This window comes from Pseudomonas sp. AC229, assembly GCF_979254655.1.
On sequence record NZ_CEEDHK010000002.1, the window covers coordinates 57,672 to 115,342 of the forward strand.

At 61.0% G+C, this 57,671-nt stretch carries 48 protein-coding genes (2 of these 48 cut by a window edge); 26 read left to right on the top strand and 22 right to left on the bottom strand.

What is annotated here, in order from left to right:
* The 3 genes from AC0IW7_RS02925 to leuA all read left to right on the top strand — a co-directional run.
* Positions 1–673, top strand: partial view of a peptidoglycan DD-metalloendopeptidase family protein gene (locus tag AC0IW7_RS02925; RefSeq protein ID WP_471815644.1) — the 3' portion only. Its footprint begins 158 nt before the window's first position; only the last 673 of its 831 coding nucleotides appear in the window; its start codon lies off the left edge, out of view; its stop codon occupies positions 671–673.
* Between the two features lie 32 nt (positions 674–705).
* On the top strand, positions 706–1,965 hold the full coding sequence (locus tag AC0IW7_RS02930) for a mechanosensitive ion channel family protein (protein ID WP_471815645.1): 1,260 nt from the start codon (positions 706–708) through the stop codon (positions 1,963–1,965).
* A 345-nt stretch (positions 1,966–2,310) separates the two neighbouring features.
* A complete protein-coding gene (gene leuA, locus AC0IW7_RS02935; protein ID WP_471815646.1) occupies positions 2,311–3,987 on the top strand; it encodes a 2-isopropylmalate synthase in 1,677 nt (558 codons plus the stop codon).
* A 332-nt stretch (positions 3,988–4,319) separates the two neighbouring features.
* Here leuA and AC0IW7_RS02940 read toward each other — a convergent pair whose 3' ends face one another.
* Positions 4,320–5,156 carry an ATPase gene (locus AC0IW7_RS02940; RefSeq protein ID WP_471815647.1) on the bottom strand — a complete coding sequence of 279 codons (837 nt, stop codon included), beginning with the start codon at positions 5,154–5,156 and terminating at the stop codon, positions 4,320–4,322.
* A 343-nt stretch (positions 5,157–5,499) separates the two neighbouring features.
* On the opposite strand from AC0IW7_RS02940, the gene AC0IW7_RS02945 reads away from it, so the two are divergent.
* The gene (locus AC0IW7_RS02945) at positions 5,500–5,763 is read left to right on the top strand and encodes a hypothetical protein (protein WP_122492787.1); all 264 of its coding nucleotides are present in this window, start codon (positions 5,500–5,502) and stop codon (positions 5,761–5,763) included.
* A 10-nt stretch (positions 5,764–5,773) separates the two neighbouring features.
* On the opposite strand, the gene AC0IW7_RS02950 is transcribed toward AC0IW7_RS02945, so the two are convergent.
* On the bottom strand, positions 5,774–6,772 hold the full coding sequence (locus AC0IW7_RS02950) for an NAD-dependent epimerase/dehydratase family protein (RefSeq protein WP_471815648.1): 999 nt from the start codon (positions 6,770–6,772) through the stop codon (positions 5,774–5,776).
* A gap of 291 nt (positions 6,773–7,063) precedes the next feature.
* On the opposite strand from AC0IW7_RS02950, the gene AC0IW7_RS02955 reads away from it, so the two are divergent.
* Positions 7,064–7,381, top strand: coding sequence for a hypothetical protein (locus AC0IW7_RS02955; RefSeq protein WP_471815649.1), 318 nt, complete (start codon positions 7,064–7,066; stop codon positions 7,379–7,381).
* Positions 7,382–7,470: 89 nt separating this feature from the next.
* Here AC0IW7_RS02955 and AC0IW7_RS02960 read toward each other — a convergent pair whose 3' ends face one another.
* A complete protein-coding gene (locus AC0IW7_RS02960; protein WP_471815650.1) occupies positions 7,471–8,361 on the bottom strand; it encodes a LysR family transcriptional regulator ArgP in 891 nt (296 codons plus the stop codon).
* A 97-nt stretch (positions 8,362–8,458) separates the two neighbouring features.
* On the opposite strand from AC0IW7_RS02960, the gene AC0IW7_RS02965 reads away from it, so the two are divergent.
* From AC0IW7_RS02965 to AC0IW7_RS02975, 3 genes are all read left to right on the top strand, one after another.
* Positions 8,459–9,061 carry a LysE/ArgO family amino acid transporter gene (locus AC0IW7_RS02965; protein WP_471815651.1) on the top strand — a complete coding sequence of 201 codons (603 nt, stop codon included), beginning with the start codon at positions 8,459–8,461 and terminating at the stop codon, positions 9,059–9,061.
* Positions 9,062–9,282: 221 nt separating this feature from the next.
* Positions 9,283–9,864: a Fe-Mn family superoxide dismutase gene (locus AC0IW7_RS02970; RefSeq protein WP_122492792.1), complete on the top strand. Its 582-nt coding sequence runs from the start codon at positions 9,283–9,285 to the stop codon at positions 9,862–9,864.
* Between the two features lie 335 nt (positions 9,865–10,199).
* The gene (locus AC0IW7_RS02975; RefSeq protein ID WP_122492793.1) at positions 10,200–12,257 is read left to right on the top strand and encodes a GGDEF domain-containing phosphodiesterase; all 2,058 of its coding nucleotides are present in this window, start codon (positions 10,200–10,202) and stop codon (positions 12,255–12,257) included.
* Positions 12,258–12,481: 224 nt separating this feature from the next.
* Here the strand turns inward: AC0IW7_RS02975 and AC0IW7_RS02980 are convergent, their stop codons facing one another.
* Together AC0IW7_RS02980 and AC0IW7_RS02985 are read right to left on the bottom strand one after the other, a co-directional pair.
* Positions 12,482–13,354, bottom strand: a complete 873-nt coding sequence (locus tag AC0IW7_RS02980) for a GIDE domain-containing protein (protein ID WP_471816102.1) — start codon at positions 13,352–13,354, stop codon at positions 12,482–12,484.
* A 37-nt stretch (positions 13,355–13,391) separates the two neighbouring features.
* A complete protein-coding gene (locus tag AC0IW7_RS02985; RefSeq protein ID WP_471815652.1) occupies positions 13,392–13,964 on the bottom strand; it encodes a LemA family protein in 573 nt (190 codons plus the stop codon).
* Between the two features lie 204 nt (positions 13,965–14,168).
* Here AC0IW7_RS02985 and AC0IW7_RS02990 point away from each other — a divergent pair, with 204 nt between their 5' ends.
* The 8 genes from AC0IW7_RS02990 (at position 14,169) to AC0IW7_RS03025 (ending at position 27,326) form a co-directional block, all read left to right on the top strand.
* A complete protein-coding gene (locus AC0IW7_RS02990) occupies positions 14,169–15,509 on the top strand; it encodes an imelysin family protein (protein WP_471815653.1) in 1,341 nt (446 codons plus the stop codon).
* A gap of 324 nt (positions 15,510–15,833) precedes the next feature.
* Positions 15,834–17,264 carry a di-heme oxidoreductase family protein gene (locus AC0IW7_RS02995; protein WP_471815654.1) on the top strand — a complete coding sequence of 477 codons (1,431 nt, stop codon included), beginning with the start codon at positions 15,834–15,836 and terminating at the stop codon, positions 17,262–17,264.
* A 15-nt stretch (positions 17,265–17,279) separates the two neighbouring features.
* The gene (locus tag AC0IW7_RS03000) at positions 17,280–18,359 is read left to right on the top strand and encodes an imelysin family protein (RefSeq protein ID WP_463536285.1); all 1,080 of its coding nucleotides are present in this window, start codon (positions 17,280–17,282) and stop codon (positions 18,357–18,359) included.
* Position 18,360: 1 nt separating this feature from the next.
* Positions 18,361–19,461: a DUF1513 domain-containing protein gene (locus AC0IW7_RS03005; RefSeq protein ID WP_471815655.1), complete on the top strand. Its 1,101-nt coding sequence runs from the start codon at positions 18,361–18,363 to the stop codon at positions 19,459–19,461.
* An 854-nt stretch (positions 19,462–20,315) separates the two neighbouring features.
* Positions 20,316–21,404 (top strand): methyl-accepting chemotaxis protein, encoded by a 1,089-nt coding sequence (locus tag AC0IW7_RS03010; protein ID WP_471816104.1) that lies wholly within the window; start codon positions 20,316–20,318, stop codon positions 21,402–21,404.
* Positions 21,405–21,658: 254 nt separating this feature from the next.
* Positions 21,659–22,798, top strand: coding sequence for an efflux RND transporter periplasmic adaptor subunit (locus tag AC0IW7_RS03015; protein ID WP_471815656.1), 1,140 nt, complete (start codon positions 21,659–21,661; stop codon positions 22,796–22,798).
* A gap of 27 nt (positions 22,799–22,825) precedes the next feature.
* A complete protein-coding gene (locus AC0IW7_RS03020; protein ID WP_471815657.1) occupies positions 22,826–25,897 on the top strand; it encodes a multidrug efflux RND transporter permease subunit in 3,072 nt (1,023 codons plus the stop codon).
* 601 nt (positions 25,898–26,498) lie between these two features.
* Positions 26,499–27,326: an SDR family oxidoreductase gene (locus AC0IW7_RS03025; RefSeq protein ID WP_471815658.1), complete on the top strand. Its 828-nt coding sequence runs from the start codon at positions 26,499–26,501 to the stop codon at positions 27,324–27,326.
* Between the two features lie 45 nt (positions 27,327–27,371).
* On the opposite strand, the gene AC0IW7_RS03030 is transcribed toward AC0IW7_RS03025, so the two are convergent.
* The 11 genes from AC0IW7_RS03030 to AC0IW7_RS03080 form a co-directional block, all read right to left on the bottom strand.
* Positions 27,372–28,970, bottom strand: a complete 1,599-nt coding sequence (locus AC0IW7_RS03030; protein ID WP_471815659.1) for a CHASE domain-containing protein — start codon at positions 28,968–28,970, stop codon at positions 27,372–27,374.
* Between the two features lie 2 nt (positions 28,971–28,972).
* Positions 28,973–29,761, bottom strand: coding sequence for a substrate-binding periplasmic protein (locus tag AC0IW7_RS03035; protein ID WP_471815660.1), 789 nt, complete (start codon positions 29,759–29,761; stop codon positions 28,973–28,975).
* A gap of 188 nt (positions 29,762–29,949) precedes the next feature.
* Entirely contained in the window at positions 29,950–31,683 is a 1,734-nt protein-coding gene (cptA, locus tag AC0IW7_RS03040) for a phosphoethanolamine transferase CptA (RefSeq protein ID WP_471815661.1), read from the bottom strand.
* Between the two features lie 289 nt (positions 31,684–31,972).
* Positions 31,973–34,576 carry a LuxR C-terminal-related transcriptional regulator gene (locus tag AC0IW7_RS03045; RefSeq protein WP_471815662.1) on the bottom strand — a complete coding sequence of 868 codons (2,604 nt, stop codon included), beginning with the start codon at positions 34,574–34,576 and terminating at the stop codon, positions 31,973–31,975.
* 211 nt (positions 34,577–34,787) lie between these two features.
* A complete protein-coding gene (locus AC0IW7_RS03050; RefSeq protein WP_463381858.1) occupies positions 34,788–36,155 on the bottom strand; it encodes a DUF1329 domain-containing protein in 1,368 nt (455 codons plus the stop codon).
* Positions 36,156–36,192: 37 nt separating this feature from the next.
* Positions 36,193–37,974 (bottom strand): DUF1302 domain-containing protein, encoded by a 1,782-nt coding sequence (locus AC0IW7_RS03055; protein ID WP_471815663.1) that lies wholly within the window; start codon positions 37,972–37,974, stop codon positions 36,193–36,195.
* 358 nt (positions 37,975–38,332) lie between these two features.
* Complete coding sequence (locus tag AC0IW7_RS03060; RefSeq protein ID WP_471815664.1) at positions 38,333–39,247, bottom strand: SDR family oxidoreductase; 915 nt, start codon at positions 39,245–39,247, stop codon at positions 38,333–38,335.
* Between the two features lie 127 nt (positions 39,248–39,374).
* Positions 39,375–39,929 carry a hypothetical protein gene (locus AC0IW7_RS03065; RefSeq protein ID WP_471815665.1) on the bottom strand — a complete coding sequence of 185 codons (555 nt, stop codon included), beginning with the start codon at positions 39,927–39,929 and terminating at the stop codon, positions 39,375–39,377.
* Between the two features lie 25 nt (positions 39,930–39,954).
* Complete coding sequence (locus tag AC0IW7_RS03070) at positions 39,955–40,851, bottom strand: alpha/beta fold hydrolase (protein WP_471815666.1); 897 nt, start codon at positions 40,849–40,851, stop codon at positions 39,955–39,957.
* On the bottom strand, positions 40,851–41,618 hold the full coding sequence (locus AC0IW7_RS03075) for a class II aldolase/adducin family protein (RefSeq protein ID WP_463384643.1): 768 nt from the start codon (positions 41,616–41,618) through the stop codon (positions 40,851–40,853). The genes AC0IW7_RS03070 and AC0IW7_RS03075 overlap by 1 nt, the downstream gene beginning before the upstream one ends.
* Before the next feature lie 256 nt (positions 41,619–41,874).
* A complete protein-coding gene (locus AC0IW7_RS03080) occupies positions 41,875–42,327 on the bottom strand; it encodes a flavodoxin (protein ID WP_471815667.1) in 453 nt (150 codons plus the stop codon).
* Between the two features lie 219 nt (positions 42,328–42,546).
* Between AC0IW7_RS03080 and AC0IW7_RS03085 the strand changes: the two genes are divergently transcribed.
* From AC0IW7_RS03085 to AC0IW7_RS03115, 7 genes are all read left to right on the top strand, one after another.
* Positions 42,547–43,158, top strand: coding sequence for a hypothetical protein (locus tag AC0IW7_RS03085; RefSeq protein ID WP_122492813.1), 612 nt, complete (start codon positions 42,547–42,549; stop codon positions 43,156–43,158).
* Positions 43,159–43,302: 144 nt separating this feature from the next.
* Entirely contained in the window at positions 43,303–43,878 is a 576-nt protein-coding gene (locus AC0IW7_RS03090) for an antibiotic biosynthesis monooxygenase (RefSeq protein ID WP_471815668.1), read from the top strand.
* 73 nt (positions 43,879–43,951) lie between these two features.
* A complete protein-coding gene (gene folM / locus AC0IW7_RS03095) occupies positions 43,952–44,659 on the top strand; it encodes a dihydromonapterin reductase (protein WP_471815670.1) in 708 nt (235 codons plus the stop codon).
* Positions 44,660–44,686: 27 nt separating this feature from the next.
* Entirely contained in the window at positions 44,687–45,058 is a 372-nt protein-coding gene (gene folX, locus AC0IW7_RS03100; RefSeq protein WP_122452064.1) for a dihydroneopterin triphosphate 2'-epimerase, read from the top strand.
* Between the two features lie 104 nt (positions 45,059–45,162).
* Entirely contained in the window at positions 45,163–45,453 is a 291-nt protein-coding gene (locus AC0IW7_RS03105) for a DUF1244 domain-containing protein (RefSeq protein WP_122492816.1), read from the top strand.
* Positions 45,453–45,791 (top strand): HopJ type III effector protein, encoded by a 339-nt coding sequence (locus AC0IW7_RS03110; protein ID WP_471815672.1) that lies wholly within the window; start codon positions 45,453–45,455, stop codon positions 45,789–45,791. The genes AC0IW7_RS03105 and AC0IW7_RS03110 overlap by 1 nt, the downstream gene beginning before the upstream one ends.
* A gap of 158 nt (positions 45,792–45,949) precedes the next feature.
* Entirely contained in the window at positions 45,950–46,540 is a 591-nt protein-coding gene (locus tag AC0IW7_RS03115) for a putative glycolipid-binding domain-containing protein (RefSeq protein WP_471815674.1), read from the top strand.
* Positions 46,541–46,629: 89 nt separating this feature from the next.
* On the opposite strand, the gene AC0IW7_RS03120 is transcribed toward AC0IW7_RS03115, so the two are convergent.
* Both AC0IW7_RS03120 and hemH read right to left on the bottom strand, forming a co-directional pair.
* On the bottom strand, positions 46,630–47,994 hold the full coding sequence (locus AC0IW7_RS03120; protein ID WP_471815676.1) for a spinster family MFS transporter: 1,365 nt from the start codon (positions 47,992–47,994) through the stop codon (positions 46,630–46,632).
* Between the two features lie 364 nt (positions 47,995–48,358).
* Positions 48,359–49,399, bottom strand: coding sequence for a ferrochelatase (hemH, locus tag AC0IW7_RS03125; RefSeq protein ID WP_471815677.1), 1,041 nt, complete (start codon positions 49,397–49,399; stop codon positions 48,359–48,361).
* Between the two features lie 340 nt (positions 49,400–49,739).
* Here hemH and AC0IW7_RS03130 point away from each other — a divergent pair, with 340 nt between their 5' ends.
* Positions 49,740–50,726: an NAD(P)/FAD-dependent oxidoreductase gene (locus tag AC0IW7_RS03130; RefSeq protein ID WP_471815679.1), complete on the top strand. Its 987-nt coding sequence runs from the start codon at positions 49,740–49,742 to the stop codon at positions 50,724–50,726.
* Positions 50,727–50,851: 125 nt separating this feature from the next.
* On the opposite strand, the gene AC0IW7_RS03135 is transcribed toward AC0IW7_RS03130, so the two are convergent.
* From AC0IW7_RS03135 to AC0IW7_RS03150, 4 genes are all read right to left on the bottom strand, one after another.
* On the bottom strand, positions 50,852–51,616 hold the full coding sequence (locus AC0IW7_RS03135) for an amino acid ABC transporter ATP-binding protein (protein ID WP_122452069.1): 765 nt from the start codon (positions 51,614–51,616) through the stop codon (positions 50,852–50,854).
* Between the two features lie 11 nt (positions 51,617–51,627).
* Positions 51,628–52,725, bottom strand: coding sequence for an amino acid ABC transporter permease (locus AC0IW7_RS03140; protein WP_471815681.1), 1,098 nt, complete (start codon positions 52,723–52,725; stop codon positions 51,628–51,630).
* Positions 52,726–52,735: 10 nt separating this feature from the next.
* On the bottom strand, positions 52,736–53,914 hold the full coding sequence (locus AC0IW7_RS03145; RefSeq protein ID WP_122492821.1) for an amino acid ABC transporter permease: 1,179 nt from the start codon (positions 53,912–53,914) through the stop codon (positions 52,736–52,738).
* A 107-nt stretch (positions 53,915–54,021) separates the two neighbouring features.
* Positions 54,022–55,050: an amino acid ABC transporter substrate-binding protein gene (locus tag AC0IW7_RS03150; RefSeq protein ID WP_471815683.1), complete on the bottom strand. Its 1,029-nt coding sequence runs from the start codon at positions 55,048–55,050 to the stop codon at positions 54,022–54,024.
* Between the two features lie 545 nt (positions 55,051–55,595).
* Here AC0IW7_RS03150 and AC0IW7_RS03155 point away from each other — a divergent pair.
* Positions 55,596–56,252 carry an alpha/beta hydrolase gene (locus tag AC0IW7_RS03155; RefSeq protein ID WP_471815684.1) on the top strand — a complete coding sequence of 219 codons (657 nt, stop codon included), beginning with the start codon at positions 55,596–55,598 and terminating at the stop codon, positions 56,250–56,252.
* A gap of 27 nt (positions 56,253–56,279) precedes the next feature.
* Positions 56,280–57,671 carry the 5' portion of an acyl-CoA synthetase gene (locus AC0IW7_RS03160; protein WP_471815685.1) on the top strand. 534 nt of this gene lie beyond the right edge of the window, so only the first 1,392 of its 1,926 coding nucleotides appear in the window; its start codon is at positions 56,280–56,282; its stop codon lies off the right edge, out of view.

Here is a 57,671-nt window from a genome sequence, read left to right on the forward strand (position 1 = left end):
GGTGCTGGTAATCAATGAACAAGGGCAGCGCTGGCTGGCGATTGTTGGCGTGCCGCTGACCAGCAAAGCGGGCACGCAGAATGTGCTCGCCAAAGACGCCAGCGGCAACCGCACGCTGAGCTTTACCGTCGGCGCCAAGCGTTACGCCGAGCAACGCATCACCTTGAAAAACCAGCGCCAGGTCAACCCAAACCCGGCGGACCTCAAGCGCATCGAGCGCGAACTGGCCGAGCAAACCCGCGCTTACCAAACCTTCAGCCCCGGCACGCCCAGCAACCTGCTGCTCGACAAACCGGTGAACGGCCCGCTCTCCAGCCGCTTCGGCGTGCGCCGCTTTTTCAACGGCGAAGAACGCAACCCGCACTCCGGCCTCGACTTCGCGGTAGGCGCCGGCACGCCGATCAAAACCCCGGCGGCGGGCAAGGTGATTCTGATCGGCAACTATTTCTTTAACGGCAATACGGTATTTGTCGACCACGGCCAGGGCTTTATCAGCATGTTCTGCCACCTATCGAAAATCGACGTGAAGCTCGGCCAAGTGCTCGCACGCGGCGGCGTCGTGGGCAAGGTGGGCGCCACCGGCCGGGCAACCGGGCCGCATATGCACTGGAATGTCAGCTTGAATGATGTACGTGTCGACCCCGCCATTTTCATCGGCAAGTTCGAGCCGTAAGCCCAACCCAACGCCTGCACAGGACGATGCGCATGCAACAGCACTACGAAAACGCCGTGCAGTGGCTGGAACGCTTTCCTTATCTGTACAACCTGCTGGCCCTGGTGCTGCTGCTGTTTGCCGCGTGGCTGGCGAACTGGTTGATCAAGCGCGTGCTGGTGCGCGGCTTTTATCGAATGTTGCGCGCCACCCATTTGGGGCAGGACAAAGCCCTGGCGCGCTCGCACATCATTTCCCGTCTGGCCAACGTGGTGCCGGCGCTGATTCTGGCCAGCGGCATCGAGCTGATTCCCGACCTGCCCAAAGGTGTCATCACCGTCACCCGCAACGTGTGCGGCGCGTTTATTGTGTTGACCCTGGCGCTGGCCGTGAGCGGCGCACTGACGTTAGCGAACTCGTTCTACGAGCGCCGCCCCGACGCGCATCTGCGGCCGATCAAGGGTTACTTCCAGATCGTCAAAATCGCCATCTACGTGATCGCCACGGTGCTGATGATCGCCACACTGGTCGACCGCTCGCCGCTGATTCTGCTCTCCGGCCTGGGCGCCATGGCCGCCGTGCTGATTCTGATATTCCAGGACACCCTGCTCTCGCTGGTGGCCAGCGTGCAGATTTCCTCGAACGACATCGTGCGCGTCGGCGACTGGATCGAGATGCCGCAACTGAACGCCGACGGCGACGTGATCGACATTGCCCTGCACACCATCAAGGTGCAGAACTGGGACAAAACCATCACCACCATTCCCACCAAACGCTTTATCACCGACTCGTTCAAAAACTGGCGCGGCATGCAGGAGGCCGGCGGGCGGCGGATCAAGCGCAGCCTGCACCTGGACCAGAACAGCGTGCACTTTCTTAGCCCCGAGGAAATCGAGCATCTGCGTCAGTTCAAACTGCTGGCGCCGTACCTGAAAAGCAAAGAAAGCGAGCTGATGAGCTGGAACAGTCAGCTCGAGGAACCGCTGCGCGTGGCGGTGAACACCCGGCGCGTGACCAACATTGGCACCTTTCGCGCCTACGTCGAAAATTACCTGCGCCAGCACCAAGGCATCCGCCAGGACATGACCCTGCTGGTGCGTCAGATGGCGCCACTCGCCGACGGACTGCCCCTGGAGCTGTATTGCTTCACCAACACCACCGCCTGGGTGGCGTACGAGGCGATTCAGTCAGACATCTTTGACCACATGCTGGCGATTCTTCCGGAGTTTGGCTTGCGCGTGTTCCAGCACCCGAGCGGTGCGGATATGCGCGCGTACCAGGCCGCCATTAGCGAGCGGCCGGCGTCGTTGTAGCGGCCTTGGCCCGCGACCATTAAGCCCCAGGCGAACGCGACGGTGTACGCGCGCAATATTTGCCAAACAAGGACTCGTGTCGCACAAGTTTATTTCGCCAATTGGCCCGCTGCGCTACAAATCACCAAATTTTTCGCACCAGTTGCCATATTCAACCCAAGTGAATAGGGTTAACGGCATGAAAACGCCCCATACCCTCATTCTGCTGCGCCAACACGCCTGCCTGTGCCTGGTCAGTCCGCGACTGCAAAGCTGACTGCTCACCTCGCCGCGCTACGCTGTTATAGAAATCAAATATCCCGGTCGGCCACCCTCATCTGGCCACGCTTCATAAAGGAATTCGCCATGAGCATGCTCAAAAACCCGTCGCATAAATACCGCGCCTTCACGCCGATCAACATTCCCGACCGTACCTGGCCGAGCAAAGTGATCGACAAGGCGCCGATCTGGCTGAGCACCGACCTGCGCGATGGCAACCAGTCGCTTATTGAGCCGATGGATGCCGACAAGAAAATGCGCTTCTTCAAAACCCTGCTGGCCGTGGGTTTGAAGGAGATTGAAGTGGGCTTTCCGTCCGCCTCGCAAACCGACTTCGACTTCGTGCGTGAACTGATCGAAGGCGGCCATATTCCGGACGACGTGACCATTCAGGTGCTCACCCAGGCCCGCGAAGACCTGATCGAGCGCACCTTCGAATCGCTCAAAGGCGCCAAAAAAGCCATCGTTCACTACTACAACGCCTGCGCGCCGAGCTTTCGCCGCATCGTCTTCAACCAGGACAAGAACGGCGTAAAAGAAATTGCCGTGAACGCCGGCCAGATCATCAAGCGCCTGGCCGACGCAGCGCCTGAGACCCAGTGGGGTTTTGAGTACTCGCCGGAAGTGTTCAGCTCCACTGAAATCGATTTCTCGGTTGAGGTGTGCAACGCGGTGATCGCCGTGTTCCAGCCAACCCCGGCCAAGCCGCTGATTCTTAACCTGCCGGCAACCATCGAAAACGCCACGCCAAACAACTACGCCGACCAAATCGAATGGTTCTGCCGCCACGTGGATCGCCGCGACAGCGTGTTGATCAGCCTGCACACCCACAACGACCGTGGCACCGGCGTGGCCGCCACCGAGCTGGGCTTGATGGCCGGCGCCGACCGCGTAGAAGGTTGCCTGTTCGGCAACGGCGAGCGCACCGGCAACGTCTGCCTGGTGACTGTGGCGCTGAACCTGTACACCCAGGGCATCGACCCGCAGCTGGACTTCTCCGACATCGACACCGTGCGCAAGGTGGTTGAAGACTGCAACCAACTGCCCGTGCACCCGCGTCACCCGTACGTGGGCGACCTGGTGCACACCGCGTTCTCCGGCTCGCACCAGGACGCCATTCGTAAAGGTTTCGCCCAGCAGAAAGAAGGCGGCGTGTGGGAAGTGCCGTACTTGCCAATCGACCCGGCCGACATCGGCCGCAGCTACGAGGCGGTAATTCGCGTCAACAGCCAGTCGGGCAAAGGCGGAATCACCTTCCTGCTCGAACAGGAATACGGCATCAGCTTGCCGCGCCGTATGCAGATCGAATTCAGCCAGGTTGTGCAGAAAGAAACCGACCGCCTGGGCCTGGAAATGACGGCCGAGCAGATTTACAGCCTGTTGCAGAACGAATACCTGCAAGCGGCCAGCCCGTACGCCCTGAAAAGCCATCGTTTGCAGGAAGAAAACGGCATCTGCAATGTCGATGTCGACGTCAGTGTCAGCGGTGAATTGCGCCGTAAACACGGCACCGGCAAAGGGCCGCTGGAAGCGCTGGTCGCCGCCTTGCCGCAGAACCTGGAAATCATCGACTACCACGAACACGCCATCGGTGCGGGCGCCAATGCCAAAGCGGCGGCGTATATCGAAGTGCGCCTGAACGGCGGGCGTCCGGTATTTGGGGTTGGCATTGACGAAAACATCACCACCGCCAGCTTCCGCGCCTTGTTTAGCGCGCTGAACCGGGCGTTGAAGCAGGCTGAGGAAAGCTCGCAGGCGGCGTGAGTGGGTTGCGGTAGTGGGGAAAGGGCGCCTGGTGGGCGCCCTTTTTTATGGCCTTTGGAAACTGCGGAACGAAGGACGGAGGTTGCAGCCGGGGGGTGCGTCGCTGGACTTAACGACGTCCTCGCCCCCACCACCGTCACCCTCGCGCACGCGGCGGTCCGACGATTCGGGGTCCAGTATCGTTCAGGCGAACGGTGATCGATCCGAAAACCTGGATCCCGAATCGTCGGACCGCCGCCTTCGCGAGGATGACGGTGGTTTGGGCCAGGTCTACCGCCACCCAACAAAAAGCCCCGCATTTCGCGGGGCTCGTCTAATCCAGCAAAACGCCCTTACTGCCGCGCATTCAACTGCTGCTGAAGATTCTGCACCTGCGCCTGCAGCGTGCTGATGTTGCGGGTCATCTGCGCACGGAAGGCGTCGAATTCGCTGGTGTTGGCACTCGCCGCAGCCGGGCGGTTTTCCTGTTCGCTTTTCAGCACCAGCAAATCCTGCTCAAGCCGGCCGATGGCGACATTCGGATTGCCCTGTTTTTTCAACGCGTCAATGTCAGCGCCGAGGCTTTTGAGCTGGGCGTCGATCTTGCTGGTGTCACCCTGCGCCGCTTTCAGCGCGGCCTGGTCGCTGGCCACGGTTTTCAGTTTGCTGTCGAACTGCGCGGTGGCGTCTTGCTGGGTTTTCAGGTCGGCGGCGACTTGCTCTACGCGCCTGCTCTGATCGCCCTGCTTGCTGTTCAAGGTTTGCAGTTGCTTGGTCAAGTCGGCGACTTTGCTTTCCAGCCCTTTGACCTGCAAGCGCAAGGCTTCGCTGCCGCTGGTGACGTTGGACTCCGTGGCCACCACCTTGCCGGAAATATCCTGAATACGCCCGGCGGCATCTTCGCTGATGCGGGCGAAGCTTTCTTGCGTGGCTACCAGTTGCTGGCTCATCAGCTCGATTTGCTGATGGCTCCACCAGCCCAAACCGCCAAACGCGATCATCAGGGCGGCGACCAATGTCCACAGCGGCGCCGTGCTAGGGCCTTTGGCTTTGGCGGGCGGGCTTATATAGCCACGGTCCAGCGGCGCATGGCGGGCGTGGTCGTGGTGGTCGGCGGGAAAGTCGTGGTCGCGTGCGTCAGTGGTCAGGCTGGGAACGTTGTCCAGTTCATCGAGAGCGTCGTTACGCATGGGTCAACCTTTTGGGCACGCAGTGAATAATTGGAGCGACAGGGCGCGCAGTATACCGAGCGCAGCGGTGGTGCCCAATGGGGCATAACGCACCGCCGCCGCGCATGTAAAGCGCCTGAGACACCCATCGACCGCCTGCGGGGCGCGCAGTTCCTGGTTTTGTGAACTGGTACAGCATTTGCTATGACCCTGATGCTCGCCAACGAGCGGCGGATAACCCCGCGCCAGATCGGCCCAAGCCGGCAAACGCGCGGGTTATTCAGTCCGGAAAACACTGCCCGACCAGCACACGTTTTCACACCCAGGCTCCGCTTCGGCCTTGGGTTAACGGGGGAGAAATCGAATGGAACTGACTAAATCTGTACTCGATTGCATGCAAACACTGCGGCGCCGACTGCGGCAGGAACAACAGGTGGACGTGCGCCTCAGCCAGCCCGACGCCATCATGTGCATGCTGGTGGCCTGCGCGGCGTCCGATAACGAACAAACCCGCGAAATGGGCCACACGCTCAGTGAGCTGACCGACATCCGGCTCGCCCCGCCGGCACTCAGCGAAGCCGAACTGATCGCCAAGTACACGCGCTACGCCGGCCCGCTACGAGGCTGACGGAACGCGCTTAGCGAGCGCCTTCGCCGACCACTTTCCACCAAGTGCAAAACTCATCAAGCGCGGTCCAGATCGGGGTCTGGGGCGCGTAGTCGAGTTCGCGTCGGGCGCGGCTGATGTCCAGGGAAAAGTCTTTCGACATCACCGCCACCCCCAGGCGAAACAGGTTCGGCTGCGGCCGACCGGGCAGCAGTTTGCACACGGTTTCATTCACCGTAGCGGCGGCGTAGGCCAGGCCAACGGGCACGTGTTTGGTCACGGGCGGCAGGTCGAGCTGGCGTAACACGTAATTGACCACATCCCACAGCGGCACCGGTTCGCCGTTGCTGATGTTGTAGACCTTGCCCAACGCCGGCCCGCCTGCCAGCAGGCTGCTGAACAGCGCCTCGTTGAGGTTGTGCATGCTGGTGAAGTCGACGCGATTGAGGCCATTGCCGATGATTGCCAGGCGGCCTTTGCGCTGCATTTCGATCAAGCGGGGAAAGATGCTGGTGTCGCCAGCACCAGTGACGAAGCGGGGACGCAGGGCGATCACTTCCAGGCCGAATTCCTGCGCCGCCATCACTTCCTGTTCGGCGATGAATTTGGTCTCCCCGTAATGGTCGACGAACTTCTTCGGCACCTGCTCTTCGGTCAGGCCCACATGGGATTTGCCGTCGAAGTACACCGAGGGCGACGACAGGTGCACCAGGCGCCGCACCTTCTGCCCGAGACAGGCTTCGATCACGTTCTGGGTCAGCACCACGTTGCCGTTGTAGAAGTGCTCACGCCGCCCCCAGGTGCCAACCGCGCCGGCGCAGTGCACCACCATGTCAACGTCGTGGCAGAGGCTGCGCACCAGGCTTGGGTCGCTGAGGTCGCCTTGCACAAACTCGGCGCCACGCTTGATCAGGTGTTCCACTGCTTCCGGGCGCCGGCCGTTGATTCGCACCGCCAACCCTTGCTCCAACGCAAAGCGGGCGAAGCGTCCGCCGATAAAGCCACTCGCCCCGGTCACCAGAATCTTCATTCTCCCACCGCCCTGTTTTTTCTAATGGGCGTGACTGTAGCAAGCACAGCGGACCGGCGCTGTGACCTGCAGAGCCAAGATTCTGGCTTGGCACCTGCCTGGCGCACCTGATCAACAGGGGCATCAAGCTGTGCGGCCGTTCCTGAGTTCCGCGCGCACGCCGAGGCGCTCCGAGTCCTCGGGCGGAAAGCTCAGACGCTCAAAGCCGAAGCAGGCGCTTTAGACCACAGCCTTCCTCGGCCAGTGTTTCCACTGCTTCAAAACCCCACACAATCGAGAAAGGACGTAACCATGCATCAGAAAACCACTGCATCTGACCACGACCAACCCGTGCTGACCCGGGGGCTTCTGGGAAAGCACATTTTTGGTGAGCTCCTGCAATTTATAAGCGCCCCGTCGGTGCTTACGTTCGATGGCAAACCGTACGACGACAGTCAGGCCGAGCAGGAATATATAACCATCAACATCGACGGGAAGAGCTACGGATATATGAACGAACCAGACCCGGGCTTCAACACCTCCTGGTTCAACCCTAGTGACAACCAACATGTGATGACGGACGTCGACATCGCGTACGCCAAAAAGATTGATGTAGTTAGCGGTTCCTGATCAGAACCATCGCCAAACAAGCCCGTTTTGGCGGAAATGGGCCGCGCCGCTACGTACATCCGCAATATCGCTCGTACGCACGGCGCGCCCTAAATCTGAACCAGTATCTCTGAGGTGGCGCGCTGCAAGTGGCGGGTCATCTCGCCCAGCAACTCCCCGCCATTGCGCCAGTGGTGCCAGTACAGCGGCACGTCGATCAACCGATCAGGTTGCAGCACCTGCAAGGCGCCGCGCTCCAGCAGTTCGGTCACTTGCAGTTCCGGCACCAGGCCCCAGCCCAACCCCGCTTCGGCCATGCGTATAAACCCTTCGGACGAGGGGCATAGGTGGTAAGCAAACGCGCCGTCCACGCCCTGGCTGGCGAGGTAGCGATGCTGAAGAAAATCGTCCGGGCCGAAGACAATAGCCGGCGCCTTGGCCAAGCCTGGCGCGGTAATACCGCCGCCGAAATGCCGGGCGATAAAAGCAGGGCTGGCCAAGGCGCGATAACGCATAGCCCCGAGCGCCAGGCTGCGGGCGCCCGCCACCGGCTTGTCGGTGGCGCACACGCAGGCCGCCACGTCGCCACCGCGCATGCGTTTTAGGCCAACTTCCTGATCTTCCACCACCAGTTCCAGCAACACCCGATGATCGGCGCAAAAGGCAGTCACCGCCTTCGCCCACCACGTCGCCAGGCTGTCAGCATTAAGCGCAATGCGCAGCCGTTCAGGCGCCGCGCCTTCGTCCAGCGCCGGCACCTGGCCGGACAGGTCGCGCTCGAGCAAGCGCACCTGCTGCACATGGTTGAGCAAACGGCGGCCGATGTCGGTCGGCGCTGGCGGCGTGCCGCGCACCAGCACCGGCTGCCCGACCCGCGCTTCCAGCAGTTTGATGCGCTGCGAGACCGCCGACTGCGAGAGCCCCAAGACCTGCGCGCCGCGTTCAAAGCCGGCCTGTTCAACCACGGCGGCCAAGGCGGCGAGAAGCTTGTAATCGAACATTATCGAATTTCCTAATAGGCGATCAGCAGGATTCGTTTTCCTTATACAGCCTCGCCCCGCAGACTCGCCACACGAATCAGCATCAGGACATCTCTCTATGTGGCAGAGCTATCTCAACGGCCTTCTCGTGGCCGCCGGTTTAATCGTGGCGCTAGGCGCGCAGAACGCTTTCGTTCTGGCCCAAAGCCTGCGCCGCGAACACCACTTGCCGGTCGCCGCGCTGTGCGTGTTGTGTGATGCGGTGCTGGTGGTGGCCGGCGTGTTCGGCTTGGCCACCCTGCTCGCCCAAAGCCCGGTGCTGCTGGCTGTGGCGCGCTGGGGTGGCGCGGCGTTTCTGCTGTGGTACGGCGTGAAAGCACTGCGCCGCGCCTGCCAGCCGCAAGCGTTGAATGAGGCGGCCACTGCCGGACCGCGCTCGCGCAAGGCGGTGCTGATAACGGCGTTGGCGGTGACGCTGCTCAATCCGCATGTATACCTGGACACCGTCTTGCTGATCGGCTCGCTCGGCGCCCAGCAGGCGGCGCCCGGCGCTTATGCAGCGGGCGCGGCGAGTGCATCGTTGTTGTGGTTCTTCACCTTGGCGTTGGGGGCGGCGTGGCTAGCACCGTGGTTGGCGCGGCCGACAACATGGCGGGTGCTGGATGTGTTGGTGGCGATGATGATGTTCGTCGTTGCAGGGCAACTAATAGCCGGTGCGTGAGTCCACCTACAGCGACACCCGCTTGCGCGACTGACGCAGCCGTCTGCAACACAGCTCTGGGCCGGGCTTAACCACACAGTTGCTGCGTGGTTATGCCACAGGCCCGGTGCTATGATCCGACCCCTGCGGCGCAAAGAGTACAAACTCCCCGTCGCATGTTTGGCCGCCCGTGATCGGCCTTGCGCCTATACCGCAACTGACCCTGATTAGGAGAATCACCCATGGCTTTCGAATTGCCTCCGCTGCCGTATGCCCACGACGCATTGCAGCCGCACATCTCCAAGGAAACCTTGGAATACCACCACGACAAACACCACAACACCTACGTCGTGAACCTGAACAACCTGGTGCCAGGCACCGAGTTCGAAGGCAAAACCCTGGAAGAAATCGTCAAGACCTCGTCGGGCGGCATCTTCAACAACGCAGCCCAGGTCTGGAACCACACCTTCTACTGGAACTGCCTGGCGCCTAACGCTGGCGGCCAACCGACTGGCGCTCTGGCCGACGCCATCAACGCAGCCTTCGGCTCGTTCGACAAATTCAAAGAAGAATTCAGCAAAACCTCGATCGGCACCTTCGGCTCCGGCTGGGGCTGGCTGGTGAAGAAGCCTGACGGTTCCCTGGCTCTGGCCAGCACCATCGGCGCCGGCTGCCCGATCACCAGCGGCGACACCCCGCTGCTGACCTGCGATGTGTGGGAACACGCCTACTACATCGACTACCGCAACCTGCGCCCGAAATACGTAGAAGCGTTCTGGAACCTGGTTAACTGGGACTTCGTTGCGAAAAACTTCGCCTCGTAAGCCCAGCACCCGTTCTGAAAAAACCCGGCATTCGCCGGGTTTTTTTATTCGTGCTTCACAGCCTGCTTTGGTAGCGGTTTACGAGCGCGGGCCATTTATCGCAATCTCCACCCCCGACGGCGAGAAAAATGCTCAGCGGTCTAAAGTTGTGAAGAGCCCCGACCGACACAGTTCGAGCGCAACCGTCGCAGCTCAGCGCCTGGTTTGAAAAAGCGCTGGCGGCGCGACGCTCCTTCTTGATAATTTTTTCACTGTGATGGCCCTTTGACTGCTTCCTCACGATTGCTAATACTCCGTCGGTATGACGCCTGTGGTCTCGAACAAGGAATGGTCATTTGAAGCTGGAACTCAAACACAGCCTGTCGCTGAAACTGCTCCGCGTGGTGCTGTTATCGGCGCTAGTGGTCGGGGTGCTGTTGAGCTGCGCGCAAATCATGTTCGACGTCTACAAGACGCGACAGGCGATTGCCGATGACGCGCACCGCATCCTGGATATGTTTCGCGACCCTTCCACGCAAGCTGTCTACAGCCTGGACCGCGAGATGGGCATGCAGGTCATCGAGGGCCTGTTTCAGAACGAATCCGTACGCGTGGCCTCCATCGGCCATCCCAACGAGCCGATGCTCGCGGAAAAATCGCGCGAGCCGATGGTGCGCTCCACCCGCTGGCTGACCGACCCTATTCTTGGCGACGAAGCCACCTTCACCACTCAATTGGTTGGCCGCGGCCCTTACAGCGAATACTACGGCGACCTCGCCATCACCCTCGACACGGCCCGCTACGGCCAGGATTTCATCACCAGCTCGGTGATCATTTTTGTCTCCGGCGTGCTGCGCGCGCTGGCCATGGGGTTGGTGTTGTATCTGGTCTATCACTGGCTGCTGACCAAGCCGCTGTCGAAAATTATCGAGCACCTCACCAACATCAACCCGGACCGCCCCAGTGAGCACAAGCTGCCCATGCTCAAGGGCAATGAAAAAAACGAGTTGGGACTGTGGATCAACACAGCCAATCAGTTGCTCTCCTCCATCGAACGCAACACCCACTTACGCCGCGAAGCCGAAGACAGTCTGCTGCGGATGGCGCAGTACGACTTCCTTACCGGCCTGCCCAACCGCCAGCAATTGCAAACCCAGCTTGACCAGATTCTTGGCGATGCCGGACGCCTTCAGCGTCGGGTCGCGGTGTTGTGCGTGGGCCTGGATGATTTCAAAGGCATCAACGAACAATTCAGCTACCAGACCGGCGACCAACTGCTGCTCGCCTTGTCCGATCGCCTGCGCAGCCACAGCGGCCGCCTTGGCGCCCTGGCCCGCTTAGGCGGCGACCAGTTCGCCCTGGTACAGGCCGATATCGAACAACCCTACGAAGCCGCCGAACTGGCGCAAAGCGTGCTGGATGATCTGGAAGCGCCGTTCCTGCTCGACCAACAGGAAGTGATGCTGCGCGCCACCATCGGCATCACCCTGTTCCCGGAAGACGGCGACAGCACCGAGAAGCTGCTGCAAAAAGCCGAACAGACCATGACCCTGGCCAAGAGCCGCTCGCGCAACCGCTACCAGTTCTATATCGCCAGCGTCGACAGCGAAATGCGCCGCCGCCGCGAGCTGGAAAAAGACCTGCGCGAAGCGCTGACCCAAGGCCAACTGCACTTGGTTTATCAGCCGCAAGTGGACTACCGCGACCACCGCATTGTCGGCGTCGAGGCGCTGCTGCGCTGGCAGCACCCGCAGCATGGCTTGGTGCCGCCAGACACCTTTATTCCGCTGGCCGAACAGAACGGCAGCATCATTCCGATTGGCGAATGGATTCTCGACCAGACCTGCCGCCAACTGCGCGAATGGCACGACCAAGGCTTCACCGATTTGCGCATGGCCATCAACCTGTCGACCGTGCAGTTGCACCACGCCGAGTTGCCGCGCGTGGTCAACAACCTGATGCAGATGTACCGCCTGCCACCGCGCAGCCTGGAACTGGAAGTGACGGAAACTGGCCTGATGGAAGACATCACCACCGCCGCCCAGCACCTGCTCAGCCTGCGCCGCTCCGGCGCGCTGATCGCCATCGACGACTTCGGTACCGGCTATTCCTCGCTGAGCTACCTGAAAAGCTTGCCGCTGGACAAAATCAAAATCGACAAGAGCTTTGTGCAAGACCTGCTCGACGACGAAGACGACGCCACCATCGTGCGCGCCATCATTCAGCTGGGGAAAAGTCTGGGCATGCAGGTTATCGCCGAGGGCGTGGAGACGCTGGAACAAGAGGCGTACATCATTGCCCAGGGCTGCCACGAAGGTCAGGGCTACCTCTACAGCAAACCGCTGCCGGCGCGTGAGCTGACGCTGTTCCTCAAGCAATCACGCAGAATCAGCGACGCCAGCATTACGCTTTGATGCGTAGTTGTTTTTTGTTGGGGCGCATCGGCGGATGAATCTCGCCGTCTTTACCCCGTCATTCCCGCGAAGGCGGGGATCCAGAATTGCCCGGCGGACGCAGTCACCTGCCAAATTCTGGATCCCCGCCTTCGCGGGGATGACGGGTGTTGGCCTCACTGGGGCAGGTTGGGTCGGTCCGCGTGCGGTGAGCACAGCGAAGCCCAACAGGCACTGCCACCGCACTACCCCTGATAATTCTGCAACAACCAGTTAATCGCCAACGCCCCGGCCAAACACACCACCACACCCAATCCGGCCTGCCAATAAAACGTGCGGGCCAATTCATCTTCCCCGGCATTGGAAAGAATGAACGGCTGCGACGTCTCGGGCTGGCCCATAAAGTTGGTCGCTGGCCGCGCGCTGGTCTGCCGGTGCCGGTCTTCAGCTTCGAGCTGCGCAGCCAGGCGCACGCGGTTCCATTCCTGGTCGTCGAGCTGGCCGTCGGCGTTGCTGTCAAAGCGTTGCAACAAGCCGCTGAAATCCCCCTTCCACTCGCGAATCACCTCGCCCTGCGCGGCGTTCAGGTCCAGGCCCTGGCGTCCGCCGCCGGTGGTTTTGAAGTCGCCAATGGCGTACAGCGGCTGGCCAACGTGCAGGCGTTCTTCGGTGTAGCGGTACTGGTCGCTGTGGCTGAAGAAGGCAAGGAAACCGGCCTTCGCCGGCCCCATCGGGTGACGGGTGCTGCCGTACCAGACCTTACGGGTTGAAGGCCGAACCTGCGCGCCGTTGGGGTCGATCAGGCATTCGCCGGTGCTGTCAGAGAGTTGCAGCCAGCCTTCACTGGTGCGGCTGTCGACCACGCTCCACGAGCGGGTTTTGCCGTTGCTGCGCGACTCTTCCACCTTGATCCGCCACCACAAACACGGCGTGCCGCTGAGTGGCGCAATGGTTTGCGCCATGCCCGGCACCTCCTGCAGCACGCCGTAAAACTCAACATAGCCTTGCGCGGCGGAGCGGATTTTCGAGGTCGGTGTGTCGAGCATGTGCCGCGCGGCGCTGAAGCGGCTGATGCACCACCAGGCGCCACCGCCGCACATGGCCACGGCGAAGCACATCAGAAAGCTGAACTGCTGAATGTCCACGATTCAGCGCTTAACCGAACAGTGCTTTGACGTTGACGTCGGCCTTTTCCGCATCGCTGAATACCAGCAAGTCGGCGGGCTTGAAGTTGAAGGCGCGGGCCACGATCACATCGGGAAATTGCTCGATGCGCACGTTGTTGATATTTGCTGCCTCGTTGTACAGCTCGCGGCGGTCGGCAATGCCGTTTTCCAGGCCGCTGATGCGCTGCTGCAAGAACTGAAAGCTCTCGTTGGCTTTGAGCTGCGGGTAGTTTTCCGCCAGGGCGAACAACTGGCCGAGGCCGGCGCGCAGACCACTTTCGGCTTGGCCAACGGCGCTCACATCGCCCCGTTCGCGGGCCGTGCCCACGGCATTGCGCGCGGCAATCACCTGCTCAAGCGTGGTGCGTTCGTGCTGCATGTATTGCTTACAGGTTTCCACCAATTTGGGCAGTTCATCGTGGCGCTGTTTCAGCAACACGTCGATGTTGGACCACGCCTTGGTCACCCCGTGCTTGACCCGCACCAGCGCGTTGTAAATCGACACCGCGTACACCGCGATAAAAAACAGCACCACCAAGCTCACAACGGCCGTCACGCTCATAGCAGGATCTCCCATCCAAGCAGCATTCACGATGCTGGCATTCTAGCCACGAAGCCACCAACAAAGCAGAACTGGCGCACGCGTAAAAACAATAAATCGCGGCACAAGGCTTTGCACAAAATGAAAATCTTTCGCATTATGTGCGCGTTTTGCAGCCCAGACGCGCTGCGCAGTCACCCACCTCACGATGCAAAGGACCTCGCCATGATTCGTATGCCTCTGGCTACCGCCAGTCTGCTGGCCATCGCTATTTTTCTCGCCGGCTGCGGCGATGACAAGAAAGAGCAAGCCACTCAAGCAGCCGCTCCTGCTGCCAGCACCGCCACCGCTCCTGCTGCCGCCGCTACTGGCAAAGTCGATGAGGCTGCGGCCAAAGCCGTCGTCAACCATTACGCTGACTTGGCGTTCGCCGTATTCAGCGACGCGGCCACCACTGGCCACGCCCTGCAAAAAGCCGTAGACGCCTTTATCGCTGCGCCGTCTGCCGCTACTCAAAAAGCTGCACAAGACGCCTGGCTGGCCGCTCGCGTTCCGTACATGCAGAGCGAAGTGTTCCGTTTCGGCAACGCCGTGGTAGATGACTGGGAAGGTCAACTGAACGCCTGGCCGCTGGACGAAGGTCTGATCGACTACGTCGCCGCCGACACCCCGGCCGCGCAAGGCAACCCGGCCGCCACCGCCAACATCATCGCCAACAAAAGCATTCAGGTTGGCGACGACAAGATCGACGTCAGCGAAATCACCGGCGAAAAACTGGCCAGCCTGAACGAGCTGGGCGGTTCTGAAGCCAACGTGGCTACCGGCTACCACGCCATCGAATTCCTGCTGTGGGGCCAAGACCTGCACGGCACCGGCCCAGGTGCTGGCGAGCGTCCGGCTACCGATTACGCCACTGGCAAAGACTGCACCCACGGCAACTGCGACCGTCGCGCCGAATACCTGAAAGCCGCTACCGCGCTGCTGGTTAAAGACCTCGACAGCATGGTTGAGCAGTGGAAAGCCGGCGTTGCCGACAACTACCGCGCCACGCTGGTGGCTGAAGCCCCGGAAAATGGCCTGCGCAAAATGCTCTTCGGCATGGGCAGCCTGTCGCTCGGCGAACTGGCTGGCGAGCGTATGAAAGTGGCGCTGGAAGCCAACTCCACCGAAGACGAACACGACTGCTTCAGCGACAACACCCACAACTCGCACTTCTACAACGGCAAAGGCATTCGCAACGTCTACCTGGGCGAGTACAAGAAAGTCGACGGCACCACGCTGACCGGCCCAAGCCTGTCCTCGCTCGTGGCGAAAATCGACCCGGCCACCGACACCACCGCCAAAGACGACCTGGCCGCCACCGAAGCCAAGCTGCAAGTGATGGTCGACAGCGCCAACAAAGGCGTGCACTTCGACCAGCTGATCGCTGCCGACAACGCGGCAGGCAACCAGATCGTGCGTGACGCGATCGCGGCCCTGGTGAAACAAACCGGCGCCATCGAGCAAGCTGCTGCCAAGCTGGGCATCAACGACCTCAAGCCTGACACCGCTGATCACACGTTCTAAACGCCACCGATCTGGCACCTGAACGTCAAACGGATGCGCCCACAAAGCGCATCCGTTTTTTTATGCCAGTCGTTTGCCCGCTGTAGCGGCTGGGCGGCACGCAATTTTTAGCATCGGCCAAAAAGCCGCCCCCACAGAACGAAGACACACCAGCTGTAGGAGCGGCTTTCGCCGCGATCCCTGCAAACGAAAACGTCCACAGGTCTTCACATCTTTTTGACGCTGTGACAATTAACCTCCTCGGCAAACGCAAATCCCTCTTATTTGAAAGCGCCCTAGCTGCTAAGCTTGCGCGCTTGTTTTCGTGGTCTGGAACACCCCTTGATGCCTCGCGCGCGCCCTTCCCTGCTGCTTGCCCTGAGCGTGGTCACCTTTTGTGTGGCTGGCCTGAGCGCCTGCGATAAGTCGCCGCGCTTTACCGAGGCCGAGCCTGGCGAAGCGCTGTCTGGCGGTCAGGCCACGGTGGGCAAGCACAACCGCGACGCCTTCTCCCAACCCTCCGGCAACCTCACGCCCACTCGGCGTCTGGACTTCGCCGTAGGCAACAGTTTCTTCCGCAACCCGTGGGTCATCGCGCCGTCCACCACCATCGCCCGCGATGGCCTCGGCCCGCTGATGAACACCAACGCCTGCCAGAATTGCCACATTAAGGACGGGCGCGGCCATCCGCCGGTGGGCGATGACGTTAACGCCGTGTCGATGCTGGTGCGCGTGTCGCTGCCAGCAAGCGCCGAGCAGGCCGCGCTAATCGAAAAGGTCGGCGTGGTGCCGGAGCCGGTGTACGGCACGCAGCTGCAAGACATGTCGATTCCCGGCGTGGAGCCGGAAGCGCGCATTCGCGTCGACTACCAGACCCACCAGGTCGCGTTCAAAGACGGCACGCAAATCGAGCTGCGCCAACCGCTGCTGAAAATCAGCAACTGGGGCTACGGCCCGATCAGCGCCAACGCGCAGTTTTCCGCGCGCATCGCCCCGCCGATGATTGGCCTGGGCTTGCTCGAAGCGATCCCCGATGACGCCATTCTCGCCGTCGCCGCCGCGCAAAAAGCCGCCGACAACGGCATCGCCGGCCAGCCCAACCAAGTGTGGGACGACGTGCAGCAGAAAACTGTCCTCGGCCGCTTTGGCTGGAAAGCCGGGCAGCCCACGCTCAACCAACAGAACGTGCACGCCTTTTCCGCCGACATGGGCCTGACCACCACGCTGCGCCCCTTCGACGAATGCACGCCGGCGCAAACCGCCTGCAAAGCCGCGCCTGATGGTGGGATGCCGGAAGTCAGCGACCACTTGCTCAGTCAGGTGCTGTTCTACACACGCAACCTCGGCGTGCCAGCGCGGCGCCAGGTCAACGACCCGCAAGTGCTGGCCGGCAAAGGCCTGTTCCACCAAGCCGGCTGCCAGCAGTGCCACACGCCACAGTTCACCACCCGCAGCGACGCGGCCGAACCGGAGCTGGCCAATCAGGTGATTCGCCCCTACACCGACCTGTTGCTGCATGACATGGGCGCCGGGCTGGCCGACAATCGCCCCGAATTCAATGCCAGCGGCAACCAATGGCGCACGCCGCCGCTGTGGGGCATCGGCCTCACGCAAACGGTCAATGGCCACACCCAATTTCTGCACGACGGTCGCGCGCGCAACCTGCTGGAAGCCATTGTCTGGCACGGCGGCGAAGCGCAGGCCGCGCAACAGCAAGTTCTCGCTTACGATGCCGAACAGCGCGCTGCGCTGCTGGCGTTCCTGAATTCTCTGTAAGGAGCTTTTAGCCTCATGTTTGGGAAGAAGACGTTCCGCACCAAATTGCTCTTCAGCAGCATTGCCGCCCTCGCCCTGGGCGCCTGCTCGCCGACTGACCAGCAAGCGCAGATTTCCACCGCGCTGGCCAAGCAAGTGATTCTGCCCACCTACAGCCGCTGGGTTGAAGCCGACCGCGCGTTGGCCGCTAGCGCCCTGGCGTTCTGCTCCGGTAAGGCCGACGTGGAAAAAGCCCGTGCCGACTTCCTCGCCGCGCAAAAAGCCTGGGCTGAATTGCAGCCGCTGATGATCGGCCCGCTGGCCGAAGGCAACCGCGCCTGGCAGGTGCAGTTCTGGCCCGACAAGAAAGACCTGGTCGGCCGTCAGGTTGAGCAGTTGATCAAAGCGACGCCGAATATCGACGCCGCCGCCCTGGCCAAGTCCAGCGTCGTGGTGCAAGGCCTGTCGGCCTACGAATACATTCTTTACGACAGCAAGCTCGACCTCGCCGACGCTGAAACCAAAGCCCGTTATTGCCCGCTGCTCGAAGCCATCGGTCAACGTCAGCAAACCCTCGCCGAAGAAATCCTCGGCCGCTGGGACAGCAAGGACGGCATGGTCGACCAGCTGAGCAAATTCCCCAACCAGCGTTACGCCGACTCCCACGAAGCCATCGCCGAATTGCTGCGCGTGCAGGTCACCGGCCTCGACATGCTGAAGAAAAAACTCGGCGCGCCGCTGGGCCGGCAAACCAAAAACCTGCCACAGCCGTTCCAGGCTGAAGGCTGGCGCAGCAATACCTCGCTGAAAAGCATCGCCGCCAGCCTGGCCAGCGCCGAGAACCTTTGGAAAGGCGTCGACAACCACGGCATCCGTGGCCTGCTGCCGGACGAGCAAAAAGCCTTGGCGGAAAAAATCGACGCCGCCTATGTGGAATCCCGTCGCCAGCTCGACGCCATGGACCGCCCGCTTACCGAACTGCTCGCCGACGAAGCCGGGCGCAAAGCCCTGAATGACTTCTACGACAGCCTCAACGTGGTTCATCGCCTGCACGAAAGCGAGCTGGCCAAAGCCCTCAATGTTCAGCTTGGCTTCAACGCCAACGATGGTGACTAACATGCTCCGCCGCCATGTCCTGGGCCTCGGCAGCCTGCTGCTCGGTGCACTGACACTGGGCGGCTGGACCGTCAGCCGCAAAGGCCAAAACCCGCTGGTGCTGTCGGCGCGCGACGACAGCCATGGCAAACACTACGCCGTCGGCTATCGCCTCGACGGCACCCAGGTGTTCGCCACCGAAGTGGCGCAGCGCTGCCACGACGTGGTCGAGCACCCGAGCCAGCCGGTGGCGCTGTTCGTGGCGCGCCGCCCGGGCACCGAAAGCTACCTGATCGACCTGCGCGACGGCCGTCTCCTGCAAACCGTGCGCTCCCAGCCCAACCGGCACTTCTACGGCCACGGCGTGTTCCACAAAAGCGGCGAGTGGCTGTACACCACCGACAACGACACCAGCGATCCCGGTCGCGGCCTGCTCACGGTGTACCGCTACGACAACGGCCAGCTGCACCACAGTGGCGAACTCAGCACCCATGGCTTGGGGCCGCATCAAGTGTCGTGGATGCCCGACGGCGAAACCTTCGTGATCGCCAACGGCGGCATCCGCACCGAAGCCGAAAGCCGCAAGGAAATGAACCTGCACGCCATGGAACCCAGCCTGGTGCTGCTCCAGCGCGACGGCACGCTGATCTCCAAAGAAACCCTGAGCCAGCAAATGAACAGCGTGCGTCACCTGGCGATTGCCAGCGACGGCACCATCCTGGCCGGCCAGCAATTTATGGGCGATGCCCATGAGCCGGCCGAGCTTCTGGCCATCAAGCGCCCGGGCCAGCCCTTCCAGGCGTTCCCAATAGAAGCCGAACAACGCGACGCCATGGCTCAGTACACCGCCAGCGTGGCCGTGCACAGCGACCTGCGCCTGGTGGCGCTGACCGCACCGCGCGGCAATCGCTTCTTTATCTGGGACCTGGACAGCGGCGCCGTGCGCCTGGACGCACCGCTGCCAGACTGCGCCGGCGTCGGCGCGGTGAAAGACGGTTTCGTCGTCACCTCTGGCCAGGGCCGCTGCCGCTACTACGACTGCCGCAGCGCGAGCATCAGCCCGCAAGCGCTGGATTTGCCGGCGGGGCTTTGGGACAACCATCTGCACCTGAAGACGGCCTGAGCCTCTTTCGTTTCCAGGAATCGAGGCTAAAGCCTCTCCTACAGGTAAAACGCAGTCTCTGTAGGAGAGGCTTTAGCCTCGAGCTTTTCATTTGGCAGCCACGACCGCTCGTCATGGCCATCTGCCAGAATCTTCCTGCAGACTTAAGTCCAATCCCCTACAGCCGACTATATTCAAACAACACCTGTGCGCTCCGGGCCATTTAGCTCGGCGGACAGTTTTGGCGTGTCTGTCGTCATGAGCTACAGGGAAGTAAGACGCCTCGCACCTTGAGCGAACCGGTGTTTAGCCACCACTTTCCCGAGAGGCGTTTCCCTATGTTTTTACAAAACTCCCTGCGCGCGCAGATTCTTGCCCTATTGGGTGGGAGCCTGCTGCTCACCGTGATCATTGCCCTGGCCTGCTTCAGCTTTCTGTCCGGCGGCATTCAGAACTATCGCGGCCTGCTGGACGGCCCGTTGCAAGAGTCGCAACTGGTCGACCAGGCCAACCTCGAATTCAAATCCCAGGTTCAAGAGTGGAAAAACGTGTTGCTGCGCGGCAAAGACCCCGCCGCACAAGACAAGTACTGGGGCCAGTTCGAGGAGCAGGAACGCAAGGTTCAAAAGATTCTCGGCGACCTGATTGCTGAGTCAGGCGACGACGTTGCGCTAAAAAACCAAGTCGAAAAACTGCGCAGCGAACACCAGGCTCTCGGTGCCTCGTACCGCAAAGGCAAAGCGGCATTTATCGCCGCTGGCGCCGAGCCCACCGCAGGTGACAAAGCCGTACAGGGCATCGACCGCGCCACCAGCGATCAAATGGGCGCGCTGGTTACCCAACTACACCAGCGCAGCGAAGACCAGGCCGCCGCCATCAGCGCCAGCGCCGAACGCACCGTGTGGCTCGGCACCGCCGTGCTGCTGGGCGCCAGCGTGCTGATCGCCCTGCTCAGCCTGTGGCTGGTCAACCGCAACCTGATCACGCCGATCAAAAGCCTGATCGAACACATCGGCCGTCTCAGCCAAGGCAACTTCGGCCAGCGCGTAGACACCAGCCGCCGCGACGAGCTGGGCAACTTGGCGGTCGCTGCCAACACCCTGCGCGACTTTCTCGCCGATACCTTCACCCGCCTGCAACGCAGCACCAGCGAACTGGACAGCGCCAGCGGCGAACTCAACGCCATCGCCACGCTGATGGCCCAGGGCACCGCCGAACAATTCTCGCGCACCGATCAGGTGGCCACGGCGATGCATGAAATGTCGGCCACGGCCCAGGAAGTGGCACGTCATGCCGCCGAAGCCGCCGGCGCGGCCGATGACGCCGACCACTCGGCGCAGCAAGGCAGCACGGTGATGAAATCGACCATTCAGACCATCACCGCCATGAGCGGCGAAATCGCCAACACCGCCGAGGTTATTCGCCGTCTGGAAACCGACAGCGGTCGCATCGGCAAAGTGTTGGAGGTGATTCGCGGTATTGCCGACCAAACCAACCTGCTGGCGCTTAACGCCGCCATCGAAGCCGCACGCGCCGGTGAGGCGGGCCGTGGTTTTGCCGTGGTGGCCGATGAGGTGCGCACCCTGGCGCAGCGCACGGCGCAGTCCACCGCTGAAATTCACCAGATCATCGACACCGTGCAAACCGGTGCGCTGAACGCCGTGAAAGCCATCGAAAACGGCCAGAGCCGCAGCGAAGCCGGCGTGCAGCAAGTGACCGAGGCCGGGCAAATGCTCGACCGCATCACCCAGGCCGTCGAAGCCATTCGCGACATGAACCGCCAGATCGCCACGGCGGCGGAAGAACAGACGTCGGTGGCCGAAGATATCTCGCGCAACCTCACCGAAATCACCGCGATTGCCACCACCAACCAGGAAAACGTGGTGCGCACGGAAGCGGCGAGCGTGAACTTGAGAGGGTTGTCGGGGCAGTTGAGTGATGTGACGCAGCGGTTGAGCGCCTGACAGCTCAAAGGCAACGGCCCCTCTCCCCAACCCTCTCCCACAAGCGGGCGAGGGGGCTGACCGAGTCAGGTTTAAGCCCATACGTCACCCCTCTCCCGCGCGCGGGAGAGGGGCCGGGGGAGAGGGGCGGCCCAACACACTTTTCCACCGCAATCATTTGCAAATGCCGGGTTTTGACTTGCCAGTAACAGTGGGTCTAAGGTACGCGCCTTGCCTATTCCACAGGCCCATTTTCCCTGCCAAGGAACCGGAATATGTTGCTCCGCCGCTTTCTCATCACCCTCGTGGTGATGGCACTGGTTATTGCCGCGCTCGGCTATGGCTGGTGGACTCACCTGCAAACCCAAATCGCCCAATTCACCGCGCCCAAACCCGCCATCAGCATCTCCGCCGCTCGCAGCGGTGAGCTGCAATGGCAAAGCCGTCTGCCGGCCATCGGCACCCTCACTGCCCTGCAAGGCGTCGACCTGACGGTCGAGTCCAGCGGCACCGTGCGCGACGTGCTGTTCCGCTCCGGGCAGAAGGTCGAGCTGCACCAGCCCATTATTCAACTGGACAGTGAAGTGGAAACGGCCACGCTCGCTACGTCCGAAGCCGAGCGCGGCCTGGCCCAGGTTGAATTCGAGCGCGCGCGCAGCCTCGTCAGCCGGCAGGCGCTGTCCAAAAGCGAGTACGACCGCCTGGCGGCCGAATTGCAAAAATCGAACACCCGCGTCGCGCAGCTCAAAGCCATTTTGGCGAAGAAACGCATCGTCGCGCCGTTCGCCGGCACCATCGGTATTCGTCAGGTAGACGTCGGCGACTTCGTGTCCAGCGGCACCATCATCGCCACTTTGCAAGACGTCAGCAGCCTGTACGTCGACTTCTTCCTGCCGGAACAGTCGATACCGCAGCTCAAACTCGGCCAGCGCGTGCGCTTCGTGGTGGCGGCTTATCCGAAGGAAAGCTTTGAAGGCGAGATCAACGCCATCAACCCGAAAGTGGATAACAGCACCCGGAACGTGCAGATCCGCGCTGTGCTGAGCAACCCGGACAGCAAGCTGTTGCCCGGCATGTTCGCCAACCTTGAAGTGCTGCTGCCCGACCAGGCGCTGCGCGTGGTGGTGCCGGAAACCGCCATCACCTACACGCTGTATGGCAACTCGGTGTACGTGGTGAATGTGAAGAAGGATGAGCAAGGCCAGGACGTGAAAGACGACAAGGGCCAGCCGTTCCTGCAAGTCGAGCGCCGCTTCGTGGAAACCGGCGAGCGTCGCGATGGCCAGGTGGTGATTCTCAAGGGTCTGCAAAAAGACGAACAAGTGGTCACCGCCGGCCAGCTCAAGCTGGATAACGGCGCCCACGTGACCATCGTCGACGACCAGGCACTCCTGAACAGCTCAGCCAGCCGCTAATTCGCCGCTGGTTAAAGGAAGCACTTCATGGCTTTTACCGATCCCTTTATCCGTCGTCCGGTGCTGGCCACCGTGGTGAGTCTGCTGATCATCCTGCTTGGCTTCCAGGCATTCAGCAAACTGACCATCCGCCAATACCCGAAGATGGAAAACGCCCTGATCCAGGTGACCACCGCCTACCCCGGCGCCAACGCCGAGACGATTCAGGGCTATATCACCCAGCCGTTGCAACAAGCCCTGGCCAGTGCCGAGGGCATCGACTACATGACCTCGGTGAGCCGCCAGAACTATTCGGTGATCTCGATTTACGCGCGCATCGGCTCCGACAGCGACCGCCTGTTTACCGAGCTGCTGGCCAAAGCCAACGAGGTGAAAAACCAGCTGCCGCAAAATGCCGAAGACCCGGTGTTGAGCAAGGAAGCGGCTGACGCCTCGGCGCTGATGTACGTGAGTTTCTACAGCGATGAGCTGAGCAACCCGCAAATCACCGACTACCTGTCGCGCGTGATTCAGCCCAAGCTCGCCACCTTGCCGGGCATGGCCGAAGCGGAAATTCTGGGTAACCAGGTGTTCGCCATGCGCATCTGGCTCGACCCGGTCAAGCTCGCCGCCTACGGCATCACCACCCAGGAAGTGAACGACGCGGTCCGCAAAAACAACTTCCTCTCGGCCGCCGGTGAGACCAAAGGCGAGTACGTGATCACCAGCGTCAACGCCACCACCGACCTGAAATCCACCGAAGCCTTCGCGGCCATTCCGGTGAAAATCGTCGGCGATAGCCGGGTGCTGTTGAAAGACATCGCCCGCGTCGAAATGGGCGCGGAGAACTACGACTCCATCAGCTCGTTCGATGGCACGCCGTCGGTCTATATCGGCATCAAGGCCACGCCCAGCGCCAACCCGCTGGAAGTGATCAAGCACGTGCGCGCCGCCATGCCGGAGCTGGAAGCGCAGCTGCCGCCCAACCTGAAAGTGTCCATCGCCTACGACGCCACGCTGTTTATTCAGGCATCCATCGACGAGGTGGTGAAGACCCTGTTCGAAGCGGTGCTGATTGTGATCGTGGTGGTGTTCCTGTTCCTCGGTGCATTCCGCTCGGTGCTGATCCCGGTGATCACCATTCCGTTGTCGATGATCGGCGTGATGTTCTTTATGCAACTGATGGGCTACTCCATCAACTTGCTGACTTTGCTGGCCATGGTGCTCGCCATCGGCCTGGTGGTGGACGACGCCATCGTGGTGGTGGAGAACATTCACCGACACATCGAGGACGGCAAAACACCGTTCAACGCGGCCATCGACGGCGCCCGTGAAATCGCCGTGCCGGTGATTTCCATGACCATCACCCTGGCCGCCGTTTACGCCCCCATCGGTTTCCTCGATGGCCTGACCGGCGCGCTGTTCAAGGAGTTCGCCCTGACACTGGCCGGTGCGGTGATCATCTCCGGCATCGTCGCCCTCACCCTGTCGCCGATGATGTGCTCCAAGCTGCTGCGCCACGAAGAAAACCCAAGCGGCCTGGCACACAAACTCGACAGCATTTTCGACGGCCTGAAAGTGCGCTATCAACGCGTGTTGCACGGCACCTTGAACACCCGCCCGGTGGTGATATTTGTTGCCATTGTGGTGCTGTGCCTGATTCCGATCATGCTGAAAATGATCAAAAGCGAACTGGCGCCGGATGAGGACCAAGGCATCGTGTTCATGATGGCCACGGCGCCGCAGCCGACCAACCTCAACTACCTCAACGCCTACACCCAGCAGTTCCCGAAAATCTTCAAGGAGTTCCCCGAGTACTACTCCTCGTTCCAGATCAACGGAATCAACGGCGTGCAGAGCGGCATCGGCGGCTTCCTGCTCAAGCCGTGGAGCGAGCGCTCGCGCACGCAGATGGAGTTGCTGCAAGACGTGCAAGGCAAGCTCGGGGAAATTCCTGGGTTGCAGATCTTCGGCTTCAACCTGCCCTCGTTGCCGGGCACCGGTGAAGGCTTGCCGTTCCAGTTTGTGGTGAACACGCCCAACGACTACGAGTCGTTGTTGCAGGTGACCGAGAAGATCAAAACGCGCGTACAGCAGTCCGGCAAATTTGCCTTCCTTGACGTCGACCTGGCCTTCGACAAACCGGAAATCGTGGTGGATATCGACCGTTCCAAGGCGGCCCTGATGGGGGTCGACATGGAAGACCTGGGCGGCACGCTGTCCACGCTGTTGGGCGAAGGGGAAATTAACCGTTTCACCATCGACGGTCGCAGCTACAAAGTGATCGCCCAAGTGGAACGCGCCTACCGCGACAATCCGGGCTGGCTGAACAACTACTACGTGAAGAACGGGAGCGGCCAAATGGTGCCTTTGTCGACCCTGATCACCGTGCACGACCGCGCCCGCCCTACTCAACTCAACCAGTTCCAGCAGTTGAACTCGGCGATCATTCAGGGCTTCCCGATCGTCAGCATGGGCGAAGCCATCGACACCGTGCGCCAGATTGCCCAGGAAGAAGCGCCACGCGGTTTCGCCTTCGACTTTGCCGGCGCCTCGCGCCAATACGTGCAGGAAGGCAGCGCGTTGTACGTGACCTTCGCCCTGGCATTGGCGCTGATTTTCCTGGTGCTCGCCGCGCAGTTTGAAAGCTTCCGCGACCCGCTGGTGATCATGGTGACGGTGCCGCTGTCGATTTGCGGGGCGTTGATTCCGCTGTTCCTCGGCTATTCGAGCATGAACATCTACACCCAGGTCGGCTTGGTGACGTTGATTGGTCTGATCACCAAACACGGCATTCTGATCGTCGAATTCGCCAACCAATTGCGTCGCGAACAGGGCTTGTCCCGCCGCGCCGCCATTGAGGAAGCGGCGGCGATTCGCCTGCGTCCGGTGCTGATGACCACGGCAGCGATGGTGTTCGGCATGGTGCCGCTGATTCTCGCCACCGGCGCCGGTGCCGTCAGCCGCTTCGACATCGGCTTGGTGATCGCCACCGGCATGTCGGTGGGCACGCTGTTCACCCTGTTCGTGTTGCCGTGCGTGTACAGCTTGCTGGCCAAGCCGGATGCCGAGCCGGTGGAAATTGAAGACAATCGAGCATCCCATCCGGTTACTTCCTGACGTTTGAAGCCCCGCACCCGCGGGGCTTTTTTTTGGCCGTGTTTACTGCCGCACACGCGGCGATTTAGCCCACCGTCATTCCCACAAAGACGACGGTCCAACGACTCCGGAATCCAGGTTTTTTTAAGTTACGGTGTTCGACATGCGAGCCTGGATCCCCGCGTTCGCGAGGATGACGGCGGATTTGGTTTAGCCCACCGTCATTCCCGCGAGGACTGCGGTCCGACGACTCGGAATCCAGAGTTTTTCAAGTTACGGTGTCCGACATGCGAGCCTGGATCCCCGCGTTCGCGAGGATGACGGAGGATTTGGTTTAGCCCACCGTCATTCCCGCGAAGGCGGCGGTCCGACGACTCGGAATCCAGCGTTTTTCAAGTTACGGTGTCCGACATGCGAGCCTGGATCCCCGCGTTCGCGAGGATGACGGAGGATTTGGTTTAGCCCACCGTCATTCCCACGAAGGCGGCGGTCCGACGACTCGGAATCCAGAGTTTTTCAGGCTACGGTGCTCGTCATTCTTCCCTGCGTTCTGCGGTTGGGCCACTATCGCCTTCGCGAGCGCGCTCGCTCCTACAGACCAAGAACAACAAAGGATGCCCCCATGTCCAAAACCGTTTTGATCACCGGCTGCTCCAGCGGCATTGGCCGCGCCCTGGCAGATGCTTTCAAGGCGGCCGGCTTTCGCGTCTGGGCCACGGCGCGCAAGGCCAGCGATCTGGCGGCGTTGAACGCTGCCGGCTTCGATGCGGTGGAACTGGACGTCAACGATAGCGCCGCCGTTGCGCAATTGGCGGCGCGGCTTAGCGATGAGGTGGGAGGCCTGGATGTGCTGATCAATAACGCCGGCTATGGCGCCATGGGGCCGCTGCTGGACGGCGGGCGCGATGCCCTGCAACGTCAATTCGATACCAACGTGTTTGCCCTCATCGACGTCACCCGTGCGCTGTTTCCGTTGTTGCGTCGCAGCCGTGGCGTGGTGGTGAACATCAGCAGTGTGTCAGGTGTTTTGGTGACGCCGTTCGCGGCGGCGTACTGCGCTTCGAAGGCGGCGGTGCATGCGTTGAGCAAAGGCCTGCGCATGGAGTTGGCGCCCTTTGGCGTACGGGTCCTGGAAGTGCAGCCGGGCGCCATTGCGTCGAGCTTTGGCGCCAATGCCAGCCGCGAAGCTGAACAGCTGATTGCCGATGGATCGCCGTGGTGGCCGATTCGCGAGGGCATTCGCGCCCGGGCGCGCGCTTCACAAGACAACCCGACGCCGGCCAGCCACTTTGCCCGCGACGTACTAAGCGCCGTACAGCGCGCGGAACCGCCGCGTTTGTTGCGCTTGGGCAACGGCAGCCGAGCGCTGCCCTTACTCGCACTGCTATTACCGCAAGGAGTGATGGAGTGGGTGTTGAAGCGCAAGTTTGGCTTGGCGGGAAAGCTGTAGTCCACCGGTGGCCAGGTGTTGGGCTTCGCTTCGCTCAGCACCAACCTACAAAGCGACTGGGGCGGTTGCGCCTTGGTACAACTTCACCTGATTGCGCCCGCTGTCCTTGGCCGCGTACATCGCCGCGTCGGCATTCTTGGTGAGCTGCACCTCGTCCTCGCCATGCTCAGGAAACAGGGCAATGCCGGTGCTGGATGACAGGCTCAACGGCTGCCCACAGCCCAGGTCGAACGGTTGATTCAGGGCTTCGCGAATTTTTTCCGCGACCACTAACGCATCGTTGTCACCGTCGATCACCGGCAGCAGCACCACAAACTCGTCGCCGCCCATGCGCCCGACAATGTCCGACTCGCGCACGCAGTGTTGCAGCCGCTGCGCCACCACTTGCAGCAGGGTATCGCCGACGTGGTGGCCAAGGGTGTCGTTGATGGGTTTGAAGCGGTCCAGGTCGATAAACATCAGCGCCAGCCGCGTGCGGTTGCGCCGGGCTTGGGCCAACGCGTGGGTCAGGTGGTCGCTAAACAGCGCGCGGTTGGGCAGGCCGGTTAGTGCGTCATGCTCGGCCAGGTGGCGTAAACGGGTTTCGCTGGCGCGCAGTTCGCGGGTCATTTCCCGCGCCAGGCTCTGCGCGCGGGAATGGCCGGTGGTCAACATCCACGTCAGCACGGTTAGCAGCAGGCTCAGCGCCAGGCCGGCGCCGGCGATCAGCCCGGAGTTGTCTTTGCTAATGGGCCGGTCGCGTTGTTGCTCGCTGAGCATTTCCAGGGTCCAGGTTCGCCCTGCTACTTCCAGGTACTCGACCGCATCGCTGGGGCCGCTGGGGCTGCGGACACTGCCTTCGCTGGAGTCGAACAACAACGACGTCGGCGTGCGCTTCACGCCTTCGTGAATTTTGATGGCGATGGCGCTGGACTGCGGCCCATACAAGCTGGCCATCAACTTGTTGATGCGCAGCGGCGCGACCACCCAGCCGATCAGCGCAGCGCGGCGTTGTGCCTGATTAACGTGGGGCTTGCCTTTGGCGTACACCGGCAGAAACATCAGAAAGCCGGCTTTGCTTTGCGCATCGGCTTCGCCGGGAATCACCAGCTCGACCTTGCCGGTGATTTTCGCGTCGCCGGAATCGCGCGCCTGCTCCATGGCCATGCGGCGTTCGGGGTCGGCGAAGGGGTCGATCCCCAGCACCAGATGGCTGTTGCCCGACAGCAGTTCCATCTGCACCACGGGCGCGTAGAAATCACGGTCGCCTTCGGGGCTCACCTGAAAGTCCGGCACGCCGCTGGCCCGCTGTTGGGCAATCAGCGCCGGCACGTTTTCGCGGCTGCTCCACTGCACGAAACCGATGCCTTCCAGGCCGGCGTAATCGGCGCCCAGCTGCAGCGAGTCGAGGTAGGTTTTGAATTCTTCGCGACGCACCAGATCCGAAGCGGCGAACAGGCCTTGCACGCCGCGCAACACTTGTTCGTAGGCGGCGATGCGTTGGTCGATGGCGCTGGTGGCTTCACGCAGGTTGTAATCGGCGGTTTCCAGGCGGTCGAGCTGGGCGTTGCGTTGCTCGTGGTGCCAGAGCCAATAGGTAACGCCCAACGACACCAGCAGAATCAGCGGCGCCAGCAATTTATAGCGAAGGCCAAGGCGCGACATGCTCAAAAATTAACCAGCGTGTGGGCCAATTCGGCCGGCAAGTATTTGGCAAAGATGCGCTCCACCGTGCCGTCGGCGCGCATGCCATCGACCAGCGCGCGCCACTGCGCCTGTTCCTCGGGTGACAGCGACTTCTTCGACATGATTAACCCGTGGGGCGTGGGCGCATCGCCGGTTTCCACCACGCGCGTCTGTTGGCGGATGTCATCGTTTTGCACCTGCGGGTAATCGAACGGCTCGATGATCATGCCTTGGATCTGATTGGCCATTAGCACTTCGTACAGCGGCTCCAGGCGGCTGGCGTGGCGCACGCGGCGCTGCGTGGTGAGCTGGTCAACCAGATTATTGGCCTTGGGGCTGTAGCGAAAACTGCGGATGATGCCGAGCTGCAGCGCCGGGTCGGCAGCGAAATCCGCCAGGGTTTGCACGCCGGCGTCCTGGCGAACCAGCAGGTAAAACTGGTCGGAGAAATACCAGGCGAAACTGGCGAAACGGTTTCGCTCTTCGTTGGCGATGCCCGACAGGCTGAAATCCAGCGCGCCTTGCTCGATCAACTGCCAGATGCGCGCGCGCGGCAACAGCGACACGGTGACGGTGCAGCCGCTGCGTTTTATCAACTCGTCGGCGAAGTCTTTATCGATGCCAGCGTCGGTGTCAGCTGAATACAGCAAGCCATGGTCATGCAGCGCCAGCGTCATGGTGCGGGTGCAGGCAATCCCTGGCGCAGCCTGCGCCAGCGTTGAAGCCCCGAGAATGAGTGCACTCAGCACACTAATAAGAAACAGCCGCATCACACCCATAACCCCAAAAAACAGACGACACCATGCGTAAGGTTTTTCCTACTTATACGCCTGCCCGACCCAAAGAATAGGTCAGCCCGGTGCAACGCGTACGACGCGCCGCTCATCGCTGTCCGAAAACGTCGCGAATAGACACGACAACGCCCCGAAATCGGGGCGCTGAATGGCGTGTTGCGCCGTTACTGCTGGGCGGTTTCAAGCTCTTTGGGCGGCTGTTTGGGCTTGATCAGGCTGAAGTCGATCAGCGATTTCTTGCTGCCATACGGGTCGCCAATCATGCGCGGGCGTTCTTTGAACTGCGCGCTGACCAGGCTTTTGCTGGCATCGAACTCATCAAAGCTGAGGCCGGCCAGATCCGCCCAGGTGTGAATCAACTGCGAGCTGCTGTAAGGCCGCTTGGTGTCGGCGATAAAGCTCCACTCATGCCCTTCGCGCCATTTCGGCGAGGCCCAGACCATAAAGGGAATGGTGTACATCGGCGCGGTCGGTTTCGCCTCGTTGCGCCCCAGCACGTTGCCGGTGGGCGAGTCGAACACGTCTTCACCATGGTCGGAGAGGTACAGCAGAAAACCGTTGTCGTTTTTCTTGGCGTATTCACCGATCAGGCTCGACACCACGAAATCGTTGTACAGCACGGCATTGTCGTAACTGTTGTAGGTCGGCAGTTGGTCGTCACGCAGGCTGGCTGGCGCGCCCGAGCGGTCGGTGAATTTCTCGAACTCTGGCGGATAGCGGTACTGGTAACTCATGTGCGTGCCCAACAAGTGCACGACGATGAATTTCTTCGGCGCGTCTTCCTGCAACACCTTGGCAAACGGCGCCAACACATCACCGTCGTACTGGCGCGCGTTCTGGTTGCGGTTGTTGTTCAGGTACACCTGCTCGTCGGCCTGCTCGGAAAACGTGGTGAGCATGGTGTTGCGCTTGGTCATGGTCTGCTGGTTGGTAATCCAATAAGTCTTGAAGCCGGCCTGCTTCATGACGCTGACGATGGACGGCGTTTTCAGGTAAAGGTCCGGGCTCTCTTCATCGGCAAAGGTCAGCACCTGTTGTAACGCTTCGATGGTGTACGGGCGCGGGGTGACGACGTCGTCGAACACCAGCATGTCATTGCGCAGTTTGTCGAGATTGGGCGTGGTGTTGCGCGGGTAGCCGTACAGGCTCATACGCTGGCGGTTGGTCGATTCGCCGATCACCAGCACCAGGGTCGCCGGCGCGTTGCCAAGGCTGCTCTTGAGGTGTTTGAGCGGCGGAATTTTTGCCACGTCATTGAGCATGCCCTGCATGTTGCCCAACTGCTCACGGTATTGCCGATAGCCCAACACCAGTTGCCACGGCACCGCCGGTTCCAACTTGGCTTCGACTTTGAGCAAGGCATCGCCCAGGGTTTTCTCCCGCAGGCTTTGGCTGATCAGCGGATAACCAAGCGAACACAACAACATAAACGCAGCCGCCGCAAACGCTGGCTGGCCGGTCATCTTAATCGGTCGCACCCGGCGCCACAACACATAGGCAACCACCGTGTGCAAGACAAAAGCCGGCACCATCCACCAGGCGAAATATTGCGTCAGGTATTCACTGCTCTCGGCCAGGTTCGACTCGAACATGATGAAAATCACGCTCTGCGAAAACTCCTGCCCGTAGATAAAAAAGTAACCGAGACTGGCCAGCGACCCGGCCCACAGCACCACGCCGATCACACCGGCGATCACCCGTGTCTTCGCCGGGAACAGCAACACCGGCACCAGCCACAGCGCGCTCATCAAAAACGCCTGGCGGAAACCAGTGAAACCAGAGGTGCCGGTAATTTGAATGAGCAACTGCGGAACGCAGGAGAAATACCAAAAAAATAGAAACAACCAGCCTATACCGGCCCAGTCGATACCCCACCCTTTGCTGCTTCGAACTTGCATATGCCGCTGCTCCGCCAAAAACCCGGACATCCGCTGGAAAGAAACAATGCGTAGCGGAACGTAGGGCGAACACCGTACGGCAGGGGGTGTGAAAAAAATGTCAGATGTCGCGGATGGGCAGGCCAGACGCCAGGCGGGGTTTGCAGGAAATCGCGGCTGAAGCCGCAATGTTCTTGATCTAGCGGGTGCCGCAATCGCGGCTGAAGCCGCTCCTACAAATTTCGCGTTCTGTGGGAGCGGCTTTAGCCGCGATGGTTTTGGTCTGGCCGGCAATCGGCAGCGGGGTTGTTTACACCAGCCAGCCCAACGCCTTGGCCCTGGCGACGGCTTGCGTGCGCCGCTCGACGCCCAACTTGACGTTGATGCGCCGCGCGTGGGTTTTCACGGTGTGCAGCGAAATGTGCAGCCGATCGGCGATCTGCAGGTTGGAATAGCCTTGGGCAATCTGTTCCAAGACCATTTTTTCGCGCGCGCTCAGCGGCGATGTTTCCGCCGCCGCCTCGGCGCCCGCCCCCGCCTGACTCAGCAACAGCCGCAGTTCCAATGGCTCCGCCAACTGCGGCAGCACGTTTTCCAGCCAGGGGCCAAATTGCGCGTGCAGCGCCTGCAGGTCGGGACTCACGCCCTGCTGCTGCGCCGTTTCCAGGGCCAGCCGCAACATGGCCTCGGCCGGTTTTTCCAGGCCATTCGCCAACAGCGCCTGCACCAGGCTGAATCGGCAGCGGTTGAGCAGGCTGCGGTAACCGCCGCGCTCGCAGTCGTCACTCAGGGCTTGCAGCGCCTCCAATGCCGGGCGCAATTCGCCCAGTTGCAGGTCAGCCAGGGCCAATTGGTAGCGCAAGCGCGGGAGCAAATCGTAGAAACCCGACGGTGCCAGCAGGTCGCGTTCGAGGTAGCCGTCCAGCGTGGTTTGCAACACGGCGCGCGCCCGCTGTGCTTCGCCCTGGCGCAACCACAGCGCGCCTTGGGCCAGTTGCAGCACGCCGCGATAGCGCACTTCCGGCACGTGCTGCCATTGCATCAGCCGCTCGGCCTTGCGCAGCAGTTGGAACGCCAGGGTGAAGTCGTTGGCTTGGGCCGCCAATTCGGCGAGGCCGTGGTAGCCAAAAATAACGTAGGCGTCTTCGCAGGCTTCAGCGGCCTGCAAGCCGGCGTTATACGCCGCGTGAGCGGCCTCGGTTTGACCTTGGCTGGCGAACAGGCTAGCGCGCAGCAGCAACAGGCGCCCCATCACCGGACCCTGGCGCCCCGCCGCTTGCAGGTGTTGCAGGCACAGGTCGGCCAGCTCCAGTGCCGCTTGGGTGTCGCCCATGATGGTCAGTTGGTGCACGCGGTCGACGCTTAGCAGCGCTTCGAACAACACGCTGCCGTTCAAGCGCGCCAGCTTTAATCCTTCCTGGATGTACTCATAGGCCTCATCGAGCATGTGCTCGGCGAACGCCTGCTGGGCGAGCGCCTGATAGCACAGCGCGCGCTGCGACCAGGCTTCGTCCGCCAACACCTCCAGCGCCTGCAACGAATGCTCGCGGGCGCTGCGCTGGCCGCGCTGGCGTTGCAGCACGCCTTGAATGGCTTGGTAATGGGCGAACAGTTGTTGCTGTTGCCGGGCCGTGGGTTGCGGGAAAAAGCGGCCCAGGTCTTTAAGGCAATCGTCCACTTCATCCAGGCGCGCGCAAATCAACAGCGCCCAGGCTTGCAGGGTAATCAGCCGGGGTGTGCTGGAGTACAAGCTGGCGGGCAGTTCGTGTCGCCATTGCAGAAATTGCGCGACACTTTGACCGACCAGCAATTGTTCTTGGCCGAAGCGCTGCAAGTAGTTGGCCGCCACGTCGGGCTGATTGGCAAACAGCGCGTGCTCGACGGCCGCACGCACGTCGCCGTGGCTGGCAAACCATTGGCAGGCGCGCACGTGGGCCTGCGTGGGAGCGGGTGCCGAGCTTTGACGCTTGAGCACTGCCGCCAGCGGGCGCGACAGGCGGAACCATTCGCCGCAGCTGTCCATGCCCAGAAAAAACATCTGCCGAGCATGCAGTTCTTCAAACAGCTGCGCGCCGTTTTCATCCAGTACGTGCTCGCACAGCGCGGCGGAAAAACGCGGCATGTGGGCAAGCACCGACAAGGCCCGCAGCAAGGTCGGCGACAGCCCGGACAGCACTTCGCGCACGATGTATTCGTGCAGCAACGGCGTACCGGACGCCAAGCGTTCGGGCAGATTCTCGGCGGTGCCTTTGATCAGCAGCAGGCAGGCGCCGGCCACCCAGCCTTCGCTGTTGTGTAGCAATTGCGCGCGCAGTTCGGCGGGCAGATCCAGATGGTGTTGCTCCAGCAAACCGTTTAGTTCGGGTTCTTCCAGGGCCAGCGCCGAGGCGTCCAGTTCCAGCAAGTCACCCTGCAGCATCAGGCGCGGCAGGTTCCAGGCTGGGCGCCGGCGCCCGCCGATCCACCAACGCAACGTGTGCGGGGCCTGTTCAAGCAGACGGTCGAGGCAGTCATCCAGCTCGGCGCAGGCTTCGCGCGGGTAGTCGTCGAGCACGATCCACAGCGGTTGCTCGATGCGGCTTAGCAGGCTGCACAGTTCGTCGTAGGTGTCGCCCTCCTCCACCGCGCGGCCCAGCGCTTTGGCCAGGCGGGCAAGCAGTTCGATGGGCGTGAGGGCGCGGCCGAGCAGGTCTAGCCACACCACTTGGGTGCCGACCGGCGCCTGGCGCACGCATTCGTTGAGCAACACGCTTTTACCAAAACCGGCCGGTGCGCAAATCAGCGCCAGGCGGCTGTCGCCGGCCAGCAGCGCCTGCACCAGACGCGGACGGGGAAAATGAGCCGCCGGCAAACGCGGCAGCGGACTGTCGGATAAACGCAGGGGACGAGGTCCAATCGGGTGGACGTTATGCATGGTCGATGCCTCTGCTTTTTTTGTTTTTATTCAAGGTGAAACAAGGCCCGATCTTAACCACGCTTAGCTCGTAACGGGCGGCCAAATAAGAAAAAGGCGACCCGCGGGCCGCCTTATTCATACACCTGAGCAGTGCTCATTAAGCTGTGTGATGGACGCTCGTTGGGCTTCGCGGCGCTAGGCCTAACCTACGTCCAAATTGTTTCGAAGCTTAACGAACGCCAGCGTTACGCAAGGCTGCCGGGGTGTAGTCGGTGGCCGAGGTTTTGATGCCGTATTCAACCGAGTGTTTCTCTTCGTTCATCATGCCGATGGCCAGGTAACGGCCAGCGATGATGTCGTAGAGCGCTTCGAAGGCATAACCCGGGGCCTGCGCCACGAACTGCTGGTACAGGAACGCTTCGCCTACGCGCCACAGTTGGCCACGGCCGTCATACATTTCCGAAGCGGCGATCTGCCAGGAGTCTTCGTCGACGTAGAACTTACGTTTGCCATAGATGTTGCGCTCGCCGCTTTTCAGGGTCGCTTCCACTTCCCATACGCGGTGCAACTCGTAGCGGGCCAGGTCGGAATTGGTGTGGCCAGCTTTGAGGATGTCGGCGTATTTCACGTCCGGCGATTGCAGCTTGAAGTTGTTGTACGGGATGTACATTTCTTTCTTGCCGATCAACTTCCAGTCGTAACGGTCGGGTGCACCGTTGAACATGTCGAAGTTGTCCGAGGTACGCAGACCGTCCGAGGCGGTGCCTGGGCCGTCATACGAAACCTGCGGTGCACGACGCACGCGACGCTGACCGGCGTTGTAGATCCACGCCATGCGCGGCTCGGCAACCTGGTCGAGGGAGTCGTGTACCAGCAGCACGTTACCGGCCAGACGCGCGGGTTCGGTGACTTGCTGCTTGAAGAACAACAGGGCGTTTTCCGCTTTGGCCGGATCCAGGCCAGGCATACCCGCCGGGAACGACACCTCGTCGGTGAAGTGCACCAAGGTGTAGCTGCCGTTGGTTTGCGGCGTGGCCTGCACGATGTTGCGGCGCAGGTTGCCACCGCGATAACGGGTGATGTGGTTCCAGATCACTTCCAGGCCGTTCTGCGGAATCGGGAACGCGTAGTAGCGGCTGTCGGTGAAGTTTTTCAGGCCGTTACCGCCTTCGAGCAACACCGTTTTTTCGGCGCTGATCTTGGCTGCTTTGTTGATTTCTTCCGGCACGGCGGTGGTGCGGTGAGTCGGGTAAACCGGCATTTTGTAAGTGTCGGGATAGCGCTTGAACATCGCCAGTTGGCCAGCCGAGAGCTTGGCTTTGTACTGGTCGGCGTTGGCGGCGGTAATCACGAACAAGGGCTTTTCGCCGGCAAACGGATCGCTGACGAAACCACCGCTGTTTACCGACGCGGCGTTCTTCGCCAGACCGCCGTTCCACTCCGGAATGCTGCCATCGGCATTACCCGCTTTCTCACCGCCCAGCGGGGTGAGCGTGGTGCCGAGCTTGGCCACGTCGGCGGCCGGTACGGCAGCCAACACGCTGCTGGCAAGCAGCGAAAGAGCCAGGGCACCCAACAGATTTTTCGTTGTTTTCATTGTTCTTGTAGTCCTCTGTTATTTCCGCAAGCAATTCTTAGAAGTTCACGCCAACGCTGAGGGCCAGGAAGTCACGGTCGGTGAGTACGTTGTAATCGCCGCCGAAGAAGTTGGTGTACGAAATACCCGCGGTGTAGGTGTTGCGGTACTCGGCATCCAGACCAATGCTCGCGGCCTTGGCGCCTTCGTTGAAGTTCGGGCCATAACCATCGACATCGTGCGACCACGACAGGTTCGGCTTGAGGTTCACACCGGCGAACACATCGCTGTAATCCCAGATGGCACGAGCGCGGTAGCCCCAGGAGGTGTTGGTGTAGTAGCCGTGGTCGCCGCCTTGAATTTGGTTACCGAAAGTGGAGTCGCGGCCATAACGCAGATCATCGATGTGCTCGAGACCACCGATAGAGTTCGCGCCGATCTCACCCACTACCGTTACCCGATCTGCGCCCATTACCTGGTCAAAAAAGTGTGTGAACGTGGTTTGGATCTGGGTAACTTCTTTGCGGTTGTAGCCACGGTGGTCGACGTTGGCTTGCGCCGCGACGGCAGCTGGGCCCCTCGGAATGGCTCCGGCAACACTGGTTGCAGCCAGTGGAGTCATATCGTTGGTGTTGATCTGCAACGGCATGTTCGGCCGATAGCTGATTTCCCCGGACCAGGCGGTACCAGTAGGCAGCGTGGTGGAGAAGCTCAGCCCATAGAGGCGAATGTCTTCTGGATATTCAAAATAGTACTTACCTGTACCCAGCAAGATGGGCTGCGCTAGCGCGCCACCAAAAGTACTAAATGCTCGACCAATATCGGCGAAATTGGCGTTTTGAATTCCCAAGTACGGCGTACGTGCGTGGTAGTTCATAAAGTACGCACCGTATTCCGTCTCATCGCCTTGCCAACGCAATGCTGCACCCCACTGGCCCGAGTCGCTTGGGTCGCGGTCGCCGAGGCGGCGCATCGCTACACCCTGCGAGTTCAGATCAACACCAGCGCCGGCCAATGCATTTCGCAGCGCCGGGTTGTTGTTCAGGTTGGCAACCGTAGCGCCATCCAGAATGCGGTAGTTGTTATCGCAGCCTTCCTGCAACACGTCCGTGCTGGAGAAGAAGGTGCCGCAATTGTCCACAACGGTCTGGTCCCACTCGATCTGGTAGAACGCATCGGCGGATAGGTTCTCGGTAATGCTCTGCGAGAGGTAGAACATGTTGACCGGAATCAGACCCTCCTTCACTTCGGCGCCTGGACGGCGGAAGGCGGAAACGTCGACCGGGTTGATCGAGTTGATGCCGTTCTGGATGAACGTACTTTCACCCCAGCTCACCACCTGCTTACCCAAACGTGCACTGCCTGGCTGATCGGCAATGGCGTAGTTGTGGTAGACGAACGCATCAAGCAGCTGATAGCCCGACGAGCGCGCGCCCATCTTGGCGTGGTCATCGTCGATGTCCATCAGCTCACGGCTTTCATCTTTAAGCTCGAAGTCGTACCAGTATTTACCGCGCAGGAAGACACCGGTGTCGCCGTACTTCAGCTCAAGGTCATGGATGCCTTTGAAAATTTTCGAGAACGTTTTGTCTCTTCTGAAATTCAGTCGGCCATCGTCGTTGGTCTGAGTGAAAGCGTTGCCGCCGTTAGCGCTACCGATGTAGTCCTGGTTTGCTTTGGCAGTAGACCAGCTAGCACCAAGCGACAGCGAAGAGTCGAACTGCCCCTCGATCTCCCCAATATTGAAATTCACCGCGTGAGCCTGGGCGCAGGTGCCCAATGCGATCGCGATTGCCAGAGTCTTTGGCTGGAACAGTCCGGGCCTTTTTGTTGTTGTCATGCGGCTCTCCTAGTTGGTGAAACTGTGGTGCACCGTACTCAGCGGATGACACGCGGATAAGCGCACGAAGGTTTGATTCTTCGTGTCGCCCAAAAGGATGAATGCCCGCACCATGCGGTCATCACAGGGCACCAACACTGGAATGAATGGAGGGGCATTCGGCGAGGCGGGAACTTTTGCAGTTTGTAAGAAAACCAGCGCAAAACTTTGCCTTCGCCACAGACCCTGTAGGAGCGGCTTTAGCCGCGATGCTTTTGGCTCAAGCGCATCGCGGCTGAAGCCGCTCCTACAGGTGTGAAATTTGGGCAAAAAAAAACCGGCCTCTCTTAAAGGGGCCGGCTTTTTTAGCGAGCAGTGATTACTTGCCGGCGTGTTTCTGCAGATTCGCCATCATCGCTTGCAAGGCTTGCAGGCTGTCTTCGGGATGGCTGGCGCCTTCGAAGTCGCCGATTTCTTTCCAGTGGGCGGCAACGTCGTCAGCGGTAAAGCCGACTTTCGGATCAAAGCCCGCGCCGTTGCTGCGCTCCCAACGCACTTTACCGATCCAGCCGCCACCTACTTCGTAGAGGCCGGCAGTGTCTTGGCAGTTTTCGCTGCCCAGGTACACCACCAACGGGCTTACCAGTTCAGGCTTCAGTTGCTCGAACACTTGCTGGGGAATCAGCCCTTCGGTCATGCGCGTGCCGCCGGTTGGGGCAATGGCGTTGACGAAGATGTTGTTCTTGCGGCCTTCAATGGCCAGCGTGCGGGTCAGGCCGTACAGGCCGAGCTTGGCCATGCCGTAATTGGACTGGCCGAAGTTGCCGTAAATGCCCGAGGTGGACGAGGTGAAAATCACGCGACCGTAGTTCTGCTCACGCATGTGCGGCCACGCCGCGCGGGTGACCTTATAGGCGCCGGCCACGTGCACTTGGTAAACCAGGTCCCAGTCGGCGTCTTCCATTTTGTGGAAGGTTTTGTCACGCAGGATGCCGGCGTTGTTGACCACAACGTCGATGCGGCCGAAGGCGTCGAGGGCGTTCTGCACGATCTTCTCGCCGTCGGTTACCGAGTCGTGGTTGGCCACGGCAGTGCCGCCGGCTTCAACGATTTCAGCCACTACGCGGTCTGCCGCCGAAGCGTTGGCGCCTTCACCGTGGGTGCTGCCGCCCAGGTCGTTGACCACCACTTTGGCGCCGGCTTTGGCAAATGCCAGGGCGTGCGCGCGGCCAATACCACCGCCAGCGCCGGTGACGATCACAACCTTGTCTTCAAAACGAACGGACTCGCTCATATCAAACTCCTGTGGCAGATAGCAGAACATGCGATGGCGCCGAGTGTCGCGGAGCGCGGCGGCGGCCACAAGAAAAGCGGCCGGGGCTGAATGGCGCGCAATAACGGTAGGGCATGATTCGCGCCGCTCACTGCCGCCCCGGCGCCGGTGCCGGACACGTCGGCGAGACGACGGCGGGCGTCTCCACGCGGGTGTAGCGATAGGTGACATCGCGGTCTGGCGCGCCGCCGGCAATGATCAGGAACATGCCGAAACTGCTGGTGTGCACCGTAGCGGCCAGTTGCTCGGGGGCGCTCAGTGCGAGCGTTACGTCACGCGCGTTATGGCCCCAGGCGATAACCGGAATGCCGTTGAAGTCGCTGTCGGAGAACTGGTATTGGGTGCCGTCAAGGTGACCGGCAATGCTGAGTTGCCCGACGCAGCGCCCTTCCCGATGCAGGCGCACGGTGAGCTGTTGGTCGGCGTCGATGTGCAATTGAACCAGGCCGGCGGTGGCCGGCGCGTCGTTTACCGGAAAATTGGCGCGACTGGCCAACAGCGGCCAAAGCCCCGGCGCGAACTGTGGATTACCCAGCGGCTGCTGGGCATACCAGCCTTGAAACAGCGGCGCCTGCTCAGTGGGCGCGCTGCCTGCGCAGCCGCCCAATAGAAGTGTCGCCGTGAACATCGCTGCCGTGCGCATATCGCCTCCCGCTAAAAGTCAGCGGCTAGGCTACCGCAGCTCCAGCGAGGGCGGCGCGAAATGCTTGGTAATGCTGCAACACTTGAGCAGGCGCCTCGGTTTGCGGGTAATGGCCGATGCCTTCCAGCAGCACGGTGTCCGGTTGCGGGATCAGCTCGCGGTAGCGCGCCACCATGTGGGCGCCGGAGATTGGGTCCACGGCGCCATCGATTACCCGCAGCGGCAAACCGCCCTTCTGCATCGCCGCCACCCAACGGTCGCGCTGTTGCCGGCGCTCGGGAATGTAATGAATCAAACGATGCATCACCGCCGGGCCGTTGTTGTGGGCGATCAGGCTGTAGAAGTCGTCTAGTTCCTGCTCGCTGGGCTGGGTGTTGGGCCCGAAGACCTTGGCGAAACTTTCCGCCAACTTCTGCCGACCAAACATCCGGCCGATCAGCGGCCCGAGCGGGCTCAACAGCAGCTTTTGCACCAGCACCGGGCGATGGGTTTCCGGGAACAAGCCGCCGTTAAGGAACACGCACGAGGCCAGGCGAATTCGCCCTTCGTGGTGCCGCGCCACCAGCTCCTGCGCAACGCTGTCGCCGTAGTCGTGGGCCAGCACATGCACCGGCGCGTCGATGTTCAACTGGCGCAGCAGCGCCTGTTGGATATCGGCCTGTTGCACCAATCGGTAATCGTGGCCTCGGGGCTTGGCCGAATCGCCAAAGCCGAGCATGTCGCAGGCGATCACCTGATAGCGCTGCGCCAAGGTGTTCCACAGGTAATGCCAGTCCCAGCTGGCAGTGGGGAAACCGTGGATCAACAGCAACGTCTCGCCGCGCCCTGCCGTCCAATAGGCAATTTTGTGACCCTCAAAGGTCAGGCTCTTCGCCTGCGCGCGCCAGTCGCGCAGGGGAATGCCGGCGAGGGCCGGCGTCATCACGCGCTGTAGCCCGGGTTTTGTTGATCCAGCTTGCGCAACAGCGCCGGCCACGCCAGCGAGCCGCCCATGCCTTGGGAGGTTTTCATTACGCCCTGCACCATGGCTTTGGCGCCGTCGAGAATCTGCTGGGGAATGTGGATCAACTCGGCGCCGCCGCTTTGCGCCATCACTTGCACTTCGCAGGCGCGCTGCAGGGTGAACATCATCAGGAAGGCGTCGGCGATGCTGGATGAGCAGGTCATCAGGCCGTGGTTCGGCAGGATCATAAAGTTGCTGTCGCCCAGGTCGGCTTGCAGCCGTGCTTTCTCTTCATGGTTCAGCGCCACGCCTTCGTAGCCGTGATACGACAGGCTCGACAGCACGAACAACGACTGCTGCGACAGCGGCAGCAACCCTTGCTTCTGCGCCGACACGGCAATGCCGGCGGCGGTGTGGGTGTGGATCACGCAGCCGACGTCGTGACGTACTTCGTGCACGGCGCTGTGGATGGTGTAGCCGGCCGGGTTGATTTCGTAAGGGCTGTCCATTTTCTTCACGCCGTCGAGGTCAACCTTTACCAGGCTGGAGGCGGTGATCTCATGGAACATGAGGCCGAACGGGTTGATGAGGAATTCTTCCGTGCCCGGCACCTTGGCCGAGATGTGGGTGAAGATCAGGTCGTCCCAACCGTGCAGGGCGATTAAGCGGTAGCAGGCCGCGAGGTCAACACGGGCCTGCCACTCGGCAGCGGACACCTGGTCTTTGACGTTCGGTACGGATTTGATTTGCGCAGCGGTCACGGCGGTCACCTCGGTTGTTTTTGTTTTCAGTGCCGGTGAGTCTAGCGAGGGATGGCGGGGGCGGTAGTCGCTCTGGCAGCCAGCTTAGTGGCCTTGTGGGTCAGGGGTGAATGAGGAACAGCACGCCCTCTCCCCCAGCCCCTCTCCCGCGAGCGGGCAGAGGGGGGTTAATCGAGGTTTAGGCAAATAGCTCGGTCTGCCCCCTCTGCCCGCTTGCGGGAGAGGGCTGGGGAGAGGGTTTTCAGCTTTTCAGCGCTTCAACAAACCCCGCCAACCACGGCTCGGCATCCGTCTCCGGCGTCACGCTCTCGCTGGCATCCAGGCGCAGCATCTCTTGCACTTCGCGAAGGCCCAGCTCGGCGAACAGCTCACGCACTTGCTCACCGCCGCCACAGAAGGTGTCGCCATAGCTGGCGTCGCCCAGGGCAATCACGGCTCCCGGCAGGCCGCGCCAGTTCGGCAGTTCGTCTCGAATGGCGTAGTACAGCGGTTGCAGGTTGTCGGGCAGCTCGCCCATGCCGGTGGTGGATGTCACGCCCAGAAAGGCGTCAGGGGCAAAGGCTTTGAGGTCATCCAGCGTGGCGCGCGGGTTGTGCCAGGTTTCGAAGCCAGCGGCCTTGAGCAACGTTTCAGCGTGGCGGGCCACTTCTTCAGCGGTGCCAAACACCGAGCCGGACAAGATCGCAACTTTCATTTATTCGCTCCGTTAGCAGGCTAAAAAAAACGCCGGACATTATGCCTGAGCCGTGTCGCGATCGGTCTCGAACGTCGGTAAAAGACTGCGTAACAGACGCCTGCGCGCCGTTTGTCGGAAAGCCTGACGCTTTCACTAATAAAGCCTATACGGCGTTGTCCCACCACCGACGCATCTGGCCCATCTGATTGCCCTTCGTGTAGTACTGGAGCATCTGCCATGCAAGACCCCCGAATTCTTACGCGCGAGGAACTGGAGTTTCTACAGGACCTGCAAGGCGCTGCTCGCCCGAACGGCCCGATGCAAACCCCAAGTTTGCGCGTGGATGGCGGCACGCAGACCAAAGACCTGCTCACCCGCCTGGCGGCCAGCGACCAATTGACCATCGAAGCCCATTTCAACGGCGAGCGCGTGACCTTTCCGCTGCAACTGGTGGAAGACGAATTCCACAGCATGAGCCTGGAAATCGGCGCACCGCAGGTGATTGAGCAGGGCCCATCCGAGCGGCCGTGGCGCCTGAATATCGAACCGGCTGTCGAGCTGGTCGATGAACAGGGCAACCCAAGCGGCATGTGGCTGCACAGCCTTTCCACCACCGGTTTGCTGATGGAAGTTCGTCATCAAACGGTGCCGAACAGCTTTACGTTGTGGCTGCCGCAAGCCGGCGCTGAACCGCTTCGTTTGCAGGGCATTCTGGCGCGGCGCAGCAATCAGCGGCTGGTGGCGTACCGCCTGAGCGGGCGCAAAACCGAGCACAGCGAGCGGCTGCGCCAGTACATCTATCAACAGCATCGCCTGCTCAACCCGGTCGCCAAGGCACCTGCCATCTGACGAGCTGCCCGCTCTAGTCCGCATCTTTGCTGGCAAATCACCCGGCAAACCCACTATTCTTCGCGCCATAACGCCCCGCCACCCTGGGGCGCTTTTTTGCCAAGGCTTTACCCAAGCGGCGGCACGGTTTTGAGGAGATACATAATGTCTGCTTCCCCCGTCACCCTGATGGTGGCCCGCCGCGTGCCGCGCGAGCGCTACCAAGACTTCATGCTGTGGCTGCGTGAAGGTGAACAACTGGCCACCGACTTCCCCGGTTATCTGGGCTCTGGCGTGCTTGCCCCGCCGCCCGACGATGACGAATTCCAAATCGTATTCCGCTTCGCCGACGCCGACCTGCTCGCCAGCTGGGAACACTCCGCCTCACGCCGCGCCTGGCTGCAACGTGGTCAAGGGCTGTTCGCACAGCCGTTGGAGCACCGCGTTCAGGGCATCGACGCCTGGTTTGGCAGCGCGAGTCGAAACGTCCCTCGCTGGAAGCAAAGCGTGGCGATCTGGCTGGCGTTTTTTCCGGTGTCGCTGGGGTTTAATCTGATTTTTGGCGGGGTTTTGAGCGAGCTTCCCCTGGCAGTGCGCATTCTGCTCAGCACCTTGGCGCTTACGCCGCTCATGACTTACTGGTTCATTCCGCTATCCACCCGCCTACTGGCGCCGTGGCTGCACAAACGCAAGGCGCTGCCGGCCGTTACCGCGCAGGGTTTGGCCAGCGGCGCGAAGTAAGCACCGCGCCGCGTTTTGTGCCGGAAGGCAGACTGGGTTACCGTTGCCGGGCCTGTCTGCCAACGAGTCGCCCATGTCTGTTTCTGCCCCCATTCTGCTGACCGGTGCCGGCCAACGCGTCGGCCTGCATTGCGCCGAACGCCTGCTGGACGACGGCCATCCACTGATCATCACCTACCGCCAGGAACGCCCCAGCGTGCAGCGCTTGCGCGAGCGTGGGGCGGTGGCCATTGAGGCGGATTTTTCCAGCGAAGCTGGCATTATCGCGTTTGTCGCCGAGCTGAAAAAACACACCTCAAGCCTGCGTGCCATCGTGCACAACGCCTCGCAATGGCTGGCGGAAACGCCCGGCGATGAAGCGGCGATCTTTCAGCAGATGTTCAGCGTGCATATGCTCGCGCCGTATCTGATCAACCTGCATTGTGCCGACTTGCTGCGCCAGTCGACCCCGGCCGACATCGTGCACATCAGCGATGACGTGACGCACAAAGGCAGCGCCAAACACCTGGCCTACTGCGCCAGCAAGGCGGGGCTGGAAAGCCTGACGTTGTCGTTCGCCGCCAAGTACGCGCCGGCGATCAAGGTCAACGGCATCGCCCCTGCGCTGATTCTGTTTAACGACGGCGACGACGCTCAATACCGCGCCAAGACGCTGGCCAAATCGGCGCTGGGCATCGAACCCGGCGCTCAGGTCATCTATCAAAGCCTGCGTTATCTGCTCGACAACCCCTACGTCACCGGCACCACCCTGAGCGTCAACGGCGGCCGGCATCTGAAGTGAGCAACCGATTCGATGGAGTACACCGCTATGCCGCGACTGGAGCCTGGAATGGCGCGCATCAAGGTCAAAGACCTGCGCCTGCGCACCTACATTGGAATCAAGCAGGAAGAGATCGATAACAAGCAGGACGTGCTGATCAACCTGACCATTCTTTACCCTGCCGTGGACGCCGTGCAGGTCAACGACATTGAGCACGCGCTGAATTACCGCACCATCACCAAGGCGATCATCGCTCACGTGGAGAACAACCGCTTCGCCCTGCTGGAGCGCCTGACCCAGGAACTGCTCGACTTGGTCATGGCCCACCCGGCAGTGCGCTATGCCGAGGTAGAGGTCGACAAATTGCACGCCCTGCGCTTCGCCGAGTCGGTGTCGATCACGCTCGCCGGCCACCGTTAACTCGTCTGTTTCTGCGCGCGCCCGCATTGAAGTGCGGGCGTGGCGCTTCTATCATCGCGCCGTTCCGCCCTTCACCCTTTCGCACGTTCTCGGAGTACGTTGCCATGACCGAGCAAGAACAGATCGAACTTGAAGCCGCCGCCTTTCGCCAATTGGTTCAGCACCTGCGCGACCGCACCGATGTGCAGAACATCGAGCTGATGAACCTGGCCGGGTTCTGCCGCAACTGCCTGTCGAAGTGGTACAAGGCCGCCGCCGACGACGTGGGTTTGCCGGTGACCATCGATCAGGCGCGCGAAGAGGTGTACGGCATGCCGTACAGCGAGTGGAAAAGTAAATACCAGAAAGAAGCCAGCGGCGATCAGCAAGCGGCGTTCAACAAGGGTCACAAGTAATGTCACTGTCTGATTTTCGCGCCGCCTTGCGCAGCGACCAGCACCTGTTCGCCAGCACCCTGGCGTTCATCGCCGAGCATTACGACTACCAGCCCAGCGCCTTTGTGAACGGCAACCAGAACAACGCCAGCGGCCAGAACGAAGGCTCGTGCAAAACCCTCGGCCTGGCCTTGCTGGAGGGGTTGAATCTGGAAGAAACCCTGCGCGCTTTCGGTGAGCATTACCGCAGCGTGTTGGCGACGCCGACCGGCACTGACCACGGCAACATTCGCGCGTTGATGGACACGGGCCTCGGCGGCGTGAATTTCGAGCAGCAACCGCTCAAGCGCAAGGCCTAACGGGTCGCAGTAAATCCATCTGCTGTAGCAAGAATCCTACATACATCACAGAAACATCCGTCTATTCTGCCCGCCGGTTCACCATGGACGGTGCCCTGCGGCAGCACGCCAGCGCCCCACCGTTCATTTCTGGATATGCACGGATGCAGCCTACCTCGATGCAACAAACCCTTGTGTGGAAACCCTGGCTCAACCCCGGCGTGGAAAACCTGCGCCTGCGTCAGGACGAACGCGGCATTCATGCCAGCAGCCACCTGATTCAGAGCGTACGTGGCAACAGCATCGCCGCCACCTATGTGCTGGCCTTTGACGCAGCTTGGCGCTTTCGCCGGCTATGGCTGAAGGTCGACAACCTCGGGCAGCGCAGCCTGAGCCTTGAGCGCGACGTTCATGGCGGCTGGACGCTCAACGGCGAACCACGCGACGACCTCAGCGACTGCCAGCATGTGATGCTCTCCACCACGCCCTTTACCCACACGCCGATCTTGCAGCGCTGCGCCTTGGCGGTGGGGCAAAGCGAAGAGGTGCGAGTGGCCTTTGTCGACATGCTCACCTTCACCGTCCAACCGCGCCTGCAGCGCTATCACTGCTTGCGCCAACAGGACGAGCAAATGCTCTACCGCTACGAAACAGCCGGCAAACAGATCCGTGAATTGACCATGGACGGCCAGGTGTTTCTTAACAAAGCCAGCGAGCAATACCTGCGGCTGACGTCGAAGCTGGCGCTGGAATTGAATACCTGGGTTTGAGGCGCAAAAAGCATCGCGGCTAAAGCCGCTCCTACAGGATTTGTGCGATCTGTAGGAGCGGCCTTAGCCGCGATGGGTCCAGCAAGCAATCAAGCCTTGGCCGGAACGCCTGCCACCTCTACCGACGACTCCGCCGACCAGCCTTTCAGGCGCTCAACACTCGCCCGATACGGCTTCAGGCCTTTGGCCAACAACGCCACCGAGAACAGCACCGCCACGGTGGTGACGATCAGCAGCGAATACTTCAGGTCGTTGTCGTTAGCGAACACGTAGTCAGTCACCAAGGCCACCGCCGTTGGCCCCACGCCCAGGCCGATCAAGGTGATGACGAACAGATAAATCGCCGACGCCTGGCCGCGCATGGAGTTGGGCATGATGTCTTGAATCGCCGCCGGGGCCACGCCGAAGGGCATGCTGAGGAAGAACACCGCAGGCGCCATCATGATCGAGGCGATGTTGCCGGTGCTGGCCAGCGGGAACGCGAGCACGCAGGGCAACGCGCCCAATGCAGCGATAAGGCCCACGCGCATGTTGCTATCGGTGCGGCCGCGCTTGCTCATCCAGTCCGCCAGGCGCCCGCCGAAGACGATGCCCAGGCAACCGAATACCGCCACGATGCTGCCGTACACCACGCCAACATGGCCGGCATCCCAGCCGTAGGTGCGAATGTAGAATGTCGGAATCCACGCGGCGCTGCCGTAACCGGCAAAGGCCAGACCGGCGAAACCGAAGTTGTGGCAGATCACGGTGGTGCGGTTGGCACGGATGTAGCGCCCTACTTCGGCCAGCGGCACGGCCACGCCGGCGCCTACACCACGACGAGCCGGCTCACGCACGGCGAGCATCAACAAGGTGAACACCACGCCGGCCGCGCCCAACAGCAGGAAGATCAGCTGCCACGGCCGTACTTCGCCGATCACCGGCAACACCACATCGCCTTGCGCCGAAGCGAACTTGATAACCAGGCCGCCGAGCAGAAACGCCAGTCCAGAGCCCAGGTAAACGCCCATCGAGTACACGCTGATGGCGGTGGCGCGACGGTCGCTAGGGAAGCTGTCGGCAATCAGCGAATACGCCGCCGGCGACAACGCTGCCTCGCCCACGCCCACGCCGATGCGGCACAGCAGAAACTGCCAATACATACGCGCCATGCCGCAGGCGGCGGTCATTGCGCTCCAGAACAACACGCCAATGGCGATCAGGCCGCGACGACTTTTGGTGTCGGCCAATCGTCCCAGCGGAATGCCGCAGATGGTGTAGAACAGCGCAAACGACAAGCCCATCAGCAGGCTCATTTGCGTGTCATTGATTTCCAGATCGCGACGGATCGGGCCCACCAGCAGGTTGAGAATCTGCCGGTCGATAAACGATAGAACGTACGCCACCATCAGAATCGTGACGGTGCCCCAAGCGCGGAGGCTGGAGGGATAGCCGGCATTATTGTTGTTATGCACCATGGTCTCCTTCGGCGCTGCCAGTGCAACGCGCGGCCGTTGAAAGTGCTCGCAGAGTAGCCGCAACAGAGGGTGGTTTTGGTCGTTATCAGCCTAGCGAATGCAGCGTAAAGGCGTTGGCGAATGACCTGCCAGTCAGGCCGTCTGGCATTGGTACTTTGGGGTGATTGACCGGGCAAATCGGCCGGAAAAACTCATACTTTTGGGTGCTTTGGAAACGGCTTTCATGGCTGCGACTTGGCCTCGCCGTCGCCGCCCTTGTCGCAGTGATTCCGAACGACCCACCGCGTGAGCGCCCGTTTTTTCCCATCGGCATAAAAAAGCCCCGCACAAGCGGGGCTTCGAGCAAAACGGCAAAGCGCTGTTACGATTTCAACGGGTTTCCCAGCCCCGCCGGCGCGTTTTCACACAGCGTCGTCAGCGCTTCAACCCATTGCGGGTGGTCGTTGACGCACGGCACCAGCACCAATTCTTCGCCGCCGGCTTCCTTGAACTGCTCTTCACCGCGAATGCCAATTTCCTCAAGGGTTTCGATGCAGTCGGAAACAAACGCCGGGCACATCACCAGCAGCTTTTTCACGCCCTGCTTGCCGAGTTCGTCCAGGCGCGCTTCGGTGTACGGTTCGATCCATTTGTTGGCGCCCAGGCGCGACTGAAACGACACCGACCATTGCCCCGGCTTCAGGCCAACACGCTCGGCAAACGCTTCGGCGCTGCGCTGGCATTGGCTGCGATAACAGAACGCCATGATTTCGTCGCTCACGCCTTTGCTGTCAGGCGCACGCAAGTCGTGTTTTGGGTTGCGCACCAGTTTGCGGATATGGCTTTCCGGCAAACCATGGAAGCTCAGCAGCAGGTGGTCGAACCCTTGCTCCAGATAGGGCTTGGCGCTGGCCACCAGGGCGTCGATGTAAATAGGTTCGGCGTAGAAGGGTCGCAACGTGGCGAATTCCAATGCCAGCTTGTGCTCACTGACCACGCGCTTGGCTTCTTCGATCACGGTGGTCACGGTGCTGTCGGCAAACTGCGGGTACAGCGGCGCCAAGGTGACTTTCTTGATGCCCTGCTTGGCCAGGCGCGTCAGCACGTTTTCCAGTGAGGGCTCGCCATAGCGCATGGCCAGTTCGACCGGGCCGTGTTTCCAGGTGTTTTTCATTGCTGCTTGCAGACGCTGGCTCAGCACAATCAGCGGCGAGCCGCCTTCCCACCAAATCGAGCCGTAGGCTTCAGCGGAAGCCTCCGGACGCTTGATCAGAATGAGCGACACCAGCAGTCGGCGAATCGGCCATGGCAGGTCGATTACGTACGGGTCCATCAGAAATTGATTGAGGTAGCTGCGTACATCGGCCACCTGCGGCGAGGCCGGTGAGCCAAGGTTGACCAGAAGCAAGGCGTGATCGGTCATGCATATTCCTTAGCAAAGCGGAGCGGTTGTGAAGAAACGGCGCACAGCATCGCGCAAACACATGAAATTGCAAAATCGGTCATGGCTATTGCGCTGATTAATGGCGAATCTGTCGGCTGCCAGGCGACGAACAAAGCAGGCGTCTGCTGTTCAAGCGTTCTATACCTAACACAAGCACACAGGCCGTTCGAACCTGTGGCCAATCCGCGAATCAGAGCGAGGGAAGGAACTCGCAAAAGCAGGCCCGATGACTCTACGCGGGGTCGTTGGCAGCTGCTTTTCCACGCCCATGGCCAAACCAGGAGAGCGTCAGCCCAGTTTGCGAATTTAGAGGTCAGACATGAGTTTCCCCATCGCCATTATTGGCACCGGCATCGCCGGTCTTTCTGCCGCACAAACCCTGCACGAGGCAGGTCTCAGCGTTCAACTGTTCGATAAAAGCCGTGGCAGCGGTGGCCGCATGGCCAGCAAGCGCAGCGATGCCGGCGCGCTGGATATGGGCGCGCAGTACTTCACCGCCCGCGACCGCCGCTTCATCGACGCCGTGCACCAATGGCAGGCCCGAGGCTGGGTCGCCGAGTGGACGCCCAGCTTGTACACGTTCAGCAACGGCGTGCTAGGTGCCTCGCCCGACGAGCAAGTTCGCTGGGTCGGCACACCGCGCATGAGCGCCATTACCCGGGCGATGCTCGGCGCCCTGCCCGTCAAGTTTTCCTGCCGTATTACTGAAGTGTTCCGCGGCCCCGAGCACTGGAGCCTGCAAGACGCCGAAGGCCAAGTGCATGGCCCGTTCAGCCAGGTGATCATCGCCACCCCTGCTTCCCAAGCCAGTGGCTTACTCGCCGCCGCCCCGAAACTGGCCGGCGCTGCTGCCAGCGTGGCCATGGACCCGACGTGGGCCGTGTCCCTGGCGTTTGCAGAACCGCTGGATACCCCGGTGGAAGGCTGCTTCGTACGCGAAGGGCCGCTCGACTGGCTGGCCCGCAACCGCAGCAAACCCGGCCGCGAAACCGTGATGGATACCTGGGTGCTGCATGCCAGCAGCGCCTGGAGCCGACAGCACCTGGACCTGACCAAGGAAGAAGCCATCGAACACCTGCACGGCGCCTTTGCCGAGTTGATCGGCTGCGCCGTACCAGCACCGGCATTCACCCTCGCCCATCGCTGGCTTTATGCACGGCCGGCTAGCAGTCACGAATGGGGCTCACTGGTGGACGCAGACCTGGGCTTGTACGTGTGCGGCGACTGGTGTTTGTCCGGGCGCGTCGAAGGCGCCTGGCTAAGCGGCCAGCAGGCGGCGCTGCGGTTGCTGGATCATTTGCAATAAGGCGCAGCCGACGCCGCCCCCCTGTAGGAGCCAGCTTGCTGGCGAAGCGGCTCTATAGGCAAACGACTATATTGCGACCACAAAAAAAGGAGCCTCACGGCTCCTTTTTTCTAACCCATTCCCTACTAGTGCAGGATCTGGCTCAGGAACAGCTTGGTACGGTCGCTTTGCGGGTTGTCGAAGAAGTCGTTTGGTGCGGCTTGTTCAACGATCTCGCCTTTGTCCATGAAGATCACGCGGTTGGCCACGGTGCGGGCAAAACCCATTTCGTGGGTTACGCAAAGCATGGTCATGCCGTCTTCGGCCAGGCCGATCATGGTGTCGAGCACCTCTTTCACCATCTCGGGGTCGAGGGCGGAAGTGGGTTCGTCGAACAGCATGATTTTCGGTTTCATGCACAGGGCACGGGCGATGGCGACGCGCTGTTGCTGACCGCCCGAGAGCTGGCCCGGATACTTGTGCGCCTGCTCCGGAATGCGTACGCGCTCCAGGTAATGCATGGCAATTTCTTCAGCCTGACGCTTGGGCATTTTGCGCACCCACATCGGCGCCAACGTGCAGTTTTGCAGAATGGTCAGGTGCGGGAACAGGTTGAAGTGTTGGAACACCATGCCGACTTCACGACGGATCGCTTCGATCTGCTTGAGGTCGTTGGTCAGTTCCACACCGTCAACGACGATGCGGCCCTGTTGGTGTTCTTCCAGACGGTTGAGGCAACGAATGGTGGTCGATTTGCCCGAGCCGGAAGGCCCGCACAGCACGATGCGCTCGCCCTGTTGCACGTTCAGGTTGATGTCTTTGAGTACGTGAAACTGGCCGTACCATTTGTTCACGCCCTGCATTTGGATAATGCCTTCAGGGCTCACAGGCTGTTTGATCGCTTCGCTCATTTAATCGACTCCTAACGCTTGTGGCCTGTGTCCAGCTTGCGCTCCAGGTGCATGGAGTAGCGGGACATACCGAAACAGAAAATCCAGAAGACCAGGGCTGCAAACACATAGCCCTCGGTGGCCATGCCCAACCACGTGGGGTCGGCGGCCGCTTGTTTGACGCTGTTGAGCAGGTCGAACAGGCCGATGATGATCACCAGGCTGGTGTCTTTGAACAGCGCGATGAAGGTGTTCACGATGCCGGGAATCACCATCTTCAGGGCTTGCGGCAGAATCACCAGGCCCATGCTGCGCCAGTAGCCAAGGCCCATGGCGGCAGCCGCTTCGTACTGACCTTTGGGAATGGCCTGCAAACCACCGCGCACCACTTCGGCCACGTAGGCCGACTGGAACAGGATCACGCCAATCAGTGCCCGCAGCAGTTTGTCGAAGCTCATGCCCTCTGGCAGGAACAACGGCAGCATTACCGAAGACATGAACAGCACGGTAATCAGCGGCACGCCGCGCCAGAATTCGATGAAGGTCACGCTGACCACTCGAATCGCCGGCAAGTTTGAACGCCGTCCCAGCGCCAGCAGAATGCCCAGCGGCAACGCACCGGCAATACCGACGGTGGCGATAACCAGGGTCAGCATCAGGCCGCCCCAGCGGCTGGTGGGCACGTTTTCCAGACCGAAGTAACCGCCGTGCAGCAGCCAGAAGGCCACCAGCGGATACACGATCAGAAAGCCGATGCCGTAGGCAGCTTTGCGCGGGAATTTATTGATGAACAGTGGCGCCACGCCAATGATCGCCAGCCACACCGTGGCGTCTACACGCCAGCGCAGTTCGCTGGGGTAGAAGCCGTACATGAACTGACCGAAACGCTGTTGGATAAACACCCAGCACGCGCCTTCCTTGGTGCAGTCAGCGCGGGTGGTGCCAATCCAGTTGGCGTCGAAAATCGTCCAGCTCAGCAGCGGCGGCACGATCAACCAGATCAGATACACGGCGAACAACGTCAGCAGTGTGTTGAGCCAGTTGGAGAACAGATTGCTCCGCATCCAGGCCACTACGCCGACGCTTTTGCGCGGCGGTGGCATGTCGGGTTTGAAAGTATGAGTCGTCATGCGCCTTTCCTCACCGCTCGATCAACGCAATGCGCTTGTTGTACCAGTTCATCAGCAGGGAAATGCTGATGCTGATGGCCAAGTACACGCTCATGGTGATGGCAATTACTTCGATGGCCTGTCCGGTCTGATTGAGCACCGTGCCGGCAAACAGCGAAACCATGTCGGGGTAGCCGATACCGGCGGCCAACGAGGAGTTTTTCGCCAGGTTCAGGTATTGGCTGGTCAGCGGCGGAATGATCACGCGCAGGGCTTGCGGGATGATCACTTTGCGCAGCGTCGGACCGTTGCGCAGGCCCAAGGAATGAGCCGCCTCGGTCTGGCCGTGACTCACTGACTTGATGCCCGAACGCACAATCTCCGCGATAAACGCGGCGGTATACGCGGTCAGGGCGATGGTCAGCGCCAGCAGCTCGGGGATCATTACCCAGCCACCCACGAAGTTGAAGCCTTTGAGTGCCGGTGCAACCCAGTGCACAGGCGCACCGAAAATCAGCACGCTGAGGGCGGGAATCACCAGCATGATCGCCAGGCCAGCCCAGAACTTGTGGAACGGCACGCCAGTCGCTTCGAAGCGCTTGTTGGCCCAACGCACCATCAGCGCGGTGCCGACGATGGCCAGCAGCAGCGCCACGGCAAAGGCGCCAAAGCCATCGGCCATGGTGCCCTCGGGCATGTACAAGCCACGGTTACTGAGGAAGAAACTGTCGGCAATGTTCAGGCTGTTGCGTGGCCCCGGCAGAGGCAGCAACACCGCGAAGTACCAGAACAGAATCTGCAGCAGCGGCGGAATATTACGGAAGGTCTCGATATAAACAGTGGCCAGCTTGCTGACCATCCAGTTCGACGACAGCCGCGCCACACCGAGGATAAAGCCCAGAATCGTGGCGAACACGATACCGATAGCCGACACCAGCAAGGTGTTGAGCAGACCGATCACAAACACCCGTGCGTAGGTGTCCGACTCGGTGTAGCTGATCAAGTGCTGGGCAATACCGAAACCGGCACTGTTTTCCAGGAAGCCAAAACCCGAGGTAATGCCCCGGTGTTGCAGGTTGGTTTGCGTGTTATCGAACAGAAACCAGCCCATTGAGACCACCGCCACTATGGTGATGATCTGAAATAGCCAGGCACGAATACGCGGATCGCTTAGCGAAAAGCCCCGCGAGGTGCCGATTTGTTTTTGCATGGAGTGAGTGCCCCAGGAACGTTGAAACGGAAAAGCCCAGTGACCGCAAAGCAATCACTGGGCCGTCCACCTGACCGAGCGCACCCGGTCAGACGGCTGACAGCCTGTTAACGAACCGGAGGTGCGTACTGCAGGCCGCCTTTGTTCCACAACGCGTTCAGGCCGCGTTCGATTTTCAGCTCACTGCCCGCACCGACGTTGCGGTCGAACACTTCGCCGTAGTTACCCACTTGCTTGATGATCTGCACTGCCCAGTCTTTCGGCAGTTTCAGGTCTTTGCCGTATTCGCCGTCAGCACCCAGAAGACGCAGAACGTCCGGGTTCTTCGAGGACTTGGCTTCAGCTTCAACGTTTTTCGACGTCACGCCTGCTTCTTCAGCGTTGAGCATGGCGAACAGGGTCCACTTAACGATGCTGAACCACTCTTCGTCGCCTTTACGCACGACTGGGCCCAAAGGCTCTTTGGAAATTACTTCCGGCAGAACCACGTAGTCGTTTGGTTGGGCCAGCTTGATGCGCTGAGCGTAGAGCTGCGATTGGTCGGAGGTCAGCACGTCGCAACGGCTGGCTTCCAGCGACTTGGCGCTTTCGTCAGAGGTGTCGAAGGTGATGGGGGTGTATTTCAGGCCGTTCGAGCGGAAGTAGTCGGACACGTTCAGTTCGGTAGTAGTACCGGCCTGGATGCAGATGGTCGCGCCGTCGAGTTCCTTGGCGCTGGAAACGCCGAGCTTCTTGTTAACCAGGAAGCCGATACCGTCGTAATAGGTTACGCCGGTGAATACCAGGCCCATGCCCGCATCGCGGGAGCTGGTCCAGGTGGTGTTACGCGACAGCATGTCGACTTCGCCGGACTGGATTGCGGTGAAGCGTTCCTTGGCGGTCAGCGGGCTGTATTTAACTTTCGATGCATCGCCCAACACGGCAGCAGCAACACCGCGGCAGATATCAACGTCGATACCCTGATAGTTACCCTTGGCATCTGGAACCGAGAAGCCCGGCAGACCGTCACTTACACCGCACTGAACGAAGCCTTGTTTCTTGACCTTATCCAGAGTCGCGCCCGCTTGAGCGAAGCCGCTGGCGCCAAGAATGGTCGCTGCGGTCAGGATAGCCAGGGTGGATTTCACCATCTTCATTAAAACCTCCAGTTGCTGTTGTTGTGTTTGGAGTCTTGGCCCCACCGCCGTACCCTTTTGAGGCACGCTCGTCCATCGGATGACGGTTGAAACGGGGTGCAGACCTGGGAGCGAGTCTAGTTGGCGATGCCCCCATCGGCCAAAACTCACCCCCCGCTTACTCTTCGCATGGGTTTGCTGAAATAAACGGGTTGGGGATTTTCCCGTTCGCTTAGTCACTTTTCCGAAGTGACCCGCGGCGAATCTGTTGGGAATTTCCCGTGGCTTTTTTTAAGTATGTTCCTGCGTAACGCGATTGCCCGTTTACCGTGCCGCTCTACTTTGCATGAGTCGGACCGCACAAACGGTGGAGTGTTACCCAAATTGGGGCATGCAACCGGTTAATCCGTCTATAGCAAAGCCCGTACCACACGCTCTTGAAAAGGCCGAATTAGGCAGGTCAAGAGCAAAACTTGTAGCCTTGCGACATGTTCGTAACGGATACACCAACCCCTCATTCAAGCGGCGCCCCGAAGCAGGGCGTGCGCACCGAACTGGAGCCTAGCATGCACGAAAATCTGATACTCGAACCCACACTTTCTGCAGACGCGTGCGTTATTTGGCTGCACGGCCTGGGCGCCGACCGCTTCGATTTTCTTCCGGTTGCCGAAGCGTTGCAGCAACAGCTCACCAGCACGCGCTTTGTGTTGCCGCAAGCGCCTACCCAAGCGGTGACTATTAATGGTGGCTATGCGATGCCGAGCTGGTACGACATTCTGGCCATGAGCCCAGCGCGGGCAATCAACAACGAACAGCTCGAAGCCTCGGCACAGCGGGTGATCGAGCTGATAGAAGCGCAGCGCGACGGTGGCATCGACCCGTCGCGCATTTTTCTCGCCGGCTTTTCCCAAGGCGGCGCGGTGGTCTACCACGCGGCTTTCCTGCGCTGGCAAGGACCGCTCGGTGGGGTGCTGGCGCTGTCCACCTATTCGCCAACCCTGAGCCCCGATGTGGTGCTGGCGGATACAAAAAAACAACTGCCGGTTTACTGTTTGCATGGCACGTTTGACGACATCGTGCAGCGGGCCATGGGCCGCGCTGCGCATGACTGCCTCGAGGCGCAAGGCGTGCCCGTAACCTGGCAGGAATACCCGATGAGCCACGAAGTGTTGCCGCAGCAAGTGCGCGATATCGGCACTTGGCTGGCAGCGCGGTTGGGCTGAAACCCGCACAGCAAAAAAGGTCCGCACATGAACCAAGCCGTTGTTCATCAACCCGCGCAAGTTCCCGCTATCGCTTCGTTGCGCGACACCCTGGCGATTGAGCAAATAGCCCTGCAAGACCGCGACATGGCGCCCAGCACTTACGCCGTGTTGCAACGCAGTGCAGCGCGCAATCCGAACGCCACGGCACTGACCTTTTTGTTGCAGGGCAACAGTGAAGAACAGCCGTATCGGCTCAGCTACGGCGAGCTGTTCGCCAAGGTCACGCAAACCGCCAACGCCTTGCACCGCCTGGGCGTGCGCGCCGGCAAGGCGGTGTCGTTCTTGCTGCCGAATCTGCCGCATACGCATTTCACCTTGTGGGGCGGTGAAGCAGCGGGCGTGGTCAACGCGATCAACCCGCTGCTCGACAGCGAGCACATCGCCGAGCTGATCCGCGCGTCGGACTCCGAAGTGCTGGTGACCCTGGCGCCCTTCCCCGGCACCGACCTGTGGGACAAAGTCGCCGGCCTGCGCGAGAAGTTGCCGGAGCTCAAGCACATTGTCACCGTGGACATGGCCAACTACCTTCCCGAGCCACAGCGCAGCGGCATCAAGGCCCAGCGCGGCGGCTTGCCGGCGGGCGTGCTCGACTTTGACGAGCTGATCGCCGACTGCCCCGACGATCATCTGGAAAGCGGCCGCATCATCAGCCCGGACGACATCGCCTCGTACTTTCACACCGGCGGCACCACCGGCACCCCGAAGCTGGCGCCGCACACGCACCGCAACGAAGTGGCCATGGCGATGATTCTCGCCTTCGCCATCGACCTGCATGCCAGCGACGTCACCCTGTGCGGTTTGCCGCTGTTCCATGTGAATGGCGTGATGGTCACCGGACTGGCGCCGTTCTATGTCGGCGCCGAAGTGCTGCTCGCCACGCCGCAGGGTTATCGCAACCCGAGCCTGATTCAGAACTTCTGGAAAATTATCGAGCGCTACCGCGTCAGTTTCTTCAGCGGCGTGCCGACTATTTACGCCGGCCTGTTGCAAGTGCCGAGCACCGGGCACGACTTGTCTAGCCTGCGCTATGCCTTGTGCGGAGCCGCGCCGATGCCGGTGGAATTGATTCGCCAGTTCGAAAGCAAAACCGGGCTGAAGCTGATCGAGGGTTACGGGCTTACCGAAGGCACGTGTGGCACCTGTGGCAACCCGCCGGCGGGGGAAAGTCGCCCGGGGTCCATTGGCATTCGCATGCCCTATTGCGAGGTGAAAATTGCCGTGCTCGACGAGCAAGGCAACTACCTGCGCGACGCCGCCGAGAATGAAATCGGCAATCTGGTGCTGCGCGGCATCACGGTCTTCAAGGGCTACCTGCAGGCCGACAAGAATTCGGGCATTTGGGTGGACGGCGACTGGTTCAACACAGGCGACCTGGGT

Excerpts from the sequence above, each read along its gene's own strand:
- AC0IW7_RS03005 (WP_471815655.1), top strand. The coding sequence starts at position 18,361 with ATGCTCCGCCGCCATGTCCTGGGCCTCGGCAGCCTGCTGCTCGGTGCA.
- AC0IW7_RS02955 (WP_471815649.1), top strand. The coding sequence starts at position 7,064 with ATGCATCAGAAAACCACTGCATCTGACCACGACCAACCCGTGCTGACC.
- AC0IW7_RS03085 (WP_122492813.1), top strand. The coding sequence starts at position 42,547 with ATGCAAGACCCCCGAATTCTTACGCGCGAGGAACTGGAGTTTCTACAG.
- cptA (WP_471815661.1), bottom strand. The coding sequence starts at position 31,683 with ATGCAAGTTCGAAGCAGCAAAGGGTGGGGTATCGACTGGGCCGGTATA.
- AC0IW7_RS02980 (WP_471816102.1), bottom strand. The coding sequence starts at position 13,354 with ATGTGCTTCGCCGTGGCCATGTGCGGCGGTGGCGCCTGGTGGTGCATC.
- folM (WP_471815670.1), top strand. The coding sequence starts at position 43,952 with ATGTCTGTTTCTGCCCCCATTCTGCTGACCGGTGCCGGCCAACGCGTC.
- AC0IW7_RS02940 (WP_471815647.1), bottom strand. The coding sequence starts at position 5,156 with ATGCGTAACGACGCTCTCGATGAACTGGACAACGTTCCCAGCCTGACC.
- AC0IW7_RS02950 (WP_471815648.1), bottom strand. The coding sequence starts at position 6,772 with ATGAAGATTCTGGTGACCGGGGCGAGTGGCTTTATCGGCGGACGCTTC.
- AC0IW7_RS02945 (WP_122492787.1), top strand. The coding sequence starts at position 5,500 with ATGGAACTGACTAAATCTGTACTCGATTGCATGCAAACACTGCGGCGC.
- AC0IW7_RS03045 (WP_471815662.1), bottom strand. The coding sequence starts at position 34,576 with ATGCATAACGTCCACCCGATTGGACCTCGTCCCCTGCGTTTATCCGAC.
- AC0IW7_RS02965 (WP_471815651.1), top strand. The coding sequence starts at position 8,459 with ATGTGGCAGAGCTATCTCAACGGCCTTCTCGTGGCCGCCGGTTTAATC.
- AC0IW7_RS03000 (WP_463536285.1), top strand. The coding sequence starts at position 17,280 with ATGTTTGGGAAGAAGACGTTCCGCACCAAATTGCTCTTCAGCAGCATT.
- AC0IW7_RS03060 (WP_471815664.1), bottom strand. The coding sequence starts at position 39,247 with ATGAGCGAGTCCGTTCGTTTTGAAGACAAGGTTGTGATCGTCACCGGC.
- leuA (WP_471815646.1), top strand. The coding sequence starts at position 2,311 with ATGAGCATGCTCAAAAACCCGTCGCATAAATACCGCGCCTTCACGCCG.
- AC0IW7_RS03150 (WP_471815683.1), bottom strand. The coding sequence starts at position 55,050 with ATGAAGATGGTGAAATCCACCCTGGCTATCCTGACCGCAGCGACCATT.
- AC0IW7_RS02970 (WP_122492792.1), top strand. The coding sequence starts at position 9,283 with ATGGCTTTCGAATTGCCTCCGCTGCCGTATGCCCACGACGCATTGCAG.
- AC0IW7_RS03030 (WP_471815659.1), bottom strand. The coding sequence starts at position 28,970 with ATGTCGCGCCTTGGCCTTCGCTATAAATTGCTGGCGCCGCTGATTCTG.
- AC0IW7_RS03035 (WP_471815660.1), bottom strand. The coding sequence starts at position 29,761 with ATGCGGCTGTTTCTTATTAGTGTGCTGAGTGCACTCATTCTCGGGGCT.
- AC0IW7_RS03155 (WP_471815684.1), top strand. The coding sequence starts at position 55,596 with ATGCACGAAAATCTGATACTCGAACCCACACTTTCTGCAGACGCGTGC.
- AC0IW7_RS03135 (WP_122452069.1), bottom strand. The coding sequence starts at position 51,616 with ATGAGCGAAGCGATCAAACAGCCTGTGAGCCCTGAAGGCATTATCCAA.
- AC0IW7_RS02990 (WP_471815653.1), top strand. The coding sequence starts at position 14,169 with ATGATTCGTATGCCTCTGGCTACCGCCAGTCTGCTGGCCATCGCTATT.
- AC0IW7_RS02995 (WP_471815654.1), top strand. The coding sequence starts at position 15,834 with ATGCCTCGCGCGCGCCCTTCCCTGCTGCTTGCCCTGAGCGTGGTCACC.
- AC0IW7_RS02985 (WP_471815652.1), bottom strand. The coding sequence starts at position 13,964 with ATGAGCGTGACGGCCGTTGTGAGCTTGGTGGTGCTGTTTTTTATCGCG.
- AC0IW7_RS03070 (WP_471815666.1), bottom strand. The coding sequence starts at position 40,851 with ATGACGCCGGCCCTCGCCGGCATTCCCCTGCGCGACTGGCGCGCGCAG.
- AC0IW7_RS03055 (WP_471815663.1), bottom strand. The coding sequence starts at position 37,974 with ATGACAACAACAAAAAGGCCCGGACTGTTCCAGCCAAAGACTCTGGCA.
- folX (WP_122452064.1), top strand. The coding sequence starts at position 44,687 with ATGCCGCGACTGGAGCCTGGAATGGCGCGCATCAAGGTCAAAGACCTG.
- AC0IW7_RS03020 (WP_471815657.1), top strand. The coding sequence starts at position 22,826 with ATGGCTTTTACCGATCCCTTTATCCGTCGTCCGGTGCTGGCCACCGTG.
- AC0IW7_RS03015 (WP_471815656.1), top strand. The coding sequence starts at position 21,659 with ATGTTGCTCCGCCGCTTTCTCATCACCCTCGTGGTGATGGCACTGGTT.
- hemH (WP_471815677.1), bottom strand. The coding sequence starts at position 49,399 with ATGACCGATCACGCCTTGCTTCTGGTCAACCTTGGCTCACCGGCCTCG.
- AC0IW7_RS03105 (WP_122492816.1), top strand. The coding sequence starts at position 45,163 with ATGACCGAGCAAGAACAGATCGAACTTGAAGCCGCCGCCTTTCGCCAA.
- AC0IW7_RS03140 (WP_471815681.1), bottom strand. The coding sequence starts at position 52,725 with ATGACGACTCATACTTTCAAACCCGACATGCCACCGCCGCGCAAAAGC.
- AC0IW7_RS03065 (WP_471815665.1), bottom strand. The coding sequence starts at position 39,929 with ATGCGCACGGCAGCGATGTTCACGGCGACACTTCTATTGGGCGGCTGC.
- AC0IW7_RS03130 (WP_471815679.1), top strand. The coding sequence starts at position 49,740 with ATGAGTTTCCCCATCGCCATTATTGGCACCGGCATCGCCGGTCTTTCT.
- AC0IW7_RS03145 (WP_122492821.1), bottom strand. The coding sequence starts at position 53,914 with ATGCAAAAACAAATCGGCACCTCGCGGGGCTTTTCGCTAAGCGATCCG.
- AC0IW7_RS03025 (WP_471815658.1), top strand. The coding sequence starts at position 26,499 with ATGTCCAAAACCGTTTTGATCACCGGCTGCTCCAGCGGCATTGGCCGC.
- AC0IW7_RS03080 (WP_471815667.1), bottom strand. The coding sequence starts at position 42,327 with ATGAAAGTTGCGATCTTGTCCGGCTCGGTGTTTGGCACCGCTGAAGAA.
- AC0IW7_RS03115 (WP_471815674.1), top strand. The coding sequence starts at position 45,950 with ATGCAACAAACCCTTGTGTGGAAACCCTGGCTCAACCCCGGCGTGGAA.
- AC0IW7_RS03050 (WP_463381858.1), bottom strand. The coding sequence starts at position 36,155 with ATGAAAACAACGAAAAATCTGTTGGGTGCCCTGGCTCTTTCGCTGCTT.
- AC0IW7_RS03090 (WP_471815668.1), top strand. The coding sequence starts at position 43,303 with ATGTCTGCTTCCCCCGTCACCCTGATGGTGGCCCGCCGCGTGCCGCGC.
- AC0IW7_RS03110 (WP_471815672.1), top strand. The coding sequence starts at position 45,453 with ATGTCACTGTCTGATTTTCGCGCCGCCTTGCGCAGCGACCAGCACCTG.
- AC0IW7_RS02960 (WP_471815650.1), bottom strand. The coding sequence starts at position 8,361 with ATGTTCGATTACAAGCTTCTCGCCGCCTTGGCCGCCGTGGTTGAACAG.
- AC0IW7_RS02930 (WP_471815645.1), top strand. The coding sequence starts at position 706 with ATGCAACAGCACTACGAAAACGCCGTGCAGTGGCTGGAACGCTTTCCT.